This is a genomic window from Streptomyces ossamyceticus, from assembly GCF_001418475.1.
GTDB lineage: Bacteria > Actinomycetota > Actinomycetes > Streptomycetales > Streptomycetaceae > Streptomyces > Streptomyces ossamyceticus.
This window is the reverse complement of the sequence record NZ_LIQX01000067.1, coordinates 1-49868: the sequence shown is the minus strand read 5'-3', so window position 1 is coordinate 49868 and position 49868 is coordinate 1. Positions and strand designations below refer to the sequence as shown.

Genomic DNA, 49868 nt, shown 5'->3' with positions numbered 1-49868 from the left:
CCGCCGCCCGCCGCGCCCGCCCCCGTGGCTGAGGCCCCGCAGGTGGTCCACGTGCCCGAGCCGCCGCGGCCCGCCGACGAGGTCGCCGTCGACTACATGCGAACCCTCATGGCCAACGCCGCCAACGATCTTGCCGCCCCCGAACAGGCTGCGGCACCCGGCCCGACAACACCTGTCGAGCCGATCCCCGCCATCGACAGAAACGACTTCGAACGCAGCCTTAGGGAGGCACAGTGGTGACCACCGTCATCGAAGCGCAGCGCAAGGCCGTCACAGCCGGACTCCGCACGCGCATGCTCATTGCCGCCGGACACGACCCCAAGCGGGCCGGGCGCGCCTACAACCAGGCCACGCCCGCCCCGCCCAAGGGGGGCATCGACCCGGATCGGCTCGCGATCCCCACGTCGCAGGCCGAGCTGGAGGCCATGCTCGGCGACAGCGCACAGATGCAGCGCGTGTTCGCCGACAAGAACGGCGCGTTCGGTGAGTTCGTCACCAACTACGCGCGCGCCGTCCACAACCGTGACCTGTCCATCGCCACGCAGGTCAAGGAGCAGACGGAGCAGATCCTCGCGAACTGGCTGCGGGAGAACCAGCCCGAAGGCGTCGACCGCCTCGACCTCACCCCGAAGGCTGTGGTGGCGAACGGCAACGCCCGCAACCACCTCCACAACCCCAAGGCCATGGGTGCCGTCCTCGACCGCGAGTTCAAGAACTCGGCGGAGTACTTCCAGACGATCTGGCACAACGCCAACCGCACCGCCGACATGCAGGCCAAGCTGTCCCGCGTCCGCAACGCCTTCTCCAGCACGGTGCCGTCCGAGGGTGGGTTCCTCATCCCCGAGGTCCTCCGCTCCGAGATGCTCGCCGTGGCGCTGGAGTCCTCGGTGGTCCGGCAGCGGGCACGGGTCATCCCGATGGAGACGCTGCGCGTGCCGTTCCCCGCGATCGACGCCACCAGCAACGTGTCCTCCGTGTACGGCGGCGTCGTCGGCTACTGGACCGAAGAGGGGGCGGCGCTCACCGCGTCGCAGGCGGCGTTCTCCCGGATCGTCCTCGACGCGAAGAAGCTCACCGCGTACACCGAGGTCCCCAACGAACTCATCTCCGACAGCGCCGTCAGCTTCCAGGCGTTCCTCGACCAGATCTTCCCCGAGGCCCTCTCCTTCTACGAGGACATCGCCTTCCTCAAGGGCAGTGGTGTCGGCGAACCCCTCGGCGCCCTCGACGGCAACAACACCGCCACCATCGCCGTCGCCAAGGAAACCGGACAGGTCGCGGACACCATCGTGTGGGAGAACATCGTCAAGATGTACGCCCGCATGCTCCCCTCCTCCCTGGACCGGGCGGTGTGGGTGTGCTCCATCGACACCTTCCCCGAACTCGCCACCATGGCCCTCAGCGTGGGCACCGGCGGCTCCGCGATCTGGCTCAACAACGGCCAGGTCGGCCCTCCGATGACGATCCTCGGCCGGCCGGTCATCTTCACAGAGAAGGCGCCCGGTGTCCTCGGTGACCTTGGTGACATCAGCTTCGTCGACTTCGGGTTCTACCTGATCGGCGACCGGCAGGTCATGTCGGCGATGTCGTCGCCGCACTTCAAGTTCCAGAACGACCAGACCGCCTACCGCATCATCCAGCGCGTCGACGGCCGCCCGTGGCTGCAGTCCGCGGTGACACCCCAGAACAACGGCCCGTCGCTGAGCCCGTTCGTCCAGCTCGCCGAGCGCGCCTGAACCTGACAGCCAGCCCAGGGGCGGCAATCAACCCCCACCCCTGGGCCCAACCCACAGCGGCATTCACACCCCGCTGGGAGAGGCAGTAACCATGCTCGGACTGGCCAAGGACTACGACATCGGCCTGGCGTTCGCGCCCGTCGACCTCGCAACCGCAGGCTTCACCGGCAAGCGCATCAGCATGCACGACTGCGCAGGCGTCGACATCGTCCTCGTGTACGGGGCAGGCACCGACGGCGACGACCCCGTCCCGTCGCTGCAGCAGCACACCGCCTACACGGGTGGCACCAGCGCCGACCTGGCGGAGATCAGCACGATCTACCGCAAGGCGGAGACCACCCTCGACAACGACGAGATCTGGGCAGAGACCACCCAGACCGCCGCCGCCATCATGACCGCGGTCGCGGACGACGCGCAGAAGCAGAAGATCTACGTCATCCACGTGCCCTCCGCCGCCCTCGCCGACGGGTACACGCACATCTCCGTCAACCAGGCGGACCTGTCGAACAACGCGCAGCTCGCCGCAGGCCTGTACCTGAAGGTCGGTCTGCAAGTGCAGCGGAAGCCGTCGAACATGCCGAACCTGCTGCGCCCCGGCGCTGCGAACGCGTAAGGAGCCTGACCTATGTCTGTGATGATTCAGGGCTCCCAGCTGAGGAACCTCCGCCTCGGCAACGCGCCCGTCTCTTCCGCGTCCGGGGCATTCGCCGCGGACACCCGCGTCATCTTCACCGTGACCGGCGGGGAAGTCCTGGTGACCGGCCTGTGGGGTGTGGTGACCACCGCGATCACCGTCGCAAACACGGTCGCCCTGCAGACCAACCCCACCACCGGGGACACGAAGGTGTTCGTCGAGGCCACCGACATCGGCACCAACGACACCGCCGCCGGCACCGTCGTCGGGTTCACGCCGTCGATCGATGACCCGGCGACGTCGGGTGCCCTGACCGAGCATTCGATCATGCTGGGTGGGCATCTGCTGCGGGACCTGGTTGTGACGACTGGGGACATCGAGCAGGTGACGACGGGAACGAACCCGGACGGTGCGATCACCTGGTATGCGACGTGGGTGCCGCTGACGGACGGCGCGTCGCTGGTGGCCGGCTGATGGCTCTATGGGTGTGTGCGGGAGGGGCCGGCTGCGGGACGAAGTACGCGGTTGGTCTCTTCCGCTGCCCTCGCTGCCACAACGAAGAGTTCCACGAGGACGGAGATCCCATGGCGAAGATCACTCGCCACGGTGGGGCGTCGGACAAGACGCTGCCCACAGCCGAGGACGCCGCTGTCGCCGAGCCTGTGCTCACGGAGGCGGCGGCAGCGGACCAACCCGAGCCCGCCGCCGAGGTGCAGGGCGAGCACGGCCCCGAACTCGTCGACATGCCGTTCGGCGATGCGGTGGTTCCGACCGCCGACGAGGAGGAGGGGGGTGAGGGGTCATCGCCTGGGAGCAGCTCATCAGCATCTACAGGGCCGCAGCCGACGAGCTCCGAGCCGAACGTGAAGCCCCGCCGGAAGCCTGCCCGAACGGCGGGGAGCCGCTCCTCGAAGGGCCTGACGGAGTCCGGTTCTGCCCCTTCGACGGATGGCGAGAAGACGGACGAGTCATCGGCGTCTGACGGCGGCGAGTAGCTGCCGGCCCGCGACGAGACCTGAGAGGAGGTGACGGAAGATGACCACCACGCCGTGGCTGGCCAGCCGCGAGGAGGTCAAGGCCGAGCTGGACGTACGCGAGACCGCACGCTCCAACGCCCGCATCGACCGGGCGCTCGCCGACGCAACCGAAGCCGTACACGGCCTGTGCCACCGCGTGTTCTACCCGGTGCTGGCGACCCGCTACTTCGACTGGCCCGGCCCCCAGTACGCCCGCCCATGGCGGCTGTGGCTCGACGCCAACGAACTCATCTCCGTCACTTCTCTCACCTCCGGCGGCGTCACCATCCCCGCCTCCGACTACTTCCTTGAGCCCAACACCTACGGGCCCCCCTACAACCGCATCGAAGTCGACCTCGACAGTTCGGCGGCTTTCGGTGGAGGCGACACACACCAGCGCAACATCGGCATCACCGGCGTGTGGGCAGGCTGCCCCCTCGTCGAATCCCAGACCGGGGCAACCGTCGAAGCCCTCGACGCGTCCGAGACCGGCATCGACGTCGACGCCGCCACCAGCGCGGCGGTCGGTGTCGGCAACCTGCTGCGCATCGACACCGAACGCGTCATCGTCACCAGCCGCAGCAACCTCGACACCGGCCAGACCCTCGGCGGTTCAGGGCTCACCAACCAGAACAGCGCCGTCACTGTCACCGTGCAGTCCGGCGCCGCGTTCGCAGCAGGCGAGTCGATCCTGATCGACGGCGAACGCATGCGCGTCGACGAGGTCGCAGGGAACACCCTGGTCGTCACCCGCGCCTGGGACGGCTCCACCATCGCCGCCCACAGCGTCGGCGCCACCATCTACGCGCCCCGCACTCTCACCGTCACCCGTGGCGCGCTCGGCACTACGGCGGCCACACATCTGACCAGCGCGACCGTCTACCTCTGGGAGCCGCCCGGCCCCGTGCGCCAGCTCTGCGTTGGTGAAGCCGTCACCAGTCTCCTTCAAGGGCGGTCCGGGTACGCGCGGACGGCTGGCAGCGGCGAGTACGAGCGTGAGACGACTGGCCGCGGCCTGAAGGATCTCCGCGAGCGCGTGTATGTCTCCCATGGCCGCAAGGCCCGGACGAGGGCAGCCTAGCCATGCGCCTCGACGTGTCCACCGAATCCCGCGGCCCGATGTTCGACGGGCGTGCCATGCGTGCCCTGAATGCGTACGTCGACCACCTCGAACGGCGCCTCGCCACCGAGGGCCTGAACATCCTCCGCGGTGAGATGCACCGCGTGTTCCGGAACCCGACCGGCTACTACGAGTCCCGCTGCAAGGTCGTCGACGGCAACAAGATCACCGACTCTCGTGTCGTGTACGGGCCGTGGCTGGCGGGGATCGGGTCGCGGAATTTCCCGGTGACGAAGTTCAAGGGCTACAACCACTGGATCCGCACCCGCGCTCAGCTGAACGCCCGCAAGGTCGGTATCGGCGAACGGCTGCTGCGCCGGTATACGGGTCGGATGTGATGCCCCGTGTCTCTTGACCTGCTCACCTACCGGAACACGGCCCTCTCCCACGCCATGGCGGCTGGACTGTTCGGGAACGTCCTCGACCACGAACCCGTCAGCGCCCCCGGCAGCGGGCTCACCGCAGCGTTCTGGGTGTCCCGCATCGGCCCCGTCCCCCTCGGCTCCGGCCTCAACAAGACGACGGCCCGCCTGGAACTGATGGCCCGCATCCTGATGCCCGCCGACACCGAACCCCAAGGCGAAGTAGACACCGCAGTCACGGGCGCCGTGGACGCACTGCTGACGGCGTACTCAGGTGACTTCCAGTTCGGCGGGAACGTCCGCCTCGTCGACCTCCTCGGCGCCTACGGAACAGCGTTGCAGGCGGAGTTCGGCTACACGAGCTTCGCAGGCGGCACCACATACCGGGTGGCAACCCTCACGATCCCCCTGATCATTTCCGATGCTTGGGCACAGGTGGCATAGATGTCGATCAGTAACGGACTCGGCCAGGCCTTCTACTACGGCGGCTACGACCTCAGTGGTGACACCGGTTCTGCGGATGACATCGGCGGCGGTCTCGTCGGCACGCAGGACGTCACGACCATCGACCTGCGTGCATTCAAGCGGGTCGGGCTGCTGCGGGACGGCCGGATCTCATGGGGTGCGTTCTTCAACAAGGCGGCCGGCCGCGCTCACTCGCGGCTGTCTGCGCTGCCCACAGCGGACCAGCACCTGATGTGGGCGACCGGCGCAGCGATCGGCGACCCGGCCGCATGCCTGATCGGCAAGCAGATCAACTACGACCCCACCCGCGCACAAGACGGCAGCCTGACCATCGCCGTCAACGCGCAGGGCAACGCCTACGGCCTCGAATGGTGCGACCTCCTCACCGCCGGACAGCGCACCGACACCAGCGCCACGAACGGCACCGCCGGCGAGTTCGGATACGACGGCGAAGACTTCCTCTTCCTGTCCGGCAGCAGCGGCGACTACGCGAGCACCCCGGACGCCGCCGCCCTCGACATCACCGGCGACATCGACCTGCGGGTACGGGTCGCGATGGACGACTGGACGCCGGCCGCCGAGCAGACGCTGATCGCGAAGTACACGGCCACAGGTAACCAGCGGTCGTATGCGCTGGCGGTGACGGCGGCCGGGGCTCTGATCTTCCGCTGGTCGGAGGACGGCACAGCGGAGAAGACGGAGACGTCGTCTGCGGCGACCGGGTTCACCAACGGCAGCACGCACTGGGTGCGGGCGACGCTCGACGCGGACGTGGGCGGCACGGACGCGACGGTGACGTTCTACACGTCGGAGGACGGGGCGACGTGGACGGCGCTGGGTGCGGCGCAGGCCAATGGTGCAACCACGAGCATCTTCGCTTCCACGGCGGTCCTGGAGCTCGGTGCGCAGACCGGCGGCACGGTGAACCGGCTGGCCGGGAAGATCTTCCGGGCGCAGGTGCTGTCCGGGATCGGCGGTACTTCGGTGGCCGCCCCGATTGCGTCGGCGTCGGGCAACGGGGTCACGGATGCGACGCCGCGGACGTGGACCGTGAACGGCAACGCGCTGGTGTCGTCGCACACGGAGCACGGCTTGCAGGCGTACTTGCAGGTGTTCTCGTTCGCGGGCACGGACGTGACGGTGAAACTCCAGCACTCGCACGACAACTCGACGTTCGCGGACATCACGGGTGGCGGGTTCACGCAGGTCACCAGTGGGCCGACGACGCAGCGGATCGAGGTCGCTGCGGGGACGGAGATCCGCCGGTATGTGCGGGCGGTCACGGTGACCACGGGCGGGTTCACGTCGCTGGTGTTCGCGACTGCGGTGAACGTCAACCTCACGGCGACGACGTTCTAAGGGGTGGGTGTTGTGGTGTTCAGGCCGAACGATCCGCGGCTTCCGGTGGAGGCGTATCAGACGTGGTCGGTGAAGTCGCGTCCGGACAAGCGGGTGAAGACCGTCTGTGAGCGGGTGGGCTGCCCGCAGTGGCGGAGTGGGTGGGAGTCCGTCATCGACGAGTCCACGCCGCTGGGCCGCGATCAGGCCGCGTTCATTCGTGGCTCGCGGCGCACCTTCAAGGAGCAGCACACCGCTGCCGGGCTGACGGTGTTCCGGTTCGAGCCGTACCAGCGCTGCTTCGCCGATCACCAGACGATGCCGGAGAAGTACCTCGTGCGGGGCGGCGACTACCGGGCGACGGTCGGGGAGCTGCGGGTGCACACGCGGGCGGCGGACTGGGTGGAGCACGTGCAGCAGCACATGGGCCGCCTCCTCGACGAACGGGCGAAGGGGTGAACGGCGTGGACGAGCCGAAGCCGTGGCGCCTGTGGATCGACGGCGAGGAACGCACCGACGACTGCGAAGTCCTCGACTTCGGACTGCCGTGCCTGACGTACGACACGTCCCGCGACATGGGCGCAATGCGGCGCGTCCTCGGACCGCTCGGCTTCTGGATCAAGCTGACCGGACCGAGTGAACGCCTGCGGGCGCTCGCCGACGGCGGCAAGCAGGTCCACCAACTGAAGCTGCGCTTCGGGGACCAGGCGCTGCCCGTGCCGGTGCAGTTCCACGAGGAGTGGGTGGAGGACAGCGGGGCGCGCAGACTGTTCGGCTGCCTCGCCTACGACCGGAGTAGCGGCCCGCAGTGGGTCACCGAACCAGCAAACGACGAAGGGCAGCGCCCGCTGACCCTCGCAACAAAGGAGGGCTGAGCCTTGGCGATCGAATCCGGATTGGGCTGGACCACGCTCAACGTAGACGACAGCGGTGGCAGCGCGCGGGACATCCGCACCTCCACCTTCAACCTCGACTGGACCATGCCCCGCGGCGTCCAGGACATCACATCGCTGGCCGAATCGGCGATGGCCCGCCTGCTGCTGCTCGCGGACTTCTCCGGGACGATGGCCGGCGGTTTCGACGACGGCGCGAACCTCGCGCACGCCGTGTTCAAGACCGTCTCCTCCACGAGTGTGGAGCGGACGATGGGCATCGTGATCTCGGGCCAGACCCTCAACAACGAAGTCATCCTCACCGACTACGCCCTCACGCGCGCGCAGTCCGGCGAGTTCACGTGGTCGGTGCCGTTCCAGCTCGCGGATGGGAATGTGCCTACTTGGTCTTAGGCCCATGTAACCCGTAAAAGTCCGCTAGTTGGAGGAATGAACCACATGGGATTCGAAGCGTCCCCCGCGACGGTGCACGTCCGGTTCAAGCCGGGCCACAAGTACCACGGCGCCGAAGCGCAGGTCGTCGGCATGTCCATCGACGACTACCTCAAGGCCACCGGCATGGACGGTGGCGACGGCGAGGGCGGCAGTCAGACCCTCAACCGGTTCTTCGACTCGCTCGTCTCATGGAACCTCACCTACAAGGGCGAGGCACTGCCCCCGACCCGCGACGCCATCGGCAAGGCCGACCAGGGCCTGGTCCGCGCCCTGAACAACGCGTGGATCAACATGCTGATCGGGGTCGATGACGACGACCCTTTGCCCGAGACCTCGCCCTCTGGCGAGACCTCCCCGGCGCCCCCCATCCCGATGACCCCCACCAGCGAATCACCGAGCCAGCCCAACTAGCCCAGGCCCGCTGGCTCCTCGGCATCCTCCGCCAGTTCCCCGGCTACACCCTGTCCTCCCTGATGGCCGAGGACACACTCCTGCTGCGCATGCTCGCCATCGAACGCCTCGGCACCCCAGAACCTGACGACACCGCGGAAGGAGGTGAAGACCCATGGCTGACGACGCCGTAACCATCCGGATCCGCGCCACCTCAGACCAGGCGCAGCGCGCGTTCCGTGACCTGAAGCGCGAGGTCACCCACTCGCTGGGCAGCCTGATCCCCCTGTCGACGGCAGCCGTGCCGGTGATGGCGTCGCTCGGGTTGGCGTCAGTGAAGACCGCGGGCAGCGTGGCCGGCGCGTCGGGCGCGATGCTCGCGTTCGGCGCTGCGGTGGCCGGGCAGGTTCCGTACCTGTCGAAGGCGTCGGACGCGCAGAAGAAATACCGCGAGGCTGTGGTCGAGTCCGGGCGCGGGTCGAAGGAGGCTGCGGAGGCGCAGCGGACCCTGTCGGTGACGTTGTCGTCGATGCCTGTGTCGACGGCCCGCGCTGCTGTCGGCCTGCGGACGATGAAGGACGAGTTCCGGGCCTGGTCGGATGGGCTGGCGGACTTCACGATGACGCCGGTCGAGAAGACGTTCGCGGTGCTGAGCCAGGTCATCCCGCGGCTGACTCCGATGGCTCGGGGCGCCTCCGATCAGTTGGACCGGCTGGTGACGGTGGCTGGCGGTGCGGTCGACTCGCCTGGCTTCGATGCGCTCGCGGACCGGCTGGGTGAGTTCACAACGGGCGCGATGCGGGACGCCGTCAACGGGGTCATTCACTTCTCCCGCGCCCTGTCGGAGGGTGAGGCGTCGGGGCCGATCAAGACGTTCATGGACTACGCCGAGCAGAACGGGCCCGCAGTTCAGGAAACCTTGTCGAGTCTGGGTGCGGCCATCATGACGTTGGTGGAGGCGTCGGCGGAGGCCGGGCCAGGGATGCTGACGCTGGTGAACGCCGCAGCCGGGTTGGTGGCGGGGTTGCCGCCGGAGCTGGTGGCGACGGTCATGCAGCTTGCGGTCGCGTTGAAGGTGATGTCTCTGTCGGGGGCCGCGGCGGCTGCGGTGTCGACGGGGATTGCCGCGTTGGGTGCGCGGATTGGTGCGCTGCGGGGTGTGGCGATTGCTGCTGGTGGTGGTATCGCCGGGTTGCGGGCGGCGTTCATGTCGCTGGGTGTGGCGGCGAAAGCCAGCATTGTGGTGGGTGCGCTGGCTGCGATCACGGTCGCGTTCTCGAAGCTGGGTGACATTGGCCGGGCAGCACCGCCGAGTGTCGACAAGTTGACGACGTCATTGGGGGAGCTGGGACGCTCGGGCAAGATCGGCGGCGAGGCGGCCCGCGTTTTCGGCAAGGACCTGGACGGCCTGTACGACAAGGTCCGCAACATCACCGACCCCAGCACGATCGACAACATTCAGAACGGCCTGGTCAAGGTCTTCAGCTTGGGCATGGCGGACTCCACCCCGTCACAAGAGGCACGCAAGGCCCTCGACGGGATCGACGACAGCCTCACCAACCTTGTCAAGGGCGGCAAGGCCGATGTCGCGGCGGCAGCGTTCGCCCGACTCAAGGCGGAGTACGTCAAGGGCGGCGGCTCGGTGAAGGACTTCACCAACCAGATGGACGGCTACACGTCCGCGCTGAAGGACGTGAAGTTCGAGCAGGACTACGCCAAGGACGCCATGGGTGTCTTCGGCCAGGCGGCACAGAACACGACGGCAACCCTCGACGCGCAGAAGCAGGCTGCGGACGGCCTGCGTGCCAGCATCCTCGCGCTGAACGATGTGAACCGGGATGCGCACGATGCACAGACCCAGTTCGAGGCGTCGCTGGACGACCTCACCGCCAGCTTCAAGAAGCACGGCGACACCCTCAACGCTGACACTGAGGCCGGACGGGCGAACCGGGATGCGATGTCTGCGGCGGCGACCGCTCAGGACGAGCTCATTGCGTCGGGGATCGCGGCGGGCGACTCGCTCGGCAGTATGACGAAGAAGTCGGATGAGCTCCGCGAGACGATGATGCGGCTCGCGACGGATGCTTTCGGCGGGAACAAGGAGGCGGCCACCGAGTACGTCAACACTCTCCTCGGCGTACCCAGTGACATCAAGACGCTGGTGAAGCTGGAGCGTGAGGAGGCGATCTCCGGTCTGGAGTCGGTGCGTGCCGCGATTCAGGAGACGCCGGATGCGAAGCAGGTCACGGTTGAAACGCTGAACGGCGCGGCGATTGCCGCGCTGGAAGCGGTCGGGTTGAAGACGAAGCAGCTCCCCGACGGCCGCACTGCGGTGTTCACGGCGAACGGCCAAGCCCTGGGTTCGATCGGCTCGGTGTCGACGGCGTTGAACAACCTGGACGGGAAGACGGCGTACACGTTCACGAAGCACACGATCCGGTACATCACCGAGTACCAGAAGCGGTTCCTGACGGGCCGCTCGCAGCACGACATCACGGGCGCTACGGGCGGCCTGTTCACCGGACGCTCCTTCAAGCACGGCTACGCCGACGGCGGCCTCGTCGAGGGGCCGGGCACTGGCACGTCGGATGATGTGTTCGCGCCGTGGCTCAGCAATGGCGAGTTCGTGATGAAGGCCGCAGCCGTACAGAAGTACGGCGAGAAGTTCATGCAGATGCTGAACGCGGGCGCCATCGACATGCCGAAGATGGCCAAGGGCGGCAGCGTCGGCGGCGTCCGCTCCCTCGCCCGTGGCGCCCGCGACGAGATCCGCGCCGCCACCTCAGGCGCGACCGAGGACCGGCTGCTGAAACTGATGTCCAGCATCGCGGGCGGCCACCTCAAGATGGCCACCGCCCTGAAGAAGGTCAGCAGCGAACTCGACAAGGCATCGTCGAAGCTGAAGGACCTCAAGAGCAGCGCCTCCCAACTCGCCAGCAGCGTCAAATCCGGCGTCATCTCGGCAGCGAACATCACCCGCAGCGGTGACCGCGACCAGCCGATGACGGTCCGCTCCATCGTGGGCGGCCTGGTCCAAGGCCGGGACAAGGCGACCGCGTTCGCCGACGCATTGAAACGGCTCAGGAAGCGGGGCCTGTCCAACACGCTGCTGCGGCAGGTCGCCGAGGCCGGCATTGAGGGCGGCGGGCTGGAGACGGCGGGCGCTTTGTTGCGGGCGTCGGGAAGCGAACTGAAGTCGATCAACTCGCTTCAGTCGCAGATCAACGCGGCAGCGGGCTCGGCAGGGAAGACGACTGCGGACGCCTTGTACGGCAAGCAGATCAAGGCGCAGGAGAAGCTCGTCAAGTCGCTGGACCGGCTCGCGGACGCATTGAAGGCCGTCACCACAGCGGCAGAGGCGCGGAAGAAGGCCAGGGAGAAGGTCAAGAAACGGGCGGCGGGCGGCATCTCCGGCGGGCTCACGTGGGTGGGTGAGGAGGGCCCCGAGCTGGTCCGTCTGCCGCACGGATCGACGGTGTACCCGGCCGGCCAGTCGAGGCATATGGCGTGGCAGTCGATGCTCAACGCGCCCACTCCTGCTGCCGCCCGTTCAGGTGGTCCGGCTCCTGTGATGCAGGGCCAGCCGGTCGTGATCCCCCTGACGTTGGAGTTGGACGGGCGGGTGGTCGCGAAGGTGATCCTCGATCCGCTTCGCGGCGAGATCTACAGGCGTGGCGGCGTCAAGAAGGCTCTCGAACGATAGAAGGAGGTGTATCAGGTGCCAGCTAAGGGTTCTGCGCGCGTCGTTGGTTGTGTCGCTGCGTCAGTGGTGTCGCCCAGCGGACGTTGCCGGGCTCGTAGTTGCCGTCGTTGTCGATGCGGTCGAGACTGTGGCCCTCGGGGCACGGCCCAAGCAGCTTGTCGAGGTCTCTCACAAACGTTTGTGGGTCATGCCACTCGCTGCACACCGATATGCCTCGGGCTCCCCAGTTCGCGTAATGAGGGTCTCGGCGGTCGTAGCAGCGGCCCATCATGTTGCGCCACCGGTGATAATGCGGGTGATCGCTCAGGCCGTGAGTGGCCCGCAGCGCGTTGGTTGCCGCCACGCGTTCGCGGTGAAGACAACCACACGACTGAACCTGGCCGTTCTTCAGGTTGTTCACCGTGGCGGTGGTCTCCTGGCCGCAGTCGCATTGGCAATGGGCAACCCAGACGTACGCGCCATTCGGCATGCGCTTGCGCTCTTCTTGGAGGACCGTCAGGCGCACGAAACGCATGCCGGGTTCGGCTACGAACAGGCGAGGCCGACGGCCCCGGTTACGGAATGCCTCGGACATCGTGTCCTTGCGTTTCGTGCAGCCGCAGGACCGCGAGTGGTGCTTCAGGTTCTGAAGCAGGATGGTCACTTCTGTGCCGCAGTCGCATAGGCATCTCACTGCCCGACGAGCGGGCCCTTCCTCTGCCTCCTGGAGGACTTCTTCTTGCGCAACGAGGCGGCCGAAGCGCTGGCCGGGTTCGACGGAAGAGCGGTCTCGCGTCATGCCCCAATTCTACCAACCCATTTGAGAAGTGATAAGTATGCACCGGTATACCGTCTGGAACGGCCCCATGCCGACCACCGCTGCACAGGCGTCGGTCACCACAGGCACGACCATCAAAACCATGCTCCAGATCGCCACGCCCAGCACGCGGCAGATACAGCTGATCAGCTGGTCGTTCACGCTCGACGACCCGCCAGGCGCCGACGCGGTCATCGAACTCATCCAGACGGATGTGGCGGCCACGGTCACTGCTCACTCTGCGTCAGGCGTGCAGCCGCTCGACCCGAACGCTCCAGCATCGCTCATGACGCTGGGTACGTCAGCTACGGGCTACACGGCAACCGCCGAAGGCACAACCACGGCTAGCCGGGTGTTCGATGTGGTGTCGCTTAGCTCGGTCTCCGGTGAGTCGCCGATCACGTACAACTACCAGTTCATGCCGGACGAGCGATACATCGTCGCCGTTTCCAAGTTCCTTCGCGTCCGTGTGACTACCCCGACCACGGCCGTCGACATGCGCTGCAAAGTCACCTGGGACGAGTGACCGATGCCGGGAGGTCTCGCAGCTCGGGTAATGGGCTGGCAGCGGCGCATGGGCGCCGTGGCCAGTCCCTTCAGCGCGTCCGGCGAGGTCTCCAACGGCGAGCCGGTGCAGGTTGAGATGCGCGTCGCGGGCGAGGCGATCGACATCACCAACTTCACGATGGTCCGCGACGACAGCGGACAGATCTCCCTCATCCGCGGCATGCGTGCGGAAGCCGGCCAGACCGAGGCGGCGGAGACGCCGGACTTCCAACTCCGTAACACGGACGGACGGTTCAACCCGAACGTGCCGACGGGCCCGTACTACGGGGACATCGGCATCGGCCGGAACACCGAGGTCTGGTGGTCCGTCCCGGACGGTTTCGGCGGGAAGTCGTACCGGCTGCGGGGTGAGGTGTCGGACTGGTCGCAGGGCTGGGAGAAGTCCGGGAACGACGTGTGGACCGACGCTCAGGTGTCCGGGCTGCTGCAGCGCCTTGAGCAGGGGCCGACGCCGGAGCGGTCCGTGGTCTACACGGCGATCACCGATCCTCTCGGTCCGTCGGTGCTGGCGTACTGGCCGTGCGAGGACGCCGACGGGGCGACCGCAATCGCGTCGGGCATGCCTGCGAACGGCTCCCCGATGGTGTTCGCAGGCGCGGCCCCGGACCTGGCTGAGTCGGCGCTGTTTGCGGCGTCGGATCCGCTGCCGACGTTCACGAACGCCTCCATGACGGGTGGCGTGGCCCGCTATGACACGCCGACGGCCACACAGGTGCGGTTCTTCTGCTGCCTGCCGTCGACGTCGTTGACGGACCGCAAAGTCATCGTCCGGGTCAGTCAGGTCAACGACGTGGCGACGACCCCGTTGACGGACTTCGAACTGGTCTACAACACCAGCAGCAAGTCCCTGTCGCTGGTGTTCATGGACTCGACGGGCACGAACTTCGGCGTCGACCTTGACCACACCTTCGACGTCCGCAACCGACTGCTGTACGTCAGCCTGGAGTTCCAGGAGTCCGGGTCGAGCACCATCTACACAATCCGCACCCTCGACATCGTCAACCGCGTCGAGGCCTCAACGTCCCTGACCCGGAACACGGAAGGCTTGACCCGCTGCACGAAGGTCGCCGTGTTCGTGGCGTCAATCTCAGCGGTTGGCCCCAACAGCTCGGTCGGGCTCACGGACGGGGTTGTCGGGCACATCACCGTTGAGAACGCCACGAGCAGCATCACCGCGCTCGGCACCCGCCTCAACCCCGTCGGAGAGACCGCGGGCCGCCGTATCCAGCGTCTGTGCGCCGAGGAGGGCATCCCCTTCCAATGGGTCGGGGACCTGGACGACACGGTCGCCATGGGTGGCCAGGACCGGCAGAACCCGCTGTCGCTGATGCAGGACTGCGTCACCGCAGACGGCGGCATGCTGTACGAGACCACGGATGTCCTCGGCCTCGGCTACCGAACCCGCGCCTCCCTGTACAACCAGGACCCCGCGCTGGTCCTGTCGTACACGGGCAACCATCTTGCCCAAGTCCCAATCCCGGTCGGCGATGACCGCTACCTCGCAAACAAGGTCACGGTCACCGTGAACGGGGTGTCCGCCACCTACGAGGAGACCGAGGGCCGCCTGTCGACCGCCCCGCCCCCGGCCGGGGTCGGCGTGTACGGGTCGTACAAGGATTCCGGCCTCGAACTGAACCTCGCCACCACCGACGCCGGCACCCTGCTGGATCATGCGGCGTGGCGTGTCCACCTCGGCACCGTCAACGAAGACCGGTACCCGAAGATCAGCGTCAACCTCGCCCACGACTCCTTCGTCGAGAACCCGGCGTTGAAGCAGGCGGTCCTCGCCTTGCGGCAGGGCGACCGCATCCAGATCGAGAACCCGCCCGCCTGGCTGCCACCGGACACCATCGACCAGTTGATTCTCGGCTTCGAGGAGCAGATCAACCACTTCCAGCACCGCATCACTTTCGTCTGCGCGCCGGCCTCGCCGTACTCCTCAATCGGGGTGCTGGACGCGGAGGACGCGCGGATCGACATCGATTCAGAGCTGGTGCAGGCGGTGTCGTCGTCGGCGACCGCGTTGGTGGCCGGACCGCAGCCGGGCGAGATCGACCCGTGGACCACGGACAGCTCTGACTGGCCGTTCGACATACGAATGGGCGGCGAGGTGATGACGGTCACCAGCGTGACGGGCTGGCTGGAGGACACCTTCACCCGCTCCGTCTCCAACAGTTGGGGTTCCCCGGATGCGGGCAGCGCATGGACTGCGTCGGGTGGCGCCGCCTCGGACTACTCGGTGAATGGCAACGCTGGCGTGCATGTGCTGTCGACCGTGGACGTGTCCCGTCGGACATCGGTTACTGCGGTGGATCCGGACTTCGACCTGTACTGCGACATCACCACGTCGGCGCTCGCAACCGGGGCGAGCCTGTTCGGTGCTGTCACGGCACGGATGCAGGACTCCGGAACCATGTACATGGCCCGCCTCGAATTCACGACCACGAACACGGTCCTGCTGGTGCTGCGGCGGCTCCTCGCGGACGTGGCCACCGACCTCGGCACGTACACGGTGCCCGTCACCCACGTCGCTGGAACCTACGTGCGCATCAGGTTCCAGGGGATCGGCTCGGCGCTGAAGGCGAAGGCGTGGGCGGCGGCCGATGCGGTGGAGCAACCAGGGTGGAACATCCAGGTCACGGACTCGACGATCAGCCAGGCCCACTCGATCGGCACCCGCTCGATCCGGACTACGGGCAACACCAACGGCGCGGCGGTGGAAATCCGGCATGACAACTACCGAGTGATCAACCCGCAGACGTTGACCGTGACCCGCAGCGTGAACGGCGTGGTCAAGGCCCACAGTGCGGGCGCCCCGATCAGCCTCGCCCACCCGACCATCATCGACCTGTAAGGAGCCGGCATGGCTGAGGCATACCCGTCCTACGCTGGCGGCCAGCGGCTTCGGGCTTCTCTGCTGCGGGCGGCGCTTCCGCAGACCGTCCGAAAGACTGCGGACACGTCGAGGGCGGCGACGACAACGTTCGCGGACGACGACCACCTCACCTACACCGTCGAAGCGAACGCCGTATACGTCATGGACGGCGCCCTCAAATACTTCGCCGACAACACCCCAGACATAAAAGTCCAGTTCACGACGCCGTCCGGGACGCTCGGCGAGTGGATGTGGCTCATGCCCGGCTCTGGCACCCTCGCCACCGGCACCGCTGGCTACTCCATCCGCACCGAGACGAACGATGTCGGCGGCTCCCGTACCGGCTACGGCACCAGCGACTCGACGATGTTCACCCCGATCAGCGGCCTGTGGCGGATCGGCTCAACTGCCGGGTCGATCACGTTGCAGTGGGCGCAGAACACCTCAAACGCGACCGCCACGGTCATGTACACCGACAGCTGGCTGCGCTTCCTGCGCATCGCCTAAGGAGACACGAATGCCTACCGTGACGGCGCGCCTGGAGTCGGCGCAATACGACGGCACCAACGGGACCGCCCTGCTGGATTGGCTGGACGGCTCATACAACGTGGTCAGCGACGACGGCCAACTCCTGGTTCTACGGGACGGGGAGGGCACCCGTAAGCGGATCCGGTTGAACGGCTGGCTGGTGCGGGACGTCAACCGCAATCTGCTGTGGCATGGCGGGAACGCCGCCTACCAGGCGAATTGGGTGGTGTTGCCGTCGTGACCGGTGTCCGTGTCGTGTCGTTGAAGGTCGACGGCCCGCAGACGATCCCCGCGGACGGCGGCTACCACATCGTCCGCTTCCCCTACATCGGCGAGTCGTACGACCCGTGGGAAATGCACACCCCGACCCAGCCGGACGGCAGCACGGTCACGAACTGGAAGACGGACGACCAGTCGGGGCTGATCTGGCCGTCTGTCGCCGGGTGGGGGACGTTGACGTCGCTCATCTACTGGGAGTCGGGCGACTACGACGAGCTCCGCGACCGGTATGTGCGTGACCCGCTGGGTGTGTACGACTCGACGGCTACGGAGCATCGGCCGCCGTCGCCGGGGATTCAGTGCTGGCACAAGTCGCACGAGATGTTCGTGCGCCCGGATGTGCCGGTCGCGTTGCTGGTGGCGCAGGACGCGTCGACGGCACGGAAGGTCACGTTGGCCGAGTTCAAGCTGGCCATTCACCCTGTAGAGGAGCCCTAACCATGGCACCACCCCTGAGCCACGACAGGCTCCTGACGATCCTCAGAAACGAGGGCGTCAAGCTCGCCGAGTACCCCGGCTGGCGGACCCGTGAGCGGGACGACGAGACCGGCAAGACGTTCGGCCCCGTGCACCTGGTCCTGAACCACCACACCGTGTCGCGGGACTCCCTGCGCATCGTCGCCGAGACCGGCTATGCGGGACTGCCCGGTCCGCTCGCCCACATCCACCTCGCCAAGTCCGGGCTCGCCACGATGTGTTCGGCCGGCCGCGCCAACCACGCCGGGCTGATGGCGGTGAACGCGTTCGTCTCGTTCCGGGACGAGCAGCCGACGCACCCGGCGCCGTCGAAGGCATCGGGCACGGTCGACGGCAACGACGTCGCCTACGGCATCGAGGCGGAGAACCTCGGCGACAACGTGGATGTGTGGCCGCGGGCGCAGTACGACGCACTGGTGCGGATCAACGCCGCGATCTGCCGCGAGTACGACTGGACGGGCGAGTCGTGCGCCGGCCACAAGGAGACCAGCATCGAGGGCAAGGTCGACCCGCGCGGTCCGGTGGAAGGGTACGGGTCGCGGGGCCGGTTCGCCTTCACTCTCGACCTGTTCCGTAAGGACGTCGACGAGCGCCTCGCCCACGCGGCCAGCTGGTCGCCTGGGACGGTCACGCCTCCGAAGCCTCCGACGGTGGAGGAGCGGCTGGCCGTGCTGGAGAAGACCGTGAAGGACCAGGGCGTGCGCCTCGCCGTCCTGGAAACGAAGGGAGCCTGACCATGAAGATCTTCGGGCGCGAGCCGGTGGCGATTCTCGCCTTCGTCGCGGTGACCCTGAAGCTGGGTGCCGCGTACGGCTGGGACGTGTCGGCGGAGGAGCAGGCGCTCGTCATGGCGGTCCTGTCCTGCGTCGTCGCACTCGTCGAAGCGGTCGTCCTCAAGACGGGTGCCGTGTACGCGGCGATCGTGAACCTGGCGCAGGCCGGGCTGGCACTGTTCCTCGGGTTCGGGCTGGAGATGAGCGCGGAGCAGCAGGCGCTGTGGATGCTGGTGGTCGAGGGTGCCGTGGCGCTGGTCGCTGTCCGGCCGCAGGTGACGGCTCCGATCGCGGCTGTGCGGCTGGAGCAGTCCAGCGTCGTCAAGGCCGCGTAGCCGTACGTCTGATCGGAGCACCATATGCCGGATGAGCCGACCCTCGGTGAGGTTGTCCGCCGGTTCGAGGATCGGTTCACCGACGTCCGCGATGACATTCAGCAGCTCGGCCGCCGCATGGACGAGAAGGTTGATCAGCGGATTTATGACTTGCGGCATGAGGCGCTGGCTGCGCGGGTGGCGACGTTGGAGACGCTGCGGGAGAAGGATGCGGAGAAGCTGGTGGCGACGCGCCGCTGGTTGATTGGTGCGGTGATTGTGCCGTTGGTCGGCATCCTCCTCCCGGTGATCATTCTGTTGACTCGGGGGGCTGGGTCGTGAGTCGGGTGCAGGTGCGGGCGGAGGAGCGCAGGCATCGGCGTGGGGATGTGCTGACGTGGGCGGGTGCTCTCGTGTTGGGTGCGGCGTTGGCGTGGATTGTGTTGTCGATTCAGGGGTTGAATCACGAGTTGCGGGTGTCGAATGAGGCGCGGGATGCGCTGGCCAGGCAGGTGCAGGGGCTTGGGGAGAAGCCGGTTGCGGGGCCGCCGGGGTCGCGTGGGGAGCCGGGTGTGGGGGTGACGGGCCCGCCGGGTACACCGGGCCGTGACGGGCTTGACGGGGTGGATGGCAGTCCGGGCCCGTCGGGGAGTCCGGGTAGGGCGGGGAAGGACGGCGTGGACGGTTCTGACGGTAAGGCTGGGGAGCCCGGAGCTGTCGGCGCTTCGGGTCCGGCGGGGCCGCCTGGCCCGCAGGGTGGGCCGGGTCCGGCCGGCCCACAGGGCGAGCCTGGGGCGGATGGCGTGGATGGCGAGGATGGCGAGGATGGGCAGACGTGCCCGGACGGGTACAGCTTGCAGGCGCCGTCGTGGGACGAGGCGGCGTTGGTGTGCCGGGAGGACGGTGCTCCGGATCCGGGGCCGGGTGAGGGGAATGGGCCGCAGGCGGCTGGGGCGTTGGACCCGCACCGCAAGCAGTACGTGTAGCGCTCTGCGATGCTCATGGTATGAGCGAGCTCCCTTGGCACTACGGCCCCACAGACTGGGACCCCGAACCGCACCACATGTGGCACATCGACTGCCCGGCTGGGCGTGGCGAGGTCATGTACGACAAGGACGGTTCCGCGTACTGCCTCGGCTGCGGCGCGTACCAGGAGCCGGGGAACGGCGAGTAGCTCACGCCGCTGTGACGACGTCGATGCGTTCGGCCGCGACCGCCTCCGTCCACTCCTCCACCAGCTCCGCGTACCGCACCCGAGCATCCCCGTACAGGCGCCCGTGAGCAGCCCGCACCAGAGCCCGAATCTCCGCGTTCACGACCGCAGACGGGCGCACTGAACCAAGGCTCGCGACATCGGGGGACATGACCTCACCCTATCGAGCAGGGTCCCGAAACACGCATGGCCGCCCACGGAAAAGGCCCCGCCCCATACCCTGACAGTGACGAAGCTGTACAGAGAGGGGCGAGACCATGCCATCCGATGCTACCCCGGACCCATACGCCGACCCACTGCGCTTCGGCCAGCGGGTACAGATCCTCCGCGAACGCCGGGGCATGACCCGCGCACAACTCGCCGACTTCATCGCCGTCTCCCCCCACACCCTCAAAAAGATCGAGAACGGGCAGCAGCAGGCACCCGGCCTCGAGCAAGTGATGCGGATCGCCGAAGCCCTCCGGGTCCGAGACCTTGCCGACCTGACAGGCCACCCCGACATGCACGTCGACCTCTTCATCGGCCCCGGCCACCCCCGCCTCGCCGAAGTCAAGGCCGCGATCGACAGCTTCTCCCTGTCCTCGAGCCTCGAGCCGCCCCGCCTCAACCACCTCGAGGCCCGCCTCCACGCCGCCTGGAAGGCCCGGCACGGGGCTGAGAATCATCGTGAGGTCATCGGCCGGCTCCTGCCCGGTCTGATCCGCGACGCGCAGGCCCTGGTGCGGCACGCGGACTCGAGCAACGACCGCCGTCACGCTCAGGCGCTCCTCGCCGAGACGTACAGCCTCAGCCAGTTCTTCATTGCCTACCAGCCCGACTCGAGCCTCCTGTGGCGCGTCGCCGAACGCGGCATGGTCGCCGCCCAAGACTCCGGAGACCCGCACGCCATCGGTGTTGCCGCGTGGCTCCTCGCCCAAGCTCACCGTGACTCCGGGCCCCGGCACTTCGATGCTGCTGACGCCATCAACCTCGAGGCGGTCCGCTTCCTCGAGCCGCTCCTCCCTGACGCCGACGATCGTGTCCTCGCCATCGCGGGGGCGCTCGAGTTCGAGCTCGGCTACACGGCGGCCCGACGGCGGGATACGGGCACGGCGTGGCGGCACTGGGACAAGGCCCGCACGATGGCGCAGCGCCTGCCTGAGGACTACTACCACCCGATCACGTCGTTCTCGCAGGCCATCATGGGCGCGCACGCCGTCACGGTGGCGGTGGAGCTCCACCAGGGCGGGGAGTCCGTACGGCAGGCTGCTCGAGCGGACACGACGGTCATCAAGTCCAAGCCCCGCCGCGCCCGCCACCGCATCGAGGAGGCCCGCGGCTACCAGCTCGACGGGCAGCCGGACGTGGCGATCGCGACGCTGGAGAAGGCGCACAAGGCGGCGCCGGACACGATCGCCTACAACGGGTATGCGCGCCGGATCATCCTCGAGGAGGTCGAGTCGAAGCAGGCGGCGCGTCGCCGTCGTGCTTCCGAACTGGCGGTCGACATCGGCATCTTGGCCGCATAGAAGGGGACCGGATTCCGGTCCTCGGTCGGGTTGTGCCGCCTTTACGGTCCTGATGTGAGACAGATCACCGGGATTGTGGAGGCGGGCATGACGCCGAGACAGGACACCGCGCCGAGCGCACTCACCCTCCTGCCACTCGACATCGAAGGACTGTCGGAGCAGCAGCGCCGCGGCATCGTCTGCGTGTATGACGGCATCGCCCTCGACACGACTGCTGTCGACCTCGGCCAGCGCCCCCACGGACAGATCCAGGTGTTCCCGCGTGCCTGTCCCCGCTGCGTCGCCGACCAGGCCGCCGAGACTGCGGGCGCCCATGCCGCGATATGCGAATCGTGCGTCGACACCCCCGCCGGTTGCGAGACCGTGGCCGCCCTGCGCCGCCTCCACATGGAGCACGCACGATGACCGTGACCCGCGACCGCCAAGTCCCCGCCGTGTTCTACCTGAGCAGCGGCGCACGCAACGGCACCCACTGCGTCTGGTGCGGCACAGGGCTCGACGAGACCGCCGTCACCGCGGGTATCTCGCACGGCTACTGGGGCGCCCACAACCGCAGCATCACCGTCCTCGCCTGCCCGCCCTGCGCCACCACGCCTGGAGAAGCCTCGTGAGCAAGAAGACGACCACCCCCCGGCCTTCCAGCCCGTCCGGTCCGCTGGGTCACGGCTACTGCTGGAAGACCCACCCGCGCCATGGTGTCCACTGCAACCAGCCGATCGGCCACGAAGCGAAGGGCGTCGAGCACGTCTACCCGTACGTACGCCCCGAGATCCGCTGGCGCTGAGAGTCTCCCGCCGCCCCGTTCCCCTGGGGCGCCGGGACCGCCCCTCTGTGCCGACAGGAGGGGCAACGGTGGCCTGCGGCCGGTCCCACCCCCGAGCCGGCCGCGGGTCACCGCACCAACTCCCCCAGCGGCACGTCGAGGGCGTAGGAGACGCGGATCAGGTTGTCGAGTTTCGCGCTCGCCCGCCCTTGCTCGATGCGGTTGACGGCCTGCCTGTCCAGTCCGGCTAACTCGGCGAGTTTCTCTTGGGTGAGGTTGGCGCGTAGCCGCGCGGCACGGATCTGCTCACCAACGGCCCGGCGGCGGTCGAAGACCCAGTCATCGGGCGGTGGGGCGGAGTGCACCCGCCCACGCTTACGTGATCAACCACGGATGTCTGTATCGTGCACCGTACATTCCTGGATCAAGACGAACCCATGATCGCAAGACCCGTGCACGGAAAACACACGATCCAGTGACTGAAGGAGTACAGGCCCGGCCCTGGGTAAAGCGGTTACCAAGGGCCCGCAGACCGGTCGGCCCCGCAAACTCCCAGGCGCGCGACGGCCGACCGCAGGGCCCCCAACCCACACGGGTCGGGGGCCCTGTCACTTCCACTCAATCCGCACCGCATCCCGATCCCAGTACGAACCCCCCGGCTGACGGCCGATCCGCGCCGGCAACACCCGCACAGTCATCGCCCAATCGATCACCGCACGCTGCCGCGCCAAATCCATCCCCGCCCACTTCGCCTCAACATCCTCGGCGCCAATGAGGCCAGCCATGGGGTTCACCTTCACAGCCGACGCCAGCAGAGCCTCAGCCCGGTCCTTCCGCGCCCGCGCACCCGACCGCGCAACCCGCCACTCCTGCATGTCGATCTCACCCGCACCGAACGCCGCAGCCAACTCGTCAAGCTGCTCCCGCGCAACCCGCAGCTCCTCCTGCGCAGCCTTCACATCGACGCCGCCGTCATCCCGCCTGGTAAACAACTCGGCCGAGTCAGGAGACTTGGCCCGCTCCAGCAAGTGGAACTGCACCCACTTGTCGAGGAGCACCAGGTCGCGGAGCACGCACTCGTTCTTGCGGCACTTGTACTTCGCCGGCTTCCCGCCACCCTTCGAGAAACTAGTGAGGGTCTCACCGCACACGCCGCACAGGTACAGCCCGCTTCCCAGGTGCTTACGCACGTTGGATGCGGACGGAATACGCGACGGGTCGTCGAGGACACCACGCAGGCTCCGCCAGGTCGGCTCGTCGATCGCCGCATCCCACTTCGACGGCCCCGCCTCCTGCCCGCGATGCTGAAGGATGCCCGCGTTCCTCGGCCGCTTCAGCATCCGCGACAGGTTCCCGCCGTCCCATCGGGCGCCGGTCGAGGTCCGCAGACCACGCTCGTTGAGATCCGCAGCGAGGGACCGGATGGACGCGCCGGCGAGGACGGCTTCGGCTGCCTCCCGGATGATGGCGATCTCTTCGGGGACGGGGGTGATCCCGTCGGATTCCCAGCCGTAGGGGCGCGGGCCGCCGGACCATTCGCCGCGCTGGACTTTCTGGTCGCGTGCCCGCCGCTGCCGTTCGATCATCCGCTCGACTTCGTAGCGGGCCATCGCGCCGAGCTGGCGGGCCTGCCATCGGCCTGTGGCTGTGGTGAGGTCGAGGGCCCCTGCTTTGACGGTGCGGGTCTGCACGTTGCGGGGCTCGCACACGTCGATGTACTCCTCCAGTTCGGAGGGCCGCCGGTGGAGGCGGTCGGTGTGCCAGGCGATGACGGTGCCGTAGAGCCCGTTACGGAGGTCGTCGAGCATCTGCTGGTAGTCGGGGCGGGGTTTGCCGCTGTAGGCGCTGAGGTCGTTGTCGGTGTAGACCTTGATGACGGTGAGGCCGAGTTCTGCGGCGAGGGCTTCGCAGTCTTCTCGCTGTCGGTCGATGCCGAGGCCGCCGCCTTCGCGGTCTTCGCTCATGCGGCAGTAGATGCAGGCGAGTTGCGGGTCGGCTGGGTCGTGGTGCATGTCTCATGATGGCACGCTAAGGGTGGGCTTCACAGGCGTTCGGCAGCCCGAGGGACTGTCCCCAGGTCTGCGCCTTCTGGCTGGCGCCGAAGCGGGTGAAGTCGGGGATGTTCAGCGAGAGGGTGGCCCAGAAGCCGATCATGCCCATGAGGGAGGGGAAGAAGACCGGCCAGAAGTCGGCGCCCCAGCCCAGCCTGGACGGCTGGTCCAGCAGTGCGCCGAACCCGTCCGCCTTGACCGCGATCCAGATCAGCAGCACGAACGCGCCGACGATCACGAAGGGCGCGGCCCAGTTCTCGAAGTGCCGCAGGAAGTCCATGCCCCGGTAGATGATCGCGATCTGCAGCGCCCAGAAGAGGAGGAAGCAGAGCCACAGCGGCCAGGGGTTGCCGGCGATCTTCCCGGCGGTCTCCCACTGACCGCCGGTGAGCTTGGAGCCGAGGGCGAAGATGCCGCTGCCGCCGATCCAGGTCTGGATGCCGAACCAGCCGCAGGCCACGGCCGCCCGGATCATGGCCGGTATGTTCGCCCCGCACAGACCGAACGAGGCGCGGGCGAGCACCGGGAACGGGATGCCGTACTTGGGGCCGGCATGCCCGGTGGCCAGCATCGGCAGCAGCACGATGACATTGGCCAGGGCGATGGTGAAGACGGCCTGCTTCCAGTCCATGCCGAGGGCGACCAGGCCGGAGGCCAGGGTCCAGCTGGGGATGCAGTGGGCCATGGAGATCCACAGCGCCGCGAAGTTGTACGTCGTCCACTTGCGTTCGGAGACGGGTACGGGACGCAGGTCCTCGTTGGCGAAGGGACTGTCGGCGGGGAAGGCCCCGGGGGCCAGTTCTATCCGGCCGGACGAGTCGACGGACTGGGCCATCGGCGACCCCGAGGGGACTGTTTCGGTCATGGGCAGGCCAATCAAGGAGGCGGGACGGGAGAGAAAGGCCGTGCGGGCCTTGGGCCCCTCCCCGGGGGAGCGGGGAGGGAGTCAAGGTGTGGGGGGTCGTGATGGAGTGGAGCGTTCCGGATTGTGGCAGGAGACCGGCCGGGAAGGAATCCCTGGTCAGCCGGTGATCGCGGGGATGACCGTGGAGCCGTACACGTCGATCACCCGCTCCTGCGCGTCGTGCATGTCGTACACGGCGAACTGGTCGACGCCCAGGTCCCGCAGCGCGTTCAGCTTCGCGATGTGCGCCTCGGGGGTGCCGATGACACAGAACCGGTCGACGATCTCGTCGGGGACGAACGCCGTGTCGGGGTTGTCGGCCCGTCCGTGGTGGGAGTAGTCGTACCCCTCGCGGGCCTTGATGTAGTCCGTGAGCTCCTCCGGTACGGCCGCGGAGTGCTCGCCGTACTTGGAGACCAGGTCGGCGACGTGGTTGCCGACCATGCCGCCGAACCAGCGGCACTGCTCACGGGCGTGGGCGAGCGCCTCGGGCGAGTCGTCCTCGGTGATGTACGCGGGGGCGGCCACACAGATCCTCACCTCGGACGGGTCGCGCCCGACGGCGACGGCCGCGTCCTTGACCGCCTTGACCATGTACTCGGTGAGGTACAGGTCAGAGAGCTGGAGGATGAAGCCGTCGGCCTCCTCCCCCGTCATCTTCAGGGCCTTGGGGCCGTACGCGGCCATCCAGACCGGGAGTTCGGCGTCCTCCTTGATCCAGGGGAAGCGGATCACGGTGCCGCCGAGGTCGGCCTCTCCCCCGCTGCCCAGCGAACGGATGACCTTCATGGCTTCGCTGATCCGGGCCAGCGTGTTGGGCTTGCGGCCCGCGACGCGCATCGCGGAGTCGCCGCGGCCGATGCCGCAGACGGTGCGGTTGCCGAACATGTCGTTCAACGTGGCGAAGGTGGAGGCGGTCACCTCCCAGGTGCGGGTGCCCGGGTTGGTGACCATCGGGCCGACCTTCAACGTGCTGGTCCGGGACAGGATCTGGCTGTAGATGACGAACGGCTCCTGCCACAGCACGGCGGAGTCGAAGGTCCAGCCGTAGGTGAAGCCGTTGTCCTCGGCGCGCTTCATCAGCTCGATGACACGCGAGGCCGGCGGGTCGGTCTGCAGGACGAGTCCGAAGTCCATCTGCTCCGCTCCTAGTTGAGGTACTGACAGGTGGAGCGGGGGGTGTAGACGCCGTGCCCGGCGTGACCGGTGTACTCCCGCTCGGTGATGACGAGTTCGCCGCGCGAGAGGACCGTCTCGACCCGGCCGGTGGTGCGCTTGCCCTCGTACGCCGAGTAGTCGACGTTCATGTGGTGGGTCTCGGCGGACATGACCTGCTCGGCGTGCGGGTCGTAGATGACGATGTCCGCGTCGGCTCCAGGCGCGATCGTGCCCTTCTTGGGGTACATGCCGAACATGCGGGCCGGGGTCGCGCAGGCGATCTCGATCCAGCGGCGGCGCGAGATGTGCCCGTCGACGACGGCCTGGTGCAGCAGGTCCATCCGGTTCTCGACGCCCGGCAGACCGTTGGGGATCTTGGAGAAGTCGCCGCGGCCGAGTTCCTTCTGCCCGACGAAGCAGAACGGGCAGTGGTCGGTGGAGACGACCTGGAGGTCGTTGGTGCGCAGCCCCTGCCACAGCCTGGCCTGGTGCTCCCTGGGCCGGAGCGGGGTGGAGCAGACGTACTTGGCGCCCTCGAAGTCCGGCTCGGCCAGGTTGTCGGTGGACAGGAACAGATACTGCGGGCAGGTCTCGCCGAAGACGTTGAGCCCTTCGTCGCGTGCCCTGGCCAGCTCGGCGACCGCCTCCATCGCCGAGACGTGCACGACGTACAGGGGCGCGCCGGCGACCTGGGCGAGCTTGATGGCCCGGTGGGTGGCCTCCGCTTCGAGGAGCGCCTTGCGGACCTCGCCGTGGTAGCGGGGGTCGGTCTCGCCGCGCGCCAGCGCCTGCTCGACCAGGACGTCGATGGCGATGCCGTTCTCCGCGTGCATCATGATCAGGCCGCCGTTGTCGGCGGACCGCTGCATGGCGCGCAGGATCTGGCCGTCGTCGCTGTAGAAGACACCCGGGTAGGCCATGAACTGCTTGAAGGAGGTCACGCCCTCCTCCACCAGGAGGTCCATCTCCTTGAGCGTCTCCTGGTTCACATCGGAGACGATCATGTGGAAGCCGTAGTCGATGGCGCAGTTGCCCTCCGCCTTCGCGTGCCAGGCGTCGAGCCCTTCGCGGAGGGTGTGGCCCACGCTCTGCACCGCGAAGTCGACGATGGTGGTGGTCCCGCCCCAGGCGGCGGCGCGGGTGCCCGTCTCGAAGGTGTCGGAGGCGAAGGTGCCGCCGAAGGGCAGCTCCATGTGGGTGTGGGCGTCGACGCCGCCCGGGATGACGTACTTGCCGGTGGCGTCGAGGGTGCGGTCGGCCACCCAGGCTTCGGCGGCCGGGGTACCACTTGCCGCGAGGGCGGCGACTCGGCCGTCCTCGATCAGGACGTCGGCGTGAATCTCGTCGGACGCTGTGATGACGAGACCGCCGCGGATGAGGGTACGGCCGGTCATTCGGTCACGCTCCGTTCGGGTTGTGGTCGGGTGCGGGATCGTCGTGGCTGGTCGCGCCCACGCGGTGGAAGCCGCATATCAGGCGCTGCCCCGCGCCCCCGAGAACCAGGGGGCGCGGGTTGTGCGTTGCTACGGCGCCGTCAGCGGGCCGTACGCGTCCGGGCGGCGGTCGCGGAAGAACTGCCAGCGGTCGCGGACCTCGCGGAGCTTGGCCAGGTCCAGGTCGCGGACGACGAGTTCCGTCTCCTTGTCGCTCGCCACCTCGCCGACGAACTGGGCCTCCGGGTCGACGAAGTAGGACGTGCCGTAGAAGTCGTTGTCGCCGAGGTCCTCGACGCCGACCCGGTTGATCGCGCCGATGAAGTACTCGTTGGCGACGGCCGACGCCGGCTGCTCCAACTGCCAGAGGTAGCGGGACAGACCCCGCGACGTGGCCGACGGGTTGAAGACGATCTCCGCTCCGCCGAGGCCCAACGCCCGCCAGCCCTCCGGGAAGTGACGGTCGTAGCAGATGTAGACGCCGATCTTCCCGACCGCCGTGTCGAAGACGGGCCAGCCTGCGTTGCCGGGGCGGAAGTAGAACTTCTCCCAGAAGCCGGGCACCTGCGGGATGTGGTGCTTGCGGTACTTGCCGAGGTACTTGCCGTCCGCGTCGATCACGGCGGCCGTGTTGTAGAGGACGCCCGGCTGCTCCTCCTCGTACATCGGCAGCACCAGGACGAGGTTCAGCTCCTTGGCGAGCGCCTGGAAGCGCTTGACGATCGGGCCGTCGGGGACGGCTTCCGCGTACTCGTAGAACGCCTTGTCCTGGACCTGGCAGAAGTAGGGGCCGTAGAACAGTTCCTGGAAGCACATGACCTGGGCGCCCTGGGCCGCCGCGTCGCGGGCCGCCTGCTCGTGGACCTGGATCATCGATTCCTTGTCGCCGGTCCAGGCGGTCTGGAAGATGGCTGCGCGGATGACTCTGCTCATCGGGACCTCCGGTCACTCGGTGTGAAGCGAGACTAGGAAGCCCGGAGATCGGGTTTGAGTTGCACGGTGTCACGTCTGGAGCCGCTCGGCGTTCCACCGTGTCACCTCTTCGTGGACGCATGTTTCACCGCCGTTTTCCCAGGTCCCGGCATGTTTCAGCCCTGTTGCGCGTCGTGCGCGAGGAGGGCGATGTGCACGGACGCGGCCTGTTCGAAGTCATCGAGGTCGACGCCGAGGCGGGCCTCTATGGCTTCGAGACGGCGGTACAGGGCGGGCCGGCTGACGTGGTGCAGCTGGGCGGTGTGCGACTTGTTGCGGCCGGTGGCGAGATACGTCCGCAGGACCGGCAGCAGATCCTGCTCGGCGTGGCCCTCGCCGCACAACAGCCCGTCGAGCTCCCGCTCGGCGAAGGCCTGGACGTGCGGGTCGTCCCGAAGCAGCCGGATCAGGCCCCGCAGATGGACGTCGCGCAAACGTACGACGGCGGGCAGGTCGAGTCCGGTCGCCGACTGGGCGACGGCGTCGGCCACGTGCCGCGCCTCGCGCAGGCCCGCCGGGACCTCCTCCCAGGTGATGCGGGGCTCGGCCGCCGCCACGACCGTCCGGCGCTCCCCGGACTCCGAGCGCAGCCGGGTCGCGAAGTGCGCGGTGAGCGCCTGCGCGTCCTGGTCCCGGGCGAGGCTCAGCAGGACGGCGGTCGCGCCCTCGGCGAGTTCGGCGACGAGGCCGGAGAGCCCCAGCATCCGCAGCACCCGGTCGAGCCCGGCCGGTTCGCCGTCCCGCACGACGAGCGGTACGAACGTCCGGCGGTTGACGGGCAGCCCGGCCGCCCTTGCCCTGGGCAGCAGTTGCCGGGCCGGTACGACCCCGGAGACCAGGTCGGTCAGCAGGCTCTGCGCGGACTGCTCCTCCCAGCTGTGCGCGGTGCCGCCGAGCATGCGGTGCAGGACGAGCGCCTCGGCGGCCCGGTCGGCGAGGAGCCGCCCGGTGGCGATGTCGCCGCGGTAGCCGCACAGCACGATGCGGCCCCAGCGCTCCCCGCGTCCGCCGAGTTCGGCGCGGATCCAGCCGTCGCCCTCGGTGCCGCCCGCCTGCCGTGAGATGCGTTCCCAGTCGCGCAGCACGTCGTCGACGGCGGGCCGTTCCCCCGCCGTGGCGAGGACGCGGTGGGCGAGGTTGGTGACGACGAGCGGACAGCCCGCGTGCTGGGCGATCTCGTCGAGCAGCCGTTGCAGCGGGGCGCCGGCCGTGATGAGGCCCGTCAGCGCGGTGCGTACGGACTCGGAGAGGCTCACCGCCGCGAACTTCCGGCGGACGAGCCGGGACTGGACCTCCTCCGTCAGCTCGGCGAAGGGGAACGGCCGGTGCAGCACCACCATGGGCAGTCCGCACCGCTCCGCCGCCCGGCGCATCACGTCGGGCGGCGTCGGGAAGGCCCGGCCGAGGCCGAGGACGACCGCCGCGGCCTCCGCCCGGTGCAGGGAGCGGATGTACTCGGCCTGCGCCTCCTCGTCGCCGGCAAGGAGGACCCCGGTGGTGAGGACCATCTCGCCCCCGGTGAGCATGACGCCCACGTCGGGGGCCTCGGCCACATGCACCCAGCGCACGGGCCGGTCGAGCTGGCCGGCCCCGGCCACCACCTCGGGCTCTCCGGCGAGGACCCGGTCCAGGGTGAGGACCTGGCGTACCGACAGGGCGGGTTCCAGGGTGGTGGTCATGGGGCGTTCCTCAGATCTGCTCCGGTGGTGCTACCGAATGCTCCTCAGAGCACGTTCGAGGGCGTCGGCGCCCTCCTCCGCCTCGGCGACGGTGAGGGAGAGCGGGGGCGCGATGCGCAGGGCGCTGGTGTTGTGGCCGCCGCCCTTGCCGATCAGCAGGCCCTCTCGGCGGGCGGCTTCGAGGACGGCTGCGGCCGCGTCCGGGTTGGCCTCCTCGGTGCCCGGCTTCACCAGCTCGACACCGATCATCAGACCCCGGCCGCGGACCTCCTTCACCTCCGGGACCTGCGCCGTGATCGCCCGGAGCCGCTCGATGAGCAGCCCGCCGACGCGGCGCGCGTTGCCCTGGAGGTCGTGCTCGACCAGGTAGTTGAGGTTGGCGAGGCCGGCGGCCATGGTGATCTGGGTGCCGCCGAAGGTGGAGATGGAGTTGCTGTCGAGGCAGTTCATGACCTCGGAGCGGGCGACGACTCCGCCGATGGACATGCCGTTGCCGATGCCCTTGGCGAAGGTCAGGATGTCGGGCGGCCCGTTCTGCCCGTGTGCCTGCCAGCCCCAGAAGTTGTCGCCGGTGCGGCCCCATCCGGTCTGCACCTCGTCGGCGATCCACAGCACGCCGTGCCGCCTGAGCACCTCGCGGAAGGCCGCGTACAGGCCGTCCGGCGGTGAGGTGAAGCCGCCGACGCCCTGGATCGGCTCGGCGATCAGCGCGGCGGGCGGCCGGACGTGGCCGAGGAGGTCCTCCAGGTCGGCGACGCAGGCCGCGATGAAGTCGGCGTCACCGAGGTCGGCGTAGGGGCCTCGGGTGCGGACGCCGCCGTGCACGTACAGCGTCTGGAGCGGGGACAGCGATGTCGGTGACCAGCCCTTGTTGCCGGTGATGCCGACCGCGCTGAAGGAGCGGCCGTGGTAGCTGTTGCGCATGGCCAGGATCTGGTTGCTCTGCCGGTACGTCGTCGCCAGCAGGAGCGCGGTGTCGTTGGCTTCGGTGCCGGAGGTGGTGAAGAAGACCCGGGCGTCGGGGACGCCGGACATCTGGGCGATGCGTTCGGCCAGTTCCACCATCGGCCGGTTGAGGTAGAGCGTGGAGGAGTGGATGATCCGCCCGGCCTGCTCGCTCACCGCCTTGCTGACCTCGGGCAGCGCGTGCGCCGTCATCGTGGTGAGGATGCCGCCGAAGAAGTCGAGGTACTTGGTGCCGGCGGCGTCCCACACATGACGGCCCTCGCCGTGGGTGATCTCCAGCGGGTCCGCGTAGTAGAGCGCGAGCCAGTCGGGCAGCACGGCCTTGTGGCGGCCGAGCAGTTCGTCGGTCACGGCTGCACCACTCCTTTCACTGCGGTACGGGTGGGGCGTGTCAGGGCTGTACGTGCCCACGTCAGGGCTGTACGAGTCCTTCGTACGCGTCCGGCCTGCGGTCCCGGTAGAACGCCCACTGTGTGCGGACGTGCTCGATCAGGTCGAAGTCCAGGTCCCGTACGACGAGTTCCTCGTCCTGGTCGCTCGCGGTGTCGCCGACGAACTGGCCGCGCGGGTCGACGAAGTACGAGGTGCCGTAGAAGTCGTTGTCGCCGTACTCCTCCACGCCGACGCGGTTGATCGCCGCGACGAAGTACTCGTTGGCGACGGCCGCGGCGGGCTGTTCGAGCCGCCACAGGTGGGAGGAGAGGCCCCGGTGCGTGGCGGAGGGGTTGTACACGAGCTGGGCGCCGTTGAGGCCGAGCTGGCGCCAGCCCTCCGGGAAGTGGCGGTCGTAGCAGATGTAGACACCGACCTTGCCGACAGCGGTGTCGAAGACCGGCCAGCCGAGGTTCCCGGGCTTGAAGTAGTACTTCTCCCAGAAGCCCTTGACCTGGGGGATGTGATGCTTGCGGTACTTGCCGAGGTAGGTGCCGTCGGAGTCGATCACGGCGGCGGTGTTGTAGTAGAAGCCGGACTGCTCGACCTCGAAGACCGGGACGACAATCACCATGCCGGTCTCGCGGGCCAGCTCCCGCATCCGCGTGACGGTCGGCCCGTCGGGCACGGGCTCCGCCCAGGCATAGTGCTCCGGCTCCTGCACCTGGCAGAAGTACGGCGCGTTGAAGACCTCCTGGAAGCCGATCACCTTGGCGCCCTGCCGGGCCGCCTCGCGGGCGTGCTCGACGTGCTTGGCGACCATGGATTCCGTGTCGCCGGTCCAGGTCGCCTGGACGAGGGCGGCGCGTACGACGTTGGCCATGTCAGCTGCTCCTTCGACCGGGAAGTCAGAGAGCCTCTACGCCCGTAGAAACAGGCCGTAGAGGCTTGAAAGTAAGCCTCACCGACGGGCTGGGCAAGACCATCGCCGTCAACGGGCCGAGTCGATCACGTTTCGCACTCCAGTGGGTGATCGCCTCCGCGTCCGCGCGCGGACGGGCCGCGGCGGCCCCCGGTGGACGTCAGGCGAGTCCGGCGACGCGCAGGGCGTGTGCCACGTCCCGGTGGCGGTCCTCCGACACGGCACGGGCCGCTTCCACGACCATACGGGTCAGCCGCTGCGGGTGCGCCTCCGCGACGCGCGCCGCCTCCTCGGGCGTACGGATGCGTACATACGCGTCGAGCAGCGCACGCGCCTGCCGCTCGCGCCCTTCCTCGGTGAGGCCGAGCACCGCCTCGCCGATCTCCTCGGCGGGCCGCGCGACGCCCTGCCGCAGCATCTGCTCCCCGTCGGTGCCGCGCCCCACTGCGTTCAGGGCGTCGACGACGGCGACCAGCCGGTCCACGGGCAGCGAGGCGGCCTCCCACAGCAGGGTCGCCCAGTCGGCGTCCAGTCCTGCCCGGTGCATGTCGGCCGCGAGCAGCGGGAAACGGGCGGCGTGCCAGTGGGCGACCTCCACGAGGAGGGCGTGCGCCTCCCCGCTGCGCCCCTCCTTGCGCAGCCTCAGCAGCCGCTCGACGGTCCCGGTGACCTCCCGCCGCGCCTCGCCGTCCAGGGCCTGCCGGGTCGGCTGCTCCGTCCCCTGCGGCGGTGCGGCCTCCTCGGCGACCCCGGCGTAGCGAGCGCCCCGGCGGGCACGTGCCTGGGGCGCGGCCGGCTGCGCGGGCGCGCTCTCGGGCACGACGACGGGTGCCTCCTCCGCCTCCACGGCACCGGCGAAGCGGGCCCCACCCCGAGGACGCCGCTTGGCCCGCTTCTTGGAGGTCACCGCCTCGGCCTCCGGTGCGGCGGCCTCGGGCACGGCGGCCTCGGGCGCGGGGGCTTGGGCGTCGGGCGCGCCCGCGTGAACGCCGCGCACGCCCGCGTGGGGCGTGTGGGCGTCGTACGCGACCTCATAGCCCTGGCCCTGGACCTGGACCTGAGTCCGGGCCTCGCGGCCGACCGTGTGGGCGTCGTACCCGGCTCCGGGGGCCGCGTAGGGGTCGTACGCACGGCGGTCGTCCGTCCGGTCCGTCCGGTCCGCCGGCATGCCGCCGCGCGGGCCTGCCGGGGCCGTGCCCTCCGGGTCCGCGTACGTACGGCCGGTCGGGCCGCCGGGTGTCGCGGCCTGCGGCCCGCGCCCTTCCGCCTCCGGTGTCCGGGCAACGTCACCGGCGGGGTTGTCCGGGAAGCGCGTCGCGCCCCGCACAGGCAGGTGCGGGGCGCGACGGTCGAAATTCTCCATCCGGGCGCGCAGTTCGGCGCAGCGGGCGGTGGCCCGTTCGTGGTCGTCATGGGCCCAGGCCAGGTCGAGACGGAGGGACTCGGCCTCCTCCCGGCTGGTGGCGGTACGGAGCCGGCGGTTGAGTTCGGCGGTGCGCTCGGCGGCGTACCGCTGCTCGCGGAGCATGACGTCGAACCGGTCGCCGAGGGCGTCCCGGCCGCCGGGCCGGGCGTCGTACGCGGCGAGCGAGGCGCCGTGCAGGACGCGGGCCCGCTCGGTCTCCTGGGCGGCGGCCGCGGGACCGTACGCGGTGTGCAGGTCGTGCATGAGCGCTTCGACGACGTCCCACGGCGGCACCTCCAGGCCGTCGAGGCAGGCCCGCATGCCGTCCGGGTCGCGCCGCCAGAAGACGGCGCACCAACCGCCGCCCTGGTCGAGCTTCGTCATCAGCTTGTTCAGGTAACCCGCGAACTCCCGAACCTCGCCCGGGAGTTGATCCACAGCCATCACATGCTCCCCGGCAGACTGGAGTGCCCCGGTCCGCCAGAAAACACCAGCCGTGTTACAGGAAGGCTACGCGGAGTTTTCGGACCGGACGCAGTGTGCTGTGCGCGCCCGCCCGGCGGCTGTGCGTAAGGGATTCAGGCCACGCGACGAACGACTCCGGCCAGGCGCCCGTACGGCGGGCGCCCCTCGGCCGGCTCAGGCCACCGCCGCCGGCGGCGCGGCCTCCACCGGTGCGCAGCGCCCGGCGAGTTCGTCCATGGACAGGCCGAGCGCGCGGGCCAGGGCGGCGATCGTGAAGAAGGCCGGGGTGGGGGCACGGCCAGTCTCGATCTTGCGGAGCGTCTCCGCGGAGATGCCCGCGACGGCGGCGATCTCCGCCATGCTGCGACCGCCGCGGGCCTCCCGCAGCAACCGGCCGAGCCGCTCGCCACGTTCGCGCTCTTCGGGGGTCAGAGGGGTGCGCACCATGCACCCATTCTAATACCGACGCCCACCGAGGAACCGGTATTAGAATTGGAAGTCGACCGGTATAGTAATTGGCATGGTGGAACTGAAGACGGACGCGTCCATCGACGCGATGTACGAGGCCGGGCAGGTCGTGGGGCGTGCGCTCAGCGCGGTGCGGAAGGCCGCCGACGTGGGCGTGTCCCTGCTCGAACTGGACGAGGTGGCACGGGAGGTGCTGCGCGAGGCGGGCGCCACGTCGCCGTTCCTCGGCTACCGGCCCTCGTTCGCGCCGACCCCGTTCCCGGCGGTGATCTGCGCCTCGGTGAACGACGCGATCGTGCACGGCATCCCGACCTCCTACCGGCTCCGGGACGGCGACCTCGTCTCCATCGACTGCGGCGCCCACCTGGGCGGCTGGGCCGGGGACTCGGCGATCAGCTTCGTCGTGGGCGAGCCGCGCCCGGCCGACCTGCGGCTGATCGAGACCGCGGAGCGGGCGCTGGAGGCGGGCATCGAGGCCGCCGTCGTCGGCAACCGCCTCGGCGACATCGCCCACGCCATCGGCACCGTGTGCCGTGCCGCCGGGTACGGCGTCCCCGACGGCTTCGGCGGCCACGGCATCGGCCGCCACATGCACGAGGACCCCTCCGTCCCGAACGAGGGCCGACCGGGGCGGGGGCTGCCGCTGCGGCACGGCCTGGTGCTCGCGATCGAGCCGATGCTCACCGGAGGCGGCAAGGACGGCTACCACGCGGCCCCGGACGGCTGGACCCTGCGCACGGACGACGGTTCCCGCGCGGCCCATGTGGAACACACGGTGGCCGTCACGGACGCGGGGCCGAGGGTACTGACCGCACGGTAGAGCGCCGCGGGCCCACCGACGCGGTTCCGGGTGCGGGTGAGTGGGGGTTGTTCGCGCAGTTCCCCGCACCCCTGAAAAGCGACCGGGCTGCGCCCGTGCTTTTCATATCCCGTGCTTTTCATATGAAGGGCGGGCCGCTGAAGGGCGGGCCGCAGGCCCGTCCCTTCAGGGGCGCGGGGAACTGCGCGAGCAACCACAACAAACCCGCACCCGACCCACGCACCCCCACCCCGACGACGCCCCCGGGTGTAGCCGCGCAGCGACAGGGCACTCGCGTGCCAATGAACAGCGGATTCCCGGGGCCCGAGGGCTACGGTCCGGACCCCTTCAGTGAGTTCTTCGCACGCTTCTTCGGCGGGCCCCGCCCCCAACGCATCGAGATCGGGCGGCTGATGAGCGGCCAGGCCCGGCAGTTGGTGGCGGACGCGGCGGCGTACGCGGCGCAGCACGGCAGCAGCGACCTGGACACCCAGCATCTGCTGCGCGCCGCGCTCACCGCCGAGCCGACCCGGAGTCTGGTGGCCCGCGCGGGCGCCGATCCGGACGCGCTCGCCGGGGAGATCGACGAGCGGTCGGGCCCGGCCCGGCACAAACCCGGCCAGGGGCCGGCGCCCGCGTCGCTCGCCCTGACACCGGCGGTCAAACGGGCCCTGCTGGACGCCCATGAGCTGGCCCGTGCCGCCGGCTCCGGATACATCGGCCCCGAACACGTCCTGAGCGCCCTCGCCGGGAACCCGGACTCGGCCGCCGGGCACATCCTGAACGCCGCGCGTCTGTCGGCCGCGTCGCTGCCGCCCGAGGCGTCCGAGCCACCGCCGAACGGCACCCAGCCCGGACTGCCCCGCCCCCTGTACCCGCAGTCGGAGCTGCCGCGCCGCGCGGCCACGCCGACCCTCGACAAGTACGGGCGCGATCTGACCGAGCAGGCGCGCCAGGGCCGTATCGACCCGGTGATCGGCAGGGACGAGGAGATCGAGCAGACCGTCGAGGTGCTGTCGCGGCGGGGCAAGAACAACCCGGTCCTCATCGGCGAGGCGGGCGTCGGCAAGACCGCGATCGTGGAAGGGCTGGCGCAGCGCATCGCCGAGGGCGACGTGCCCGATGTGCTGGCCGGGCGCCGCGTGGTCGCCCTGGACCTGTCCGGGGTGGTCGCCGGTACCCGCTACCGGGGCGACTTCGAGGAGCGCCTGACCACCATCGTCGACGAGATACGGACGCACTCCGAGGAACTGGTCGTCTTCATCGACGAGCTGCACACCGTCGTGGGCGCCGGTTCCGGCGAGAGCGGCGCGATGGACGCGGGCAACATCCTCAAACCGGCGCTGGCGCGCGGCGAGCTGAACATCGTGGGCGCGACGACGCTGGAGGAGTACCGCAGGATCGAGAAGGACGCGGCGCTGGCCCGCCGGTTCCAGCCGGTGCTGGTCTCCGAGCCGTCCGCCGCCGACGCGTTGGAGATCCTTCGCGGGCTGCGCGACCGGTACGAGGCCCACCACCAGGTCCGCTACACCGACGAGGCGCTGGCGGCGGCCGTGGACCTGTCCGACCGGTATCTCACCGACCGGCGGCTGCCCGACAAGGCCATCGACCTGATGGACCAGGCGGGCGCCCGGGTGCGGCTGCGGTCCCGCACGAAGGGGACGGATCTACGGGCTTTGGAGCGGGAGATCGAGCAGTCGACCCGTGACAAGGACCAGGCGGTCGCGGGTGAGCAGTACGAGCAGGCGACGCGGTTGCGGGACCGGATCGCCGAGTTGAACGAGCGGCTCGCCGAGGGCCGTGAGGGCGACCGGGCCGACGACGGGCAGAGCCTGGGGATCACCGCCGAGGACATCGCCGAGGTGGTGTCCCGGCGGACCGGCATCCCCGTCAGCAGCCTCACCCAGGAGGAGAAGGAACGGCTGCTGGGGCTGGAGGAGCATCTGCACCAGCGGGTCGTGGGGCAGGACGAGGCGGTGGGGGTGGTCGCCGACGCGGTGCTGCGCTCGCGCGCAGGGCTGGCCAGCCCCGACCGGCCCATCGGCAGCTTCCTCTTCCTCGGCCCGACGGGCGTCGGCAAGACGGAGCTGGCCCGCGCGCTGGCGGAGGCACTCTTCGGCAGCGAGGACCGGATGGTCCGCCTCGACATGAGCGAGTACCAGGAGCGGCACACGGTCAGCCGGCTGGTGGGCGCGCCGCCCGGTTATGTGGGCCACGAGGAGGCCGGGCAGCTCACCGAAACCGTGCGGCGGCACCCGTACGCGCTGCTGTTGCTGGACGAGGTGGAGAAGGCCCACCCGGACGTGTTCAACATCCTGCTCCAGGTGCTCGACGACGGCAGGCTCACCGACGCCCAGGGCCGCACGGTCGACTTCACCCACACGGTGATCGTCATGACGAGCAATCTGGGCTCGGACGCGATCACGCGCCGCGGGGCCGGGCCGGGCTTCAGGGCGGGTGGCGCCGAGGCGGCCGAGGAGGAGCGGCGCGAGCGGATCCTCAGGCCGCTGCGGGAGCACTTCCGGCCCGAGTTCCTCAACCGCGTCGACGAGATCGTCGTCTTCCGGCAGCTCACCGCGGAACAACTACGCCGCATCACCGACCTGTTGCTCGAACGGACCCGGCAGCGGCTGCACGCGCGGGGCATCGGCATCGAGTTCACCGAGCAGGCCGTCGACTGGCTCGCCCGCCACGGCCTCCAGCCCGAGTACGGGGCCCGGCCGCTGCGCCGCACGATCCAGCGGGAGGTCGACAACCCCCTGTCCCGGCTGCTCCTCGACAGCCGTCTGCCGTCCGGCAGCCGGGTGCGGGTGGAGACGGAGGACGGGCGGCTCGCCTTCCGTACGACGACGCCGCCCGCTCCGGGGGGATGAGACGCCTAGCGCGTCGGGCGCACCACCATGGCCGAGCCGCCGCCGCGACGTACCGTCTCGGCGGCGGCCAGCCACTTGCCGCCCGGCAGTCGCTGGACACCGGCGACCGCGCCGATCTCGGGGTTCTGCCGGAAGGCGTGCCCGATGGCTTCGAGCTGTCCCTTCAGGGGGCTGTTCCACAGGCCCGGTTCGAGTTCGGTGGTGGTCTGGTTGCGCTGGCTGGCGCGGGGCGCGGCGATGGCGTCGACCAGCGGCAGGCCGCGGTCGAGGAAGCCGGTGAGGGTCTGGAGCACGGTGGTGATGATGGTCGCGCCGCCGGGCGAGCCGAGCGCCACGACGGGCCTGCCGTGCTTGTCGAGCACGATTGTCGGTGACATGGACGAGCGCGGCCGCTTGCCCGGGCCCGGCAGGTTCGGGTCGTGCACGGCCGGGTTGGCGGGGGTGAAGGAGAAGTCCGTCAGCTCGTTGTTGAGCAGGAAGCCACGGCCGGGCACGGTGATGCCGCTGCCGCCGGTCTGCTCGATGGTGAGGGTGTAGGAGACGACGTTGCCCCACCTGTCGGCGACGGTGAGATGGGTCGTGCTGTCGCCCTCGTACGTGGTGGGCGCGGCCGTTCCGCCCGTGGGGCAGGCCGCCGGGTGGCGCGGGTCGCCGGGGGCGACGGGGCTGGTGAGCACCGCGTCGTCCTTGATCAGGCAGCCGCGGGAGTCGGCGAACCGCTGCGACAGCAGTCCCTTCGTCGGTACGTCCTCGAAGGCGGGGTCGCCCACCCAGCGGCCCCGGTCGGCGAACGACACCCGGCTCGCCTCGATGAGGCGGTGCAGGTACTGGACGTCGCTCGCCTTCGACAGGTCGGTCCGCTCCAGGATGTTGAGCGCCTCGGCGACGGTGGTGCCGCCGGAGGAGGAGGGGGCCATGCCGTACACGTCGAGTCCGCGGTAGGACGCCTTGGTGGGCGCCTGGTTCTTGGTGCGGTAGGCGGCGAGGTCGGCGGTGGTCAGGTCGCCGGGGCGGGCGTTGTAGCCCGAAGCGGGGTCGACGGGCGGTTTGTTGACGGTGGCGACGATGTCCCGGGCGATGTCGCCCTTGTAGAGCGCCCCGACGCCCTCGCGGCCCAACTCGGCGTAGGTGCGGGCCAGATCGGGGTTCTTCAGCGTGGAGCCGACCACGGGCAGCTGTCCGCCGGGCAGATAGAGGTCGGCCGTGGCGGGGAAGGTGCGGAACCGGGTCTCGTTGGCGGCGGTCTGGGCGCGGAAGGTGGCGTCGACGGTGAAGCCGTCGCGGGCGAGTCTCTCGGCGGGCCTGAGCAGCTTGGCGAGCGGCTTGCTGCCCCAGTTGCGCAGCGCGGTCCGCCAGGTGGCGGGCGTGCCCGGCGTGCCGACGCTCAGTCCGCTCGTCACCGCCTCGGCGAACGGGATGGGTGTGCCGTTCTCCAGGAAGAGGCTCTCGTCGGCGCTGAGCGGCGCCCTCTCACGGCCGTCGACGGTGTGCACCCTGCGGCTCGCGGCGTCGTAGTAGACGAAGTAGCCGCCTCCGCCGATGCCCGCCGAGTACGGCTCGGTGACGCCGAGTGCGGCGGCGGTCGCGACGGCCGCGTCCACGGCGTTGCCGCCCTTCCTGAGGACCTCGATCCCGGCGGCCGAGGCGTCCGGGTCGACGCTCGCGACGGCACCGCCGTAGCCGACGGCGACCGGCACCTTCTCGACGGGGTCCGTCGCGGCGCGAGTCGGCGGCGCCGCCGCCCCCACCGACACCACGGCGGACACCGCCGCAAGAACCGTCAGTTTCCGCGCGACAGGGCGACGCAGACGCATCCGTACCTCCAGTCAACGACCGTTCGCGCAGACTAACGTGGCCGCCGTCCCGCCGTCAGCGGCGTCTCGGCCAACTGGCCGCCGACTCGTTCCCCCGCGACGGGACGTCGTACGGAGGGATCCGTACAGGTGGCCGAGCGGGCGGCGGGTCGAGTCGGCCGAGGAATCGGACAGGGATTCGGACAGTGTTCCGTCGCGCCCGCTACCATGCGCGGCCATGAATGACGACGTGCGCAATATCGTCCTCGGCGTGATCGCGGCGGGCATCAGTGCCTCGCTGGGCTGGTTCGTCCGGACCTACCTGTGGAAGCGCAGGCTCCGCCGCAAGCAGGCGTTCTTCGGGCTGCCCGAGAACTCCGAGTCGCTGCTGGTGGTCAACCGCGATCCGTCCAGCGCGGACATGGCGGTGCACCGCTTCGACGTGTTCGCGTTGCTGGAGCTGTCCGCCCTGATCAAGGACTGCGGTGCGCACGCCCAGATGATCACGCAGGACGCGGCCCAGCAGGGCTTCGGCGAACGCACCGAGTTCTGTGTGGGCGGGCCCGTCTCCAACCGCCGGATGGCCGCGCACATCGGGGCCATGCTGCCCGGCATACGCTTCAACACCGATCCCGAGCCCGGCCCCGACCGGGCGGCCTTCCACATCGGCGACGACACCTACCGGCTGGAGCCCGGGGTCACCGAGCACGTCCTGCTGGCCCGGCTCACCACCGGCCAGCCCCACCAGGCCCGACCGGTCTTCCTGTTCTGCGGCCAGCGGGCCATCACCAACCAGGCGGCCACCCGTTACCTCGCCCGCCACCATGAGCGGCTCCACCGCAAGTACGGCACCGGCAACTTCGTCCTGCTGCTGAAGGTCGTCAACTCCCAGGCGTACGGCCCCGATGTCGTCGAACTGGTCGCGGACGTCACCCGCGCCGCACAGACCCCGCCGGCGGCGCTCCCGGCCAAGGCGACGCACCGGGCCTCGTAGGCCGGGCCCCTCAGACCGACGCGTTCACGCCAACTGTTACCGTCACGTAACTTACCGAGGAGTTACCTCTGGTAAGCCACGGCGGTTACCGTCGGGTCACTTTGCACTGACACGAGTGAGGAGCGACCCGTGAGACACCCGCACGGCACGACATCGCGCACGGCCAGGGCCCTGCGCACGACGACCGTGGGGGCCGTGTCGGCCACCCTGGTCGCCGGTACGGCCCTCGCACTCGCCCCCGCCGCCCAGGCGGCCTCGGTGGACTCCCCCACCACCCGCTTCGTCGACATCACGGGCGCCGACGGCACGGTCCTCAAGGCCAATGTCGTCGCCCCCGCCGACGCCTCCCGCGCCTACCCGCTGCTCGTGCTCCCCACGAGCTGGGGGCTGCCGCAGGTCGAGTACCTGGCCCAGGCGCAGCAGCTCGCCAAGTCCGGTTATGTCGTGGTCAGTTACAACGTTCGGGGCTTCTGGGAGTCCGGCGGGTACATAGAAGTCGCCGGGCCACCGGACATAACCGACGCCTCCCGGGTCATCGACTGGGCGCTCGCCCACACCCCGGCCGACGCCCACCGCGTGGGCATGGCGGGGCTGTCGTACGGCGCGGGCATCAGCCTGCTCACCGCCGCGCACGACAAGCGGGTCAAGGCGGTCGCCGCGCTCAGCGGCTGGGCCGACCTCATCGACTCCATCTACTCCGGGCGCACCCAGCACCTCCAGGCGGCCGGTCTGCTGGACGGCGCCGGCCGGATCACGGGGCGCCGGAGTCCCGAGCTCCAGGAGATCTTCAAGAACTTCTACGCGTCCAACCTGACCAAGGAACAGGACATGATCGAGTGGGGGAAGAAACGTTCCCCCGAGACTTATGTGGACGCCCTCAACACCAACGGCACGGCCGTCATGCTCGCCAACGGCTGGGGCGACTCGATCTTCCCGCCCAACCAGTACGCCGACTTCTACGAGAAGCTCACCGGCCCCAAGCGCCTGGAACTGCGGCCCGGCGACCACGCCACCACCGAGCTGACGGGCCTGTTCGGGCTGCCCAACGACGTGTGGACGGACACCCGGCGCTGGTTCGACCACCATCTGCGGGGCCAGGCCAACGGCATCGACGACGAGCAGCCCGTACAGCTCAAGTCCCGTACCGGCGGCGCCTTCGAGGGCTATCCGGACTGGAAGTCGGTCACCGCCACCCGCAAGAAGATCGCCCTCGCGAGTGGCACCACGATCCACGCGAACGTCGACTCGGGCGCGAACGGCGGGGTCGTCTTCCTGTCCAGCGTGCTCGACCAGGTCGCCCAACTGCCGCCCGTGGCCTCGATCCCGCTGCTGCCGCGCCGCTGGGCGGCCGTGTGGCAGTCGGAGAAGTACCGGACCGCACAACGGGTGCGGGGCACCGCCGAGCTGCACACCACGGTGACGGCCACCAAGGAGAGCGGCACCCTCGTCGCCTATCTGTACGACGTGGGCCCGCTCGGCCTCGGCAAGCTGGTCAGCCACGCGCCGTACACCTTCCACGGCGAGACGCCCGGCAAGCCGTTCGGCGTGGACCTGGAGTTGTTCTCCACGGCCTACGACGTTCCGGCGGGCCACCGTCTCGCCCTGGTCGTCGACACGGTCGACCCGCTCTACATCGAGCACAACCCGTCCGGCGCGCAGCTGACCTTCTCCTCGCCGCCGAACGACCCGTCGTACGTGTCGATCCCGCTGCGCGAGCAGTGATCTCCGGCTGCCGCCGGGCGGGCCTGGCCCCTGGCTACTGCGCGCCTGGCAGCAGCATCCCCTTGTGCGACCGGGATGGAGTCCTCGGCCTCGGTAACCCCCAAGTGGAGGAACCGCTCATCGTAGTCGAGGCCCGCGCCCGGTCCAGCGGCGGCGGTCAGTGCTTGAGGATCTTGGAGAGGAAGTCCTTGGCGCGGTCGCTGTTCGGATTCGTGAAGAACTCGTCGGGCGTGCGGTCCTCGACGATGCGCCCGTCGGACATGAAGACGACACGATTGGCGGCGGAACGGGCGAAGCCCATCTCGTGGGTGACGACCACCATGGTCATCCCCTCGCGCGCCAACTGCTGCATGACTTCGAGGACTTCGTTGATCATCTCGGGGTCGAGGGCGGAGGTGGGCTCGTCGAAGAGCATGACTTTCGGTTCCATAGCCAGCGCCCGCGCGATCGCCACGCGCTGCTGCTGGCCTCCCGAGAGCTGTGCCGGGTACTTCGGCGCCTGATCGGCCAGGCCGACCCGGTCGAGGAGGGCGCGGGAGCGCTGGTCGGCGTCCTCCTTCTTCCTTTTCCGCACCTTGACCTGACCGAGCGACACGTTCTGCAGGACTGTCTTGTGCGCGAAGAGGTTGAAGGACTGGAAGACCATGCCGACGTCCGCGCGGAGCGCCGCCAGGGCCTTGCCCTCCGCGGGCAGCGGCTGCCCGTCGAGCAGGATCTCCCCGGAGTGGATGGCCTCCAGCCGGTTGATGGCCCGGCAGAGCGTCGACTTCCCCGACCCCGAGGGGCCGATGACCACGACCACCTCGCCCCGACCGACGGTGAGCTCGATGTCCTGGAGGACGTGCAGCTCCCCGAAGTACTTGTTCACACCATGCAGTTCGATCAGCGGATCGACAGCCATGCCCTGCCCGCCCTGTTCGCTCTCGGCCGTGTCGTGTCGCAGGTGCCGCAAACTATCCGCACGCGAGGTGGCTCCATACGCGACACGCACCCTCGGGGATTAGCCGTATTGTCAGGCACGGGCCGGGACCGGCCCCGCCACCGCGATGCCGTGCTGCCCTGCCGCCCGGATGCCCGCCGCCCAGATGCCCTCCGCCCGGATGTACCTGGGGCGCTCACCCCTCCGCGATCTCGGCGTACAGCTGTGACAGCTCGGGTGCGCCGCTGTCGGCCCACTCGTGTCCGGCCTCGACCACATGGATCTCCCGTCCGGAGGCCAGCCGCACCACGGGTTGCCCGCCTGGCCAGATTTCCCAACGGGCGCCCGGAACGGTGCGGACGACGACGGTACCCAGGTAGAGCCCGGCGTCGTTGCCCAGCCAGGTGGCGGTCTCCTCGTCGTCGCGCCAGCGCGGCACCAGTTGGTCGAGCGCCTCCAACGAGTCGGCCGAGTCGTCGAGTTCGACCCCTGCCTGCTGGGCCTGCGCGCGCAGCAGCTCGCATTCGGAGAGGAGTTCGACGATGCGCTCGTGGCGCTCCTGACCGTTGTCGTCCCCTTCGTCCTCGCCGGCGGATATCACCGCGACTCCCAGGGCGTGCCCGTGCTTCTTGCGCCAGTTGCCCAGGAACGGGATGTTCATGCGGTCAGCGTGTCATTCGCACCGGCCTTCGCACCACAGGCGCGCGGAAATCGCCTGTTCGCCCGGAGTTCGCGCCCGGTTCGCGCCTGCCTCATTGACGGGTCCCTGACGCCTCTTTAGTTTCGTGGCGCATCCGTCGTCATCTGGAAAACGGGAGGGTCGCGCGTGCGCCTACGCGTCTGGGGAACGGCTGTCGTACTGGGCCTGTTGGCGGGGGTCGCCCCCGTCGCCTCGGCCCGTGCCGCCATCGGCGGGGCGGGCGAACCGGTCCCGCTTGCACGGCTGTTCGACAACCGGGCGGTCAGTGACGACGCCCGGCCCGGTGAGGCCGACTTCGACGGCTCGGGCGGTTCGCTCTCGGCACGGGACCTGACGGCGGCGGGCTGGACTCCAGGCGCTGCGCTGACCGTCCAGGGCGCCCGCCTGAGCTGGCCGGACCGCGCCCCGGGCGAGACGGACAACGTACGGGCCGACGGCCAGTCCGTCCGGGTACGGGGCCGGGGCGACGCCCTCGCCTTCCTGGTCGCCGCGACGGGCGGCGCCGACGCGAGCGGCACCGGGACGGTCCGCTACACCGGCGGCGCCCGCTCCTCGTACCGGCTGACCGCCCCCGACTGGCGCACCGGCCCGCTCGCCACCAAGGCCGTCGCCCTCCCCCACATCAACACGTCCGGCGGTCAACTCGCCGAGAAGGCACGGCTGTACGTCGTCACCGTGCCCCTGGTGCGGGGCAGGCAGGTGGCTTCCGTGACGCTGCCGCGCGACCGGGACCTGCATGTGTTCGCCCTGTCGGTGCGGCCCGAGTCACGGGGTTGGACCGGCAGTTGGGCGGCCTCCACCTCGGGCTACACCGCCGTCGGCCCCTGGACCGACCGCACCCTTCGGCTGGTCGTGCACACCTCGGCGGGTGGGCCGCGGGTGCGGATCCGGCTCGACAACACGTTCGCGTCGGCGCCCGTGCGGGTCGGCAGCGCGACGGTGGCCCTGCGGGCGGAGGGGGCCGCCGCCCTCGGGGCTCCGGTACCGCTGGCGTTCGGGGGCCGGGCGGGCACCGAGATCCCGGCGGGCGCGCAGGCGTTCAGCGATCCGCTGGGGTTCGAGGTGCCGCCGGACACGGATCTGCTGGTCAGCTTCCATCTGCCCGGCACGGTGCCGGCCGCGCCCGTGCACCGGCTGGCCCAGCAGACCTCGTACGTCAGCGACCCGGGCGATCACGCGGGCGACGGCTCGGCGGCGCCCTACACGTCGACGATCACGACCTGGCCGCTGCTGACGGGCGTCGACGTGGGGGGCGGGCCGGGGTCGGTCGTCCTTCTCGGCGACTCGATCACCGACGGGGAGCGGACGACGGTGGGCGCGAACCGCCGCTGGCCGGACGTCCTGGCGGACCGGCTGCGCCAGCAGGGCGAGGTCCCCCGCTACGGGGTCCTCAACCAGGGGATCTCCGCGAACCGGGTGGTCACCGACCGCTATCCGGGCGACGGTGTCTCCACCGACACGGGCGGGGTCAGCGCCCTCCACCGCCTCGACCATGATGTCCTCGCCCAGACGTCCGCCCGTACCGCCGTGGTCTTCCAGGGCGTCAACGACGTCCGCTGGGGCGGCACCGCGGACCAGGTCGTCGACGGGCTGCGGGAGATCGCCGACCGGGGCCGCGCACGCGGTCTGCGGATGCTGGTGGCGACGATCGCGCCGTGCGAGGGCGAGGCCCGCTGCACGGCGGCCGCCGACGCCCACCGGGTCGCCGTCAACGAGTGGATCCGCGGCAGCGACGCGTTCGACGGGGTGCTGGACTTCGACCGGGTGCTGCGCGATCCCGACCGGCCGGCCCGGATGCTTCCCGCGTACGACAGCGGGGACCATCTGCATCCGGGCGAGGCGGGGCTCGCCGCGCTGGCCGAGTCGGTGGATCTGCGGCTGCTCTGAGCCGCGGCCCGCGGGGCCGCTACACGTCTAGGGCCCTTCTGACGGATCTCCGTGGGAAAAGGAGCGGCGTCCGGTGCGTGCTCTCGGCGTGCCGGACGAAGGTCCTCGTAGCGGAGCTACTTGGGCCTTTGGCCGGTGCGGCGAGAGTGCGTGCCGGACGCCGCGACGCCGCGGAGGTCCATCAGAAGGGCCCTAGGTCCACGACCACCGGCGCGTGGTCCGAGGCGCCCTTGCCCTTGCGTTCCTCGCGGTCCACGTACGCGTCCTTCACGGCCTTCCCGAACGATTCGTTGCCGTAGACCAGGTCGATGCGCATGCCGCGGTTCTTGGGGAAGCACAGCTGGCGGTAGTCCCAGTACGTGAAGGGGTGCTCGTACTTGAGGGGGCGCGGGACGATGTCGGAGAGGCCGGCCTCGCGGAGGGAGGCGAGGGCGGCGCGCTCGGCGGGGGTGACATGGGTGGCGCCCTCGAAGGCGGCGACGTCGAACACGTCGTCGTCCGTGGGGGCCACGTTGTAGTCGCCCATGACGGCGAAGGGGCGGCTGCCTGCGGCGTCACCGGCGACGGCGGCCTTGAGAGCCTCGAACCACTGGAGCTTGTACGCGTAGTGCGGGTGGTCGACCTCGCGGCCGTTGGGCACGTACACCGACCAGACGCGGATCGGGCCGCAGGTGGCGGAGATCGCGCGGGGTTCCACGGCGCCGTCGTAGCCGGGGTCGCCGGGCAGGCCCTTGACGACGTCCTCCAGGCCGACGCGGGAGATCACCGCCACGCCGTTCCACCGGCCGGTGGCGTGCACCGCGGCCTCGTAGCCCCTCTCGCGCAGCGCGTCGGAGGGGAAGGCGTCCTCGGCGATCTTGGCCTCCTGGAGGCACAGCACGTCCGTGCCGCTGGTCTCCAGCCAGGCGAGGAGCCGCGGGAGGCGGGCGGTGATCGAGTTCACGTTCCAGGTGGCGATACGCATGCCCCACAACTTACCGGGCGGGTCCGACAACGCCGTCCCGCCCGGTCCCCGCCCCGGGGCCCTACAGGTCCGCCGAGGTCCCGGGGGCGAGGCGGAGGTGCTCGGCGCCGCCCAGGGCACCGATCTGGCGGTCGTAGATCGGGCGGGCCAGGTCGGTGAGCAGGGCGTCGTGGATGTCGTAGGCGCGGTGCGGCTTGACCTCGCGGACGTAGTCGATGACCTCGGAGATCTTGCTCCAGGGTGCCATCACGGGGAGCATCAGCGTCTCCACGGCGTGGTCGGGGACGGTCAGGGCGTCGCCGGGGTGGAAGACCCGGCCGCCGTCGACGAGGTAGCCGACGTTGGTGATGCGCGGGATGTCCGGGTGGATGACGGCGTGCAGCTCGCCGTGCACCTGGATGTCGAAGCCCGCGGCGGTGAACGTGTCGCCGTGGCCGACGGTGTGCACCCGGCCGGGGAACGCGGCGGAGATCTTCTCGGCGACGGAGCGCAGGGTCCAGATCTCGGCGGCCGGGTTGCCCTCCAGGGCCGCGCGCAGCCGTCCCTCGTCGAAGTGGTCGGGGTGCTCGTGCGTGACCAGGACCGCGTCCGCGCCGACCGCCGCGTCCTCCTCGCTGAACCCGCCGGGGTCGATGACGAGCGTGCGTCCGCCCTTCTCCAGACGGACGCAGGCGTGCGACTTCTTCGTGAGCTTCATGGTCATGACTCCATCCTGCCCCCGCGGGACGCCCGACGGCCCGCTCGCCGGTGTTTCACGGGTGAGGTCACTGGCCTGTGCGGGCCTGCGGCCGGGGTCATTCCTCGGGGGTGGTCTCCTCTCGGATGATCTGCTGGGCGACCCTGAAGGCGCTGTTCGCGGCGGGGACGCCGCAGTAGACGGCGGCCTGGAGGAGGACTTCCTTGATCTCGTTCGGGGTGAGCCCGTTGCGGAGGGCGGCCCGGGTGTGGAAGGCGAGTTCGTCGAGGTGTCCACCGGCGACGAGGGCGGTGAGCGTGACGCAGCTGCGGGAGCGGCGGTCGAGACCCGGCCGGTCCCAGATCTCGCCCCACGCGTAGCGGGTGATGAACTCCTGGAAGTCCCCGGAGAACTCGTCCGCCGTGGCCAGCGCCCGGTCGACGTGCGCGTCGCCGAGCACCTCGCGGCGGACCTTGAGCCCGGCGTCGTAGGGGTCCGGTCTGCCGAGCGCCTCCGGCTGGACGGCGGCCGGGGCGATCTCGGCGACGGGGCCGCTCTGCTGCGGCACGGCGACCGCGAGGGCCGGCTTGGCGGGCGCCGCCGGGATGGCGATCTGACCGGTGGTCGAGTCGTAGGCCGGCTGCCAGGCCGTCGAGAAGTGCCGCACGAGGAGGTCGGTGACCGCGGCGGGCTGCTCGACGGGTACCAGGTGCGAGGCGCTGGGGACGACGGCGAGCCGGGCGTCCGGGATGCCCGCGACGAGCGTACGGGCCTCGGCGGGCCCGGTGACCTGGTCGTCGGAGCCGACGAGGACCAGGGTGGGGACCCCGATACGGCCCAGTTCGGCGCGGACGTCGAACGAGGCGAGGGCCTCGCAGGCGGCGATGTAGCAGCCGGGGTCGGTGGTGCGGACCATCTGCACGGCCCACTCGGTGATCGCGGGCTGCGCCGCCGCGAACCCGGCGGTGAACCAGCGGTCCGGGGAGGTACGCGCGATCGGGTCGAGGCCGTTCGTCCGTACGATCACGCCGCGCTGGCGGAACTCGTCGGCCGTGCCGAAGCGCGGCGACGCGGCGATCAGCGCGAGGGAGGCGAGGCGGTCGGGGTGGCGCAGCGCGAGCTCCGCGCCGATGGCGCCGCCGAGCGCGCAGCCCGCGTAGCCGAAGCGCTGCACACCGACCGCGTCCAGCGTGGCCAGCAGCCGGGCGGCCAGCTCGGAGACCGAACCGCCGGGGTAGGCGGGCGCACCGCCGTGGCCCGGCAGGTCGAACCGGAAGACCCGCCATTGCTTGGTCAGTTCGGGGATCTGCCTGTCCCACATGTGCCACGTCGTACCGAGCGAGGGCCCGAGGATGAGGACCGGGGCGTCGTCCGGCCCGTCGAAGCGGTACTGGAGGGCAGGGGTCGTCGTCTCACTCACCGCTACACGCTAACGTCCCGCCCTCGGTGCTCTGTCCCGGGGACCGGAATCCGCCCGTGCGGCTCCCGAACATCGACGGGCAACTTCCACACGGTCTTCACCGAAGCGCAGGTCACGCCGCGGGCGCGGGAACGGGGCGCC

49 protein-coding genes and 2 pseudogenes are annotated in these 49868 nt (G+C 69.7%); 32 read left to right on the top strand and 19 right to left on the bottom strand.

Going from position 1 to position 49868, the window contains the following annotated elements; translation table 11 throughout:
* The 14 genes and pseudogenes from AOK15_RS06460 to AOK15_RS06395 all read left to right on the top strand — a co-directional run.
* A pseudogene (locus AOK15_RS06460) lies at positions 1-240 on the top strand (hypothetical protein); the annotation flags it as partial.
* Positions 237-1736, top strand: coding sequence for a phage major capsid protein (locus AOK15_RS06455; protein WP_157870173.1), 1500 nt, complete (start codon positions 237-239; stop codon positions 1734-1736). The pseudogene AOK15_RS06460 and the gene AOK15_RS06455, both read left to right, overlap by 4 nt.
* 91 nt (positions 1737-1827) lie before the next feature.
* On the top strand, positions 1828-2349 hold the full coding sequence (locus tag AOK15_RS06450) for a hypothetical protein (protein ID WP_055513687.1): 522 nt from the start codon (positions 1828-1830) through the stop codon (positions 2347-2349).
* A gap of 12 nt (positions 2350-2361) precedes the next feature.
* A complete protein-coding gene (locus tag AOK15_RS06445) occupies positions 2362-2844 on the top strand; it encodes a hypothetical protein (RefSeq protein ID WP_055513685.1) in 483 nt (160 codons plus the stop codon).
* Positions 2844-3365: a hypothetical protein gene (locus AOK15_RS06440; RefSeq protein ID WP_157870172.1), complete on the top strand. Its 522-nt coding sequence runs from the start codon at positions 2844-2846 to the stop codon at positions 3363-3365. The genes AOK15_RS06445 and AOK15_RS06440 overlap by 1 nt, the downstream gene beginning before the upstream one ends.
* 40 nt (positions 3366-3405) lie before the next feature.
* Positions 3406-4467 carry a hypothetical protein gene (locus AOK15_RS06435; RefSeq protein ID WP_055513681.1) on the top strand — a complete coding sequence of 354 codons (1062 nt, stop codon included), beginning with the start codon at positions 3406-3408 and terminating at the stop codon, positions 4465-4467.
* Positions 4468-4523: 56 nt separating this feature from the next.
* On the top strand, positions 4524-4844 hold the full coding sequence (locus AOK15_RS06430) for a hypothetical protein (RefSeq protein ID WP_157870171.1): 321 nt from the start codon (positions 4524-4526) through the stop codon (positions 4842-4844).
* A 6-nt stretch (positions 4845-4850) separates the two neighbouring features.
* Positions 4851-5312 carry a hypothetical protein gene (locus AOK15_RS06425; protein ID WP_055513677.1) on the top strand — a complete coding sequence of 154 codons (462 nt, stop codon included), beginning with the start codon at positions 4851-4853 and terminating at the stop codon, positions 5310-5312.
* Positions 5313-6692 (top strand): hypothetical protein, encoded by a 1380-nt coding sequence (locus tag AOK15_RS06420; RefSeq protein ID WP_055513675.1) that lies wholly within the window; start codon positions 5313-5315, stop codon positions 6690-6692.
* A 45-nt stretch (positions 6693-6737) separates the two neighbouring features.
* A complete protein-coding gene (locus tag AOK15_RS06415) occupies positions 6738-7130 on the top strand; it encodes a hypothetical protein (protein ID WP_157870170.1) in 393 nt (130 codons plus the stop codon).
* Positions 7131-7135: 5 nt separating this feature from the next.
* The gene (locus AOK15_RS06410) at positions 7136-7546 is read left to right on the top strand and encodes a hypothetical protein (protein ID WP_157870169.1); all 411 of its coding nucleotides are present in this window, start codon (positions 7136-7138) and stop codon (positions 7544-7546) included.
* 3 nt (positions 7547-7549) lie between these two features.
* The gene (locus AOK15_RS06405) at positions 7550-7957 is read left to right on the top strand and encodes a hypothetical protein (RefSeq protein ID WP_240508324.1); all 408 of its coding nucleotides are present in this window, start codon (positions 7550-7552) and stop codon (positions 7955-7957) included.
* A 45-nt stretch (positions 7958-8002) separates the two neighbouring features.
* Entirely contained in the window at positions 8003-8410 is a 408-nt protein-coding gene (locus AOK15_RS06400) for a hypothetical protein (protein WP_055513670.1), read from the top strand.
* A gap of 154 nt (positions 8411-8564) precedes the next feature.
* A complete protein-coding gene (locus AOK15_RS06395; protein WP_055513669.1) occupies positions 8565-12092 on the top strand; it encodes a hypothetical protein in 3528 nt (1175 codons plus the stop codon).
* Positions 12093-12114: 22 nt separating this feature from the next.
* Here the strand turns inward: AOK15_RS06395 and AOK15_RS44865 are convergent, their stop codons facing one another.
* Positions 12115-12735, bottom strand: a complete 621-nt coding sequence (locus AOK15_RS44865; protein WP_157870168.1) for a hypothetical protein — start codon at positions 12733-12735, stop codon at positions 12115-12117.
* A gap of 202 nt (positions 12736-12937) precedes the next feature.
* On the opposite strand from AOK15_RS44865, the gene AOK15_RS06390 reads away from it, so the two are divergent.
* From AOK15_RS06390 to AOK15_RS44860, 9 genes are all read left to right on the top strand, one after another.
* Positions 12938-13414: a hypothetical protein gene (locus tag AOK15_RS06390; RefSeq protein WP_240508323.1), complete on the top strand. Its 477-nt coding sequence runs from the start codon at positions 12938-12940 to the stop codon at positions 13412-13414.
* A 57-nt stretch (positions 13415-13471) separates the two neighbouring features.
* The gene (locus AOK15_RS06385; protein ID WP_157870167.1) at positions 13472-16309 is read left to right on the top strand and encodes a hypothetical protein; all 2838 of its coding nucleotides are present in this window, start codon (positions 13472-13474) and stop codon (positions 16307-16309) included.
* A 9-nt stretch (positions 16310-16318) separates the two neighbouring features.
* A complete protein-coding gene (locus AOK15_RS06380; protein WP_055513666.1) occupies positions 16319-16837 on the top strand; it encodes a hypothetical protein in 519 nt (172 codons plus the stop codon).
* 10 nt (positions 16838-16847) lie between these two features.
* A complete protein-coding gene (locus AOK15_RS06375; protein ID WP_055513665.1) occupies positions 16848-17099 on the top strand; it encodes a hypothetical protein in 252 nt (83 codons plus the stop codon).
* Positions 17096-17575: a hypothetical protein gene (locus tag AOK15_RS06370; RefSeq protein WP_205632083.1), complete on the top strand. Its 480-nt coding sequence runs from the start codon at positions 17096-17098 to the stop codon at positions 17573-17575. The genes AOK15_RS06375 and AOK15_RS06370 overlap by 4 nt, the downstream gene beginning before the upstream one ends.
* 2 nt (positions 17576-17577) lie before the next feature.
* Positions 17578-18348, top strand: coding sequence for a peptidoglycan recognition protein family protein (locus AOK15_RS06365; protein WP_055513662.1), 771 nt, complete (start codon positions 17578-17580; stop codon positions 18346-18348).
* Between the two features lie 2 nt (positions 18349-18350).
* Positions 18351-18722, top strand: a complete 372-nt coding sequence (locus AOK15_RS06360; RefSeq protein ID WP_055513661.1) for a hypothetical protein — start codon at positions 18351-18353, stop codon at positions 18720-18722.
* Positions 18723-18746: 24 nt separating this feature from the next.
* Positions 18747-19043, top strand: coding sequence for a magnesium transporter CorA family protein (locus AOK15_RS06355; protein ID WP_055513660.1), 297 nt, complete (start codon positions 18747-18749; stop codon positions 19041-19043).
* A 664-nt stretch (positions 19044-19707) separates the two neighbouring features.
* The gene (locus AOK15_RS44860; protein ID WP_157870166.1) at positions 19708-19875 is read left to right on the top strand and encodes a hypothetical protein; all 168 of its coding nucleotides are present in this window, start codon (positions 19708-19710) and stop codon (positions 19873-19875) included.
* 1 nt (position 19876) lies between these two features.
* Here AOK15_RS44860 and AOK15_RS06345 read toward each other — a convergent pair whose 3' ends face one another.
* The gene (locus AOK15_RS06345) at positions 19877-20017 is read right to left on the bottom strand and encodes a hypothetical protein (protein ID WP_240508322.1); all 141 of its coding nucleotides are present in this window, start codon (positions 20015-20017) and stop codon (positions 19877-19879) included.
* 154 nt (positions 20018-20171) lie between these two features.
* Here AOK15_RS06345 and AOK15_RS06340 point away from each other — a divergent pair, with 154 nt between their 5' ends.
* The 4 genes from AOK15_RS06340 to AOK15_RS44855 all read left to right on the top strand — a co-directional run bounded on the left by AOK15_RS06340 (position 20172) and on the right by AOK15_RS44855 (position 22206).
* Positions 20172-21422, top strand: coding sequence for a helix-turn-helix transcriptional regulator (locus tag AOK15_RS06340; RefSeq protein ID WP_055513656.1), 1251 nt, complete (start codon positions 20172-20174; stop codon positions 21420-21422).
* An 87-nt stretch (positions 21423-21509) separates the two neighbouring features.
* Entirely contained in the window at positions 21510-21827 is a 318-nt protein-coding gene (locus tag AOK15_RS06335) for a hypothetical protein (protein WP_055513696.1), read from the top strand.
* On the top strand, positions 21824-22033 hold the full coding sequence (locus tag AOK15_RS06330) for a hypothetical protein (RefSeq protein ID WP_055513654.1): 210 nt from the start codon (positions 21824-21826) through the stop codon (positions 22031-22033). Before AOK15_RS06335 ends, AOK15_RS06330 begins: the two co-directional genes overlap by 4 nt.
* Positions 22030-22206, top strand: a complete 177-nt coding sequence (locus tag AOK15_RS44855; RefSeq protein ID WP_157870165.1) for a hypothetical protein — start codon at positions 22030-22032, stop codon at positions 22204-22206. Before AOK15_RS06330 ends, AOK15_RS44855 begins: the two co-directional genes overlap by 4 nt.
* Positions 22207-22313: 107 nt before the next feature.
* Here the strand turns inward: AOK15_RS44855 and AOK15_RS06325 are convergent, their stop codons facing one another.
* From AOK15_RS06325 to AOK15_RS06275, 11 genes and pseudogenes are all read right to left on the bottom strand, one after another.
* Positions 22314-22550: a helix-turn-helix domain-containing protein gene (locus AOK15_RS06325; RefSeq protein WP_055513651.1), complete on the bottom strand. Its 237-nt coding sequence runs from the start codon at positions 22548-22550 to the stop codon at positions 22314-22316.
* 243 nt (positions 22551-22793) lie between these two features.
* A complete protein-coding gene (locus tag AOK15_RS06320) occupies positions 22794-24197 on the bottom strand; it encodes a recombinase family protein (protein ID WP_055513649.1) in 1404 nt (467 codons plus the stop codon).
* 40 nt (positions 24198-24237) lie between these two features.
* Positions 24238-25101: pseudogene (locus tag AOK15_RS06315) on the bottom strand (cytosine permease); the annotation flags it as partial.
* 156 nt (positions 25102-25257) lie between these two features.
* A complete protein-coding gene (locus tag AOK15_RS06310; RefSeq protein ID WP_055513647.1) occupies positions 25258-26277 on the bottom strand; it encodes a TIGR03842 family LLM class F420-dependent oxidoreductase in 1020 nt (339 codons plus the stop codon).
* 11 nt (positions 26278-26288) lie between these two features.
* On the bottom strand, positions 26289-27692 hold the full coding sequence (gene hydA / locus AOK15_RS06305) for a dihydropyrimidinase (protein WP_055513645.1): 1404 nt from the start codon (positions 27690-27692) through the stop codon (positions 26289-26291).
* A 129-nt stretch (positions 27693-27821) separates the two neighbouring features.
* Positions 27822-28664, bottom strand: coding sequence for a nitrilase-related carbon-nitrogen hydrolase (locus tag AOK15_RS06300; protein WP_055513642.1), 843 nt, complete (start codon positions 28662-28664; stop codon positions 27822-27824).
* A 155-nt stretch (positions 28665-28819) separates the two neighbouring features.
* Entirely contained in the window at positions 28820-30382 is a 1563-nt protein-coding gene (locus tag AOK15_RS06295; RefSeq protein WP_055513641.1) for a PucR family transcriptional regulator, read from the bottom strand.
* Positions 30383-30412: 30 nt separating this feature from the next.
* Positions 30413-31699 (bottom strand): aspartate aminotransferase family protein, encoded by a 1287-nt coding sequence (locus AOK15_RS06290; RefSeq protein ID WP_055513639.1) that lies wholly within the window; start codon positions 31697-31699, stop codon positions 30413-30415.
* A gap of 61 nt (positions 31700-31760) precedes the next feature.
* Positions 31761-32603: a nitrilase-related carbon-nitrogen hydrolase gene (locus AOK15_RS06285; protein ID WP_055513637.1), complete on the bottom strand. Its 843-nt coding sequence runs from the start codon at positions 32601-32603 to the stop codon at positions 31761-31763.
* A gap of 199 nt (positions 32604-32802) precedes the next feature.
* Positions 32803-34491 carry a hypothetical protein gene (locus AOK15_RS06280; protein WP_055513635.1) on the bottom strand — a complete coding sequence of 563 codons (1689 nt, stop codon included), beginning with the start codon at positions 34489-34491 and terminating at the stop codon, positions 32803-32805.
* Positions 34492-34686: 195 nt separating this feature from the next.
* Positions 34687-34959, bottom strand: a complete 273-nt coding sequence (locus AOK15_RS06275; RefSeq protein WP_055513633.1) for a helix-turn-helix domain-containing protein — start codon at positions 34957-34959, stop codon at positions 34687-34689.
* Positions 34960-35032: 73 nt separating this feature from the next.
* Here AOK15_RS06275 and map point away from each other — a divergent pair, with 73 nt between their 5' ends.
* Complete coding sequence (map, locus tag AOK15_RS06270) at positions 35033-35800, top strand: type I methionyl aminopeptidase (protein ID WP_055513632.1); 768 nt, start codon at positions 35033-35035, stop codon at positions 35798-35800.
* A 281-nt stretch (positions 35801-36081) separates the two neighbouring features.
* Positions 36082-38652 carry an ATP-dependent Clp protease ATP-binding subunit gene (locus tag AOK15_RS06265; RefSeq protein ID WP_055513630.1) on the top strand — a complete coding sequence of 857 codons (2571 nt, stop codon included), beginning with the start codon at positions 36082-36084 and terminating at the stop codon, positions 38650-38652.
* A gap of 5 nt (positions 38653-38657) precedes the next feature.
* Here the strand turns inward: AOK15_RS06265 and ggt are convergent, their stop codons facing one another.
* Complete coding sequence (gene ggt / locus AOK15_RS06260) at positions 38658-40466, bottom strand: gamma-glutamyltransferase (protein ID WP_055513628.1); 1809 nt, start codon at positions 40464-40466, stop codon at positions 38658-38660.
* 217 nt (positions 40467-40683) lie between these two features.
* Between ggt and AOK15_RS06255 the strand changes: the two genes are divergently transcribed.
* Both AOK15_RS06255 and AOK15_RS06250 read left to right on the top strand, forming a co-directional pair.
* Positions 40684-41439, top strand: a complete 756-nt coding sequence (locus AOK15_RS06255) for a hypothetical protein (protein ID WP_055513626.1) — start codon at positions 40684-40686, stop codon at positions 41437-41439.
* 129 nt (positions 41440-41568) lie between these two features.
* A complete protein-coding gene (locus AOK15_RS06250; RefSeq protein ID WP_055513624.1) occupies positions 41569-43161 on the top strand; it encodes a CocE/NonD family hydrolase in 1593 nt (530 codons plus the stop codon).
* 157 nt (positions 43162-43318) lie between these two features.
* Here the strand turns inward: AOK15_RS06250 and AOK15_RS06245 are convergent, their stop codons facing one another.
* Together AOK15_RS06245 and AOK15_RS06240 are read right to left on the bottom strand one after the other, a co-directional pair.
* Complete coding sequence (locus tag AOK15_RS06245) at positions 43319-44062, bottom strand: amino acid ABC transporter ATP-binding protein (protein ID WP_055513694.1); 744 nt, start codon at positions 44060-44062, stop codon at positions 43319-43321.
* A 214-nt stretch (positions 44063-44276) separates the two neighbouring features.
* Entirely contained in the window at positions 44277-44741 is a 465-nt protein-coding gene (locus tag AOK15_RS06240; RefSeq protein ID WP_055513622.1) for a DUF6278 family protein, read from the bottom strand.
* Between the two features lie 165 nt (positions 44742-44906).
* Here AOK15_RS06240 and AOK15_RS06235 point away from each other — a divergent pair, with 165 nt between their 5' ends.
* Positions 44907-46667 carry an SGNH/GDSL hydrolase family protein gene (locus tag AOK15_RS06235; RefSeq protein ID WP_055513620.1) on the top strand — a complete coding sequence of 587 codons (1761 nt, stop codon included), beginning with the start codon at positions 44907-44909 and terminating at the stop codon, positions 46665-46667.
* Between the two features lie 181 nt (positions 46668-46848).
* Here AOK15_RS06235 and AOK15_RS06230 read toward each other — a convergent pair whose 3' ends face one another.
* The 3 genes from AOK15_RS06230 to pcaDC form a co-directional block, all read right to left on the bottom strand.
* The gene (locus AOK15_RS06230) at positions 46849-47631 is read right to left on the bottom strand and encodes an exodeoxyribonuclease III (protein ID WP_055513618.1); all 783 of its coding nucleotides are present in this window, start codon (positions 47629-47631) and stop codon (positions 46849-46851) included.
* Between the two features lie 61 nt (positions 47632-47692).
* Positions 47693-48328, bottom strand: a complete 636-nt coding sequence (locus AOK15_RS06225; protein ID WP_055513692.1) for an MBL fold metallo-hydrolase — start codon at positions 48326-48328, stop codon at positions 47693-47695.
* Positions 48329-48425: 97 nt separating this feature from the next.
* Positions 48426-49727: a bifunctional 3-oxoadipate enol-lactonase/4-carboxymuconolactone decarboxylase PcaDC gene (pcaDC, locus tag AOK15_RS06220; protein ID WP_055513616.1), complete on the bottom strand. Its 1302-nt coding sequence runs from the start codon at positions 49725-49727 to the stop codon at positions 48426-48428.
* Between the last annotated feature and the right edge of the window lie 141 nt (positions 49728-49868).

What these genes read in the sequence shown, in the direction of transcription:
- AOK15_RS06450 (WP_055513687.1), top strand. Translation starts at nt 1,828, where the DNA reads ATGCTCGGACTGGCCAAGGACTACGACATCGGCCTGGCGTTCGCGCCC.
- AOK15_RS06445 (WP_055513685.1), top strand. Translation starts at nt 2,362, where the DNA reads ATGTCTGTGATGATTCAGGGCTCCCAGCTGAGGAACCTCCGCCTCGGC.
- AOK15_RS06440 (WP_157870172.1), top strand. Translation starts at nt 2,844, where the DNA reads ATGGCTCTATGGGTGTGTGCGGGAGGGGCCGGCTGCGGGACGAAGTAC.
- AOK15_RS06435 (WP_055513681.1), top strand. Translation starts at nt 3,406, where the DNA reads ATGACCACCACGCCGTGGCTGGCCAGCCGCGAGGAGGTCAAGGCCGAG.
- AOK15_RS06430 (WP_157870171.1), top strand. Translation starts at nt 4,524, where the DNA reads ATGCGTGCCCTGAATGCGTACGTCGACCACCTCGAACGGCGCCTCGCC.
- AOK15_RS06420 (WP_055513675.1), top strand. Translation starts at nt 5,313, where the DNA reads ATGTCGATCAGTAACGGACTCGGCCAGGCCTTCTACTACGGCGGCTAC.
- AOK15_RS06400 (WP_055513670.1), top strand. Translation starts at nt 8,003, where the DNA reads ATGGGATTCGAAGCGTCCCCCGCGACGGTGCACGTCCGGTTCAAGCCG.
- AOK15_RS06395 (WP_055513669.1), top strand. Translation starts at nt 8,565, where the DNA reads ATGGCTGACGACGCCGTAACCATCCGGATCCGCGCCACCTCAGACCAG.
- AOK15_RS06390 (WP_240508323.1), top strand. Translation starts at nt 12,938, where the DNA reads ATGCCGACCACCGCTGCACAGGCGTCGGTCACCACAGGCACGACCATC.
- AOK15_RS06380 (WP_055513666.1), top strand. Translation starts at nt 16,319, where the DNA reads ATGGCTGAGGCATACCCGTCCTACGCTGGCGGCCAGCGGCTTCGGGCT.
- AOK15_RS06375 (WP_055513665.1), top strand. Translation starts at nt 16,848, where the DNA reads ATGCCTACCGTGACGGCGCGCCTGGAGTCGGCGCAATACGACGGCACC.
- AOK15_RS06365 (WP_055513662.1), top strand. Translation starts at nt 17,578, where the DNA reads ATGGCACCACCCCTGAGCCACGACAGGCTCCTGACGATCCTCAGAAAC.
- AOK15_RS06360 (WP_055513661.1), top strand. Translation starts at nt 18,351, where the DNA reads ATGAAGATCTTCGGGCGCGAGCCGGTGGCGATTCTCGCCTTCGTCGCG.
- AOK15_RS06355 (WP_055513660.1), top strand. Translation starts at nt 18,747, where the DNA reads ATGCCGGATGAGCCGACCCTCGGTGAGGTTGTCCGCCGGTTCGAGGAT.
- AOK15_RS44860 (WP_157870166.1), top strand. Translation starts at nt 19,708, where the DNA reads ATGAGCGAGCTCCCTTGGCACTACGGCCCCACAGACTGGGACCCCGAA.
- AOK15_RS06340 (WP_055513656.1), top strand. Translation starts at nt 20,172, where the DNA reads ATGCCATCCGATGCTACCCCGGACCCATACGCCGACCCACTGCGCTTC.
- AOK15_RS06335 (WP_055513696.1), top strand. Translation starts at nt 21,510, where the DNA reads ATGACGCCGAGACAGGACACCGCGCCGAGCGCACTCACCCTCCTGCCA.
- AOK15_RS06330 (WP_055513654.1), top strand. Translation starts at nt 21,824, where the DNA reads ATGACCGTGACCCGCGACCGCCAAGTCCCCGCCGTGTTCTACCTGAGC.
- AOK15_RS06320 (WP_055513649.1), bottom strand. Translation starts at nt 24,197, where the DNA reads ATGCACCACGACCCAGCCGACCCGCAACTCGCCTGCATCTACTGCCGC.
- AOK15_RS06310 (WP_055513647.1), bottom strand. Translation starts at nt 26,277, where the DNA reads ATGGACTTCGGACTCGTCCTGCAGACCGACCCGCCGGCCTCGCGTGTC.
- hydA (WP_055513645.1), bottom strand. Translation starts at nt 27,692, where the DNA reads ATGACCGGCCGTACCCTCATCCGCGGCGGTCTCGTCATCACAGCGTCC.
- AOK15_RS06300 (WP_055513642.1), bottom strand. Translation starts at nt 28,664, where the DNA reads ATGAGCAGAGTCATCCGCGCAGCCATCTTCCAGACCGCCTGGACCGGC.
- AOK15_RS06295 (WP_055513641.1), bottom strand. Translation starts at nt 30,382, where the DNA reads ATGACCACCACCCTGGAACCCGCCCTGTCGGTACGCCAGGTCCTCACC.
- AOK15_RS06285 (WP_055513637.1), bottom strand. Translation starts at nt 32,603, where the DNA reads ATGGCCAACGTCGTACGCGCCGCCCTCGTCCAGGCGACCTGGACCGGC.
- AOK15_RS06280 (WP_055513635.1), bottom strand. Translation starts at nt 34,491, where the DNA reads ATGGCTGTGGATCAACTCCCGGGCGAGGTTCGGGAGTTCGCGGGTTAC.
- AOK15_RS06275 (WP_055513633.1), bottom strand. Translation starts at nt 34,959, where the DNA reads ATGGTGCGCACCCCTCTGACCCCCGAAGAGCGCGAACGTGGCGAGCGG.
- map (WP_055513632.1), top strand. Translation starts at nt 35,033, where the DNA reads ATGGTGGAACTGAAGACGGACGCGTCCATCGACGCGATGTACGAGGCC.
- AOK15_RS06265 (WP_055513630.1), top strand. Translation starts at nt 36,082, where the DNA reads ATGAACAGCGGATTCCCGGGGCCCGAGGGCTACGGTCCGGACCCCTTC.
- ggt (WP_055513628.1), bottom strand. Translation starts at nt 40,466, where the DNA reads ATGCGTCTGCGTCGCCCTGTCGCGCGGAAACTGACGGTTCTTGCGGCG.
- AOK15_RS06255 (WP_055513626.1), top strand. Translation starts at nt 40,684, where the DNA reads ATGAATGACGACGTGCGCAATATCGTCCTCGGCGTGATCGCGGCGGGC.
- AOK15_RS06245 (WP_055513694.1), bottom strand. Translation starts at nt 44,062, where the DNA reads ATGGCTGTCGATCCGCTGATCGAACTGCATGGTGTGAACAAGTACTTC.
- AOK15_RS06240 (WP_055513622.1), bottom strand. Translation starts at nt 44,741, where the DNA reads ATGAACATCCCGTTCCTGGGCAACTGGCGCAAGAAGCACGGGCACGCC.
- AOK15_RS06230 (WP_055513618.1), bottom strand. Translation starts at nt 47,631, where the DNA reads ATGCGTATCGCCACCTGGAACGTGAACTCGATCACCGCCCGCCTCCCG.
- AOK15_RS06225 (WP_055513692.1), bottom strand. Translation starts at nt 48,328, where the DNA reads ATGAAGCTCACGAAGAAGTCGCACGCCTGCGTCCGTCTGGAGAAGGGC.